The sequence below is a fragment of the Erythrobacter epiphyticus genome (assembly GCF_034653295.1).
Classification (GTDB): Bacteria; Pseudomonadota; Alphaproteobacteria; order Sphingomonadales; family Sphingomonadaceae; genus Erythrobacter.
Map to the genome: position 1 here is coordinate 789,407 of NZ_JAYEEU010000007.1, position 42,220 is coordinate 831,626.

The 42,220-nt window shown below is 64.7% G+C and carries 43 protein-coding genes (1 of these 43 only partly in view); 21 read left to right on the forward strand and 22 right to left on the reverse strand.

What is annotated here, in order from left to right:
• The 4 genes from SOQ14_RS09310 to SOQ14_RS09325 form a co-directional block, all read left to right on the forward strand.
• Positions 1 to 666, forward strand: partial view of an acetyl-CoA C-acetyltransferase gene (locus tag SOQ14_RS09310; protein WP_322897797.1) — the 3' portion only. It extends 603 nt beyond the left edge of the window; the window shows 666 of its 1,269 coding nt (coding positions 604-1,269); the start codon falls outside the window, past its left edge; its stop codon occupies positions 664 to 666.
• A complete protein-coding gene (locus SOQ14_RS09315) occupies positions 659 to 2,197 on the forward strand; it encodes an acetyl-CoA acetyltransferase (RefSeq protein ID WP_322897798.1) in 1,539 nt (512 codons plus the stop codon). Before SOQ14_RS09310 ends, SOQ14_RS09315 begins: the two co-directional genes overlap by 8 nt.
• 208 nt (positions 2,198 to 2,405) lie before the next feature.
• On the forward strand, positions 2,406 to 3,521 hold the full coding sequence (gene hppD / locus SOQ14_RS09320; RefSeq protein WP_322897875.1) for a 4-hydroxyphenylpyruvate dioxygenase: 1,116 nt from the start codon (positions 2,406 to 2,408) through the stop codon (positions 3,519 to 3,521).
• Between the two features lie 111 nt (positions 3,522 to 3,632).
• Positions 3,633 to 4,202, forward strand: coding sequence for a VOC family protein (locus tag SOQ14_RS09325; protein WP_322897799.1), 570 nt, complete (start codon positions 3,633 to 3,635; stop codon positions 4,200 to 4,202).
• Here SOQ14_RS09325 and SOQ14_RS09330 read toward each other — a convergent pair.
• On the reverse strand, positions 4,190 to 6,226 hold the full coding sequence (locus SOQ14_RS09330) for a TonB-dependent receptor (protein ID WP_322897800.1): 2,037 nt from the start codon (positions 6,224 to 6,226) through the stop codon (positions 4,190 to 4,192). The genes SOQ14_RS09325 and SOQ14_RS09330 overlap by 13 nt on opposite strands.
• A gap of 162 nt (positions 6,227 to 6,388) precedes the next feature.
• Between SOQ14_RS09330 and ggt the strand changes: the two genes are divergently transcribed.
• Positions 6,389 to 8,179, forward strand: a complete 1,791-nt coding sequence (ggt, locus tag SOQ14_RS09335) for a gamma-glutamyltransferase (RefSeq protein ID WP_322897801.1) — start codon at positions 6,389 to 6,391, stop codon at positions 8,177 to 8,179.
• A gap of 4 nt (positions 8,180 to 8,183) precedes the next feature.
• Here ggt and SOQ14_RS09340 read toward each other — a convergent pair whose 3' ends face one another.
• The gene (locus tag SOQ14_RS09340; protein WP_322897802.1) at positions 8,184 to 9,143 is read right to left on the reverse strand and encodes an alpha/beta hydrolase; all 960 of its coding nucleotides are present in this window, start codon (positions 9,141 to 9,143) and stop codon (positions 8,184 to 8,186) included.
• A gap of 173 nt (positions 9,144 to 9,316) precedes the next feature.
• Here SOQ14_RS09340 and SOQ14_RS09345 point away from each other — a divergent pair, with 173 nt between their 5' ends.
• Positions 9,317 to 10,750, forward strand: coding sequence for an NAD-dependent succinate-semialdehyde dehydrogenase (locus SOQ14_RS09345; RefSeq protein WP_322897804.1), 1,434 nt, complete (start codon positions 9,317 to 9,319; stop codon positions 10,748 to 10,750).
• On the opposite strand, the gene SOQ14_RS09350 is transcribed toward SOQ14_RS09345, so the two are convergent.
• From SOQ14_RS09350 to flgB, 14 genes are all read right to left on the reverse strand, one after another.
• Positions 10,747 to 11,286, reverse strand: coding sequence for an EF-hand domain-containing protein (locus SOQ14_RS09350; protein WP_322897805.1), 540 nt, complete (start codon positions 11,284 to 11,286; stop codon positions 10,747 to 10,749). The genes SOQ14_RS09345 and SOQ14_RS09350 overlap by 4 nt on opposite strands.
• A 74-nt stretch (positions 11,287 to 11,360) precedes the next feature.
• The gene (locus tag SOQ14_RS09355) at positions 11,361 to 12,263 is read right to left on the reverse strand and encodes a flagellar motor protein MotB (RefSeq protein ID WP_322897806.1); all 903 of its coding nucleotides are present in this window, start codon (positions 12,261 to 12,263) and stop codon (positions 11,361 to 11,363) included.
• Between the two features lies 1 nt (position 12,264).
• Positions 12,265 to 13,128 (reverse strand): flagellar motor stator protein MotA, encoded by an 864-nt coding sequence (motA, locus tag SOQ14_RS09360; RefSeq protein ID WP_322897807.1) that lies wholly within the window; start codon positions 13,126 to 13,128, stop codon positions 12,265 to 12,267.
• Positions 13,129 to 13,160: 32 nt separating this feature from the next.
• Entirely contained in the window at positions 13,161 to 14,081 is a 921-nt protein-coding gene (locus tag SOQ14_RS09365; protein WP_322897808.1) for a flagellin N-terminal helical domain-containing protein, read from the reverse strand.
• Positions 14,082 to 14,094: 13 nt separating this feature from the next.
• Entirely contained in the window at positions 14,095 to 15,435 is a 1,341-nt protein-coding gene (flgK, locus tag SOQ14_RS09370) for a flagellar hook-associated protein FlgK (protein ID WP_322897809.1), read from the reverse strand.
• Positions 15,435 to 15,764, reverse strand: coding sequence for a flagellar biosynthesis protein FlgJ (locus SOQ14_RS09375; RefSeq protein WP_322897810.1), 330 nt, complete (start codon positions 15,762 to 15,764; stop codon positions 15,435 to 15,437). The genes flgK and SOQ14_RS09375 overlap by 1 nt, the downstream gene beginning before the upstream one ends.
• On the reverse strand, positions 15,764 to 16,858 hold the full coding sequence (locus SOQ14_RS09380) for a flagellar basal body P-ring protein FlgI (RefSeq protein WP_322897812.1): 1,095 nt from the start codon (positions 16,856 to 16,858) through the stop codon (positions 15,764 to 15,766). The genes SOQ14_RS09375 and SOQ14_RS09380 overlap by 1 nt, the downstream gene beginning before the upstream one ends.
• A 17-nt stretch (positions 16,859 to 16,875) precedes the next feature.
• Positions 16,876 to 17,562 (reverse strand): flagellar basal body L-ring protein FlgH, encoded by a 687-nt coding sequence (locus SOQ14_RS09385; protein WP_322897813.1) that lies wholly within the window; start codon positions 17,560 to 17,562, stop codon positions 16,876 to 16,878.
• A gap of 14 nt (positions 17,563 to 17,576) precedes the next feature.
• Positions 17,577 to 18,368 carry a flagellar basal-body rod protein FlgG gene (gene flgG / locus SOQ14_RS09390; protein WP_322897814.1) on the reverse strand — a complete coding sequence of 264 codons (792 nt, stop codon included), beginning with the start codon at positions 18,366 to 18,368 and terminating at the stop codon, positions 17,577 to 17,579.
• Positions 18,369 to 18,399: 31 nt separating this feature from the next.
• Positions 18,400 to 19,170: a flagellar basal-body rod protein FlgF gene (locus SOQ14_RS09395; protein ID WP_322897816.1), complete on the reverse strand. Its 771-nt coding sequence runs from the start codon at positions 19,168 to 19,170 to the stop codon at positions 18,400 to 18,402.
• A 10-nt stretch (positions 19,171 to 19,180) separates the two neighbouring features.
• Positions 19,181 to 19,993, reverse strand: coding sequence for a flagellar hook-basal body protein (locus SOQ14_RS09400; protein WP_322897817.1), 813 nt, complete (start codon positions 19,991 to 19,993; stop codon positions 19,181 to 19,183).
• A 31-nt stretch (positions 19,994 to 20,024) separates the two neighbouring features.
• Entirely contained in the window at positions 20,025 to 20,306 is a 282-nt protein-coding gene (locus SOQ14_RS09405) for a flagellar hook assembly protein FlgD (protein WP_322897818.1), read from the reverse strand.
• A 32-nt stretch (positions 20,307 to 20,338) separates the two neighbouring features.
• The gene (gene flgC / locus SOQ14_RS09410; RefSeq protein WP_322897819.1) at positions 20,339 to 20,749 is read right to left on the reverse strand and encodes a flagellar basal body rod protein FlgC; all 411 of its coding nucleotides are present in this window, start codon (positions 20,747 to 20,749) and stop codon (positions 20,339 to 20,341) included.
• A 4-nt stretch (positions 20,750 to 20,753) separates the two neighbouring features.
• The gene (flgB, locus tag SOQ14_RS09415; RefSeq protein ID WP_322897821.1) at positions 20,754 to 21,107 is read right to left on the reverse strand and encodes a flagellar basal body rod protein FlgB; all 354 of its coding nucleotides are present in this window, start codon (positions 21,105 to 21,107) and stop codon (positions 20,754 to 20,756) included.
• Between the two features lie 304 nt (positions 21,108 to 21,411).
• On the opposite strand from flgB, the gene SOQ14_RS09420 reads away from it, so the two are divergent.
• The 8 genes from SOQ14_RS09420 to SOQ14_RS09455 all read left to right on the forward strand — a co-directional run bounded on the left by SOQ14_RS09420 (position 21,412) and on the right by SOQ14_RS09455 (position 27,729).
• Positions 21,412 to 22,089 (forward strand): MotA/TolQ/ExbB proton channel family protein, encoded by a 678-nt coding sequence (locus tag SOQ14_RS09420; RefSeq protein WP_322897822.1) that lies wholly within the window; start codon positions 21,412 to 21,414, stop codon positions 22,087 to 22,089.
• Positions 22,086 to 22,517, forward strand: a complete 432-nt coding sequence (locus SOQ14_RS09425; protein ID WP_322897823.1) for a hypothetical protein — start codon at positions 22,086 to 22,088, stop codon at positions 22,515 to 22,517. The genes SOQ14_RS09420 and SOQ14_RS09425 overlap by 4 nt, the downstream gene beginning before the upstream one ends.
• 62 nt (positions 22,518 to 22,579) lie before the next feature.
• Positions 22,580 to 23,083 (forward strand): flagella basal body P-ring formation protein FlgA, encoded by a 504-nt coding sequence (locus SOQ14_RS09430; RefSeq protein ID WP_322897824.1) that lies wholly within the window; start codon positions 22,580 to 22,582, stop codon positions 23,081 to 23,083.
• A 92-nt stretch (positions 23,084 to 23,175) separates the two neighbouring features.
• Positions 23,176 to 23,487: a flagellar biosynthesis anti-sigma factor FlgM gene (gene flgM / locus SOQ14_RS09435; RefSeq protein WP_322897825.1), complete on the forward strand. Its 312-nt coding sequence runs from the start codon at positions 23,176 to 23,178 to the stop codon at positions 23,485 to 23,487.
• Positions 23,484 to 23,834, forward strand: coding sequence for a flagellar protein FlgN (locus SOQ14_RS09440; protein WP_322897826.1), 351 nt, complete (start codon positions 23,484 to 23,486; stop codon positions 23,832 to 23,834). Before flgM ends, SOQ14_RS09440 begins: the two co-directional genes overlap by 4 nt.
• A gap of 90 nt (positions 23,835 to 23,924) precedes the next feature.
• A complete protein-coding gene (locus tag SOQ14_RS09445; RefSeq protein ID WP_322897827.1) occupies positions 23,925 to 24,878 on the forward strand; it encodes a transglycosylase SLT domain-containing protein in 954 nt (317 codons plus the stop codon).
• 29 nt (positions 24,879 to 24,907) lie between these two features.
• A complete protein-coding gene (locus tag SOQ14_RS09450; protein ID WP_322897876.1) occupies positions 24,908 to 26,995 on the forward strand; it encodes a flagellar biosynthesis protein FlhA in 2,088 nt (695 codons plus the stop codon).
• Positions 26,992 to 27,729: a sigma-70 family RNA polymerase sigma factor gene (locus tag SOQ14_RS09455; protein WP_322897828.1), complete on the forward strand. Its 738-nt coding sequence runs from the start codon at positions 26,992 to 26,994 to the stop codon at positions 27,727 to 27,729. Before SOQ14_RS09450 ends, SOQ14_RS09455 begins: the two co-directional genes overlap by 4 nt.
• A gap of 18 nt (positions 27,730 to 27,747) precedes the next feature.
• On the opposite strand, the gene SOQ14_RS09460 is transcribed toward SOQ14_RS09455, so the two are convergent.
• Positions 27,748 to 31,077 carry an amidohydrolase family protein gene (locus SOQ14_RS09460; protein WP_322897830.1) on the reverse strand — a complete coding sequence of 1,110 codons (3,330 nt, stop codon included), beginning with the start codon at positions 31,075 to 31,077 and terminating at the stop codon, positions 27,748 to 27,750.
• A gap of 115 nt (positions 31,078 to 31,192) precedes the next feature.
• Here SOQ14_RS09460 and SOQ14_RS09465 point away from each other — a divergent pair, with 115 nt between their 5' ends.
• A complete protein-coding gene (locus SOQ14_RS09465; protein WP_322897831.1) occupies positions 31,193 to 32,155 on the forward strand; it encodes a bile acid:sodium symporter family protein in 963 nt (320 codons plus the stop codon).
• A 1-nt stretch (position 32,156) separates the two neighbouring features.
• Here the strand turns inward: SOQ14_RS09465 and SOQ14_RS09470 are convergent, their stop codons facing one another.
• From SOQ14_RS09470 to SOQ14_RS09480, 3 genes are read right to left on the reverse strand one after another with little or no spacing between them, the layout of a single operon-like run.
• Entirely contained in the window at positions 32,157 to 33,443 is a 1,287-nt protein-coding gene (locus tag SOQ14_RS09470; RefSeq protein WP_322897832.1) for an acyl-CoA dehydrogenase family protein, read from the reverse strand.
• A 10-nt stretch (positions 33,444 to 33,453) separates the two neighbouring features.
• Positions 33,454 to 34,794, reverse strand: coding sequence for a phosphotransferase (locus SOQ14_RS09475; RefSeq protein WP_322897833.1), 1,341 nt, complete (start codon positions 34,792 to 34,794; stop codon positions 33,454 to 33,456).
• A 3-nt stretch (positions 34,795 to 34,797) separates the two neighbouring features.
• The gene (locus tag SOQ14_RS09480; RefSeq protein ID WP_322897877.1) at positions 34,798 to 36,225 is read right to left on the reverse strand and encodes an aldehyde dehydrogenase family protein; all 1,428 of its coding nucleotides are present in this window, start codon (positions 36,223 to 36,225) and stop codon (positions 34,798 to 34,800) included.
• Between the two features lie 205 nt (positions 36,226 to 36,430).
• Between SOQ14_RS09480 and SOQ14_RS09485 the strand changes: the two genes are divergently transcribed.
• Both SOQ14_RS09485 and mtnP read left to right on the forward strand, forming a co-directional pair.
• On the forward strand, positions 36,431 to 37,135 hold the full coding sequence (locus tag SOQ14_RS09485) for a glutathione S-transferase family protein (RefSeq protein ID WP_322897834.1): 705 nt from the start codon (positions 36,431 to 36,433) through the stop codon (positions 37,133 to 37,135).
• A 25-nt stretch (positions 37,136 to 37,160) separates the two neighbouring features.
• Complete coding sequence (mtnP, locus tag SOQ14_RS09490) at positions 37,161 to 38,027, forward strand: S-methyl-5'-thioadenosine phosphorylase (protein ID WP_322897835.1); 867 nt, start codon at positions 37,161 to 37,163, stop codon at positions 38,025 to 38,027.
• A gap of 6 nt (positions 38,028 to 38,033) precedes the next feature.
• Here the strand turns inward: mtnP and SOQ14_RS09495 are convergent, their stop codons facing one another.
• Both SOQ14_RS09495 and SOQ14_RS09500 read right to left on the reverse strand, forming a co-directional pair.
• Positions 38,034 to 38,561, reverse strand: a complete 528-nt coding sequence (locus SOQ14_RS09495) for a YceD family protein (RefSeq protein WP_322897836.1) — start codon at positions 38,559 to 38,561, stop codon at positions 38,034 to 38,036.
• Positions 38,558 to 39,085: a ubiquinol-cytochrome C chaperone family protein gene (locus tag SOQ14_RS09500; RefSeq protein ID WP_322897837.1), complete on the reverse strand. Its 528-nt coding sequence runs from the start codon at positions 39,083 to 39,085 to the stop codon at positions 38,558 to 38,560. The genes SOQ14_RS09495 and SOQ14_RS09500 overlap by 4 nt, the downstream gene beginning before the upstream one ends.
• Positions 39,086 to 39,390: 305 nt before the next feature.
• Between SOQ14_RS09500 and SOQ14_RS09505 the strand changes: the two genes are divergently transcribed.
• The 4 genes from SOQ14_RS09505 to SOQ14_RS09520 all read left to right on the forward strand — a co-directional run.
• On the forward strand, positions 39,391 to 39,843 hold the full coding sequence (locus SOQ14_RS09505) for an outer membrane protein assembly factor BamE (protein WP_322897878.1): 453 nt from the start codon (positions 39,391 to 39,393) through the stop codon (positions 39,841 to 39,843).
• Positions 39,844 to 39,888: 45 nt separating this feature from the next.
• Positions 39,889 to 40,446: an ATP-dependent protease subunit HslV gene (gene hslV / locus SOQ14_RS09510; RefSeq protein ID WP_322897838.1), complete on the forward strand. Its 558-nt coding sequence runs from the start codon at positions 39,889 to 39,891 to the stop codon at positions 40,444 to 40,446.
• Between the two features lie 93 nt (positions 40,447 to 40,539).
• Positions 40,540 to 41,838, forward strand: a complete 1,299-nt coding sequence (hslU, locus tag SOQ14_RS09515; RefSeq protein ID WP_322897839.1) for an ATP-dependent protease ATPase subunit HslU — start codon at positions 40,540 to 40,542, stop codon at positions 41,836 to 41,838.
• The coding region (locus SOQ14_RS09520; protein ID WP_322897840.1) for an ACT domain-containing protein at positions 41,838 to 42,220 on the forward strand (383 nt) is incomplete at its 3' end. The genes hslU and SOQ14_RS09520, both read left to right, overlap by 1 nt.

Sequence of the window (42,220 nt, forward strand, 5' to 3'; positions counted from 1 at the left end):
CCGGTGGTGGCCGATGACGGCACCGTGCTGCTCGACCGCGAGGAGTATCCTCGCCCGCAGACCACCCGCGAGGATTTGGCCAAGCTCGAACCGGCCTTCCCCAAGATCGCTGACGTGCCGCTCGACGCGGCGGGCACGACCTTTCGCAAGCTGATCAACCAGAAGTATCCCGATCTGGAGATCAAGCATTTCCACCATGCGGGCAATTCCTCGGGCGTGGTCGATGGCGCAGCGGCGGTGCTGATCGCCTCGAAGGACTATGCGCAGAAGCACGGCCTCAAGCCCCGCGCCCGCATCGTCGCCACCGCCAACATGGGCGATGATCCGACGCTGATGCTCAACGCGCCGGTGCCGGCGGCTAAAAAGGTGCTGGCCAAGGCGGGCCTCTCGAAGGACGATATCGACCTCTACGAGATCAACGAGGCTTTCGCAGTCGTCGCTGCCAAGTTCGTGCGCGATCTCGAGCTTGATTGGGACAAGGTCAACGTCAACGGCGGTTCGATTGCGCTCGGCCATCCGATCGGCGCCACGGGGTCGATCCTGATCGGCACCGTGGTTGACGAGCTGGAGCGGCGCGGCGGGCGCTATGGCCTCGTCACCATGTGCGCCGCGGGCGGCATGGCCCCGGCGATCATCGTCGAGCGGGTGGACGATTTCGTTGACTGAGGTCGCTGACAACACCCCCGTCATCATCGGGGTGGGCCAATATTCGGAGAGGGTGGGCGAGCCCGGCTATACCGCCCTCTCTTACATGGATCTTGCAGGCCGCGCGCTAGGAGCAGCGATTGCCGATAGCGGGGCGAGCGGTGACGTGGCAGGCGCCATCGACACCCTCGCCGCGATCCGCGCCTTCGAAATGTCGCGCCCAGATCGCAAGCCGCCTTTCGGCGCGGCGAACAACGTGCCGCGCGCGATTGCAAAGCGGGTCGGGGCAGACCCGAAGCGGGCGATCCTGACCACCACGGGCGGGCAGACCAACCAGCAATTGGTGGGCGAGTTCGCCAGCGCGATTGCGGCAGGCGACAGCCAATGCGCGGTGATCGTCGGCTCCGAGGCGATCTCGACCGTGCTGGCCTTGACGGCCAAGGGCGAAATTCCCGACTGGTCGGAAGAGATCGAGGGCGACTTCGAGGATCAGGGCTTCGGGGTCGAGGAACTGCTGGAGCCCGCGCTGTTCCTCCACGGCGCGAGCGGGGCGATCCCGCTCTATGCCCTTGCCGAGAACGCGCGGCGGCATCGACTGGGGATGGGGCTGGACGCATACCGGATGGAAATCGGCAAGCTGTTCGCGCCCTTCACGCGGGTCGCGGCGGCCAACCCGCATTCCGCGGCGCCCATCGAGCGCAGCGCCGAAGAGTTGGCGACTGTCACCGACCGCAACCGCATCGTGGCGGAACCCTATCCGCGCATGACCGTCGCCCGCGACCAGGTGAACCAGGCCGCTGCCATCATTGTCGCCTCGGCGGGCCTCGCGCGTGCGCTTGGCGTTCCCGAGGACAAGTGGGTGCACATCCACGCGGTCACCGCCGCGACCGAGTTGAAGCTCTCGCAGCGGCCTGATCTGGCGGGCAATCCCGCCTCGCTCGCCAGTGTCGACGCGGCGCTGGCGCGGGCGGGGAAGGGCATGGCCGATATGCGCTATCTCGACTTCTACTCGTGCTTCGCGATCCCGGTTTTCAACCAGTGCGACCACTTCGGGCTGAGCGCGGAGGATGACCCGCGCGGATTGACGCTGACCGGGGGCCTGCCCTTCTTCGGCGGGGCGGGGAACAACTACTCGGCCCACGCCATCGCCGAAGCGGTGCAGCGCGTGCGGGGCGACCGGGGCTCGTTTGCCTTGGTCGGCGCGAATGGCGGCTGGATGAGCAAATATGCCACCGGTATCTATTCGACCGAGCCCGCCGACTGGTCAGGCAATGACCGCTTCGCCGTGCTCCCCAAGGCGAGCGACAAGGTGCCCTTGGCGAAGGGCCCGGTCGATGCCGCGACGGTCGAGACCTATACCATCAACCGCGGTCCCAAGGGCGCCGAGGCGATCTTCATCGGCCGCTCCGACGCGGGCGAACGGGTGGTGGGCAATGCCGACCTCTCGGACGCGGCAACCGCTGAGGCCTTCGAAAGCGGAGAGCCGTTCGGCAAGCGGCTGTCGCTCACGCAGGATGAGCGCGGGCGGACTTTGGGGCGCCTCGCCACTTAGCCTCCGTTCGCCCTGAGCTTGTCGAAGGGCTGTTCTGCCTTCGATTGCCGCGGCCGGGAAAAGTGCTGGGCTTCGACAAGCTCAGCCCGAACGGGATTGGGGAACAGCCTCGATTGCCTCTGCCTTGCGCGAATCGGCGCTTTGCGGTAGTTGGTTTCAATTGAAACTAATATCTTGCTGCTGGGGATCACCGATGAATGCGCCAACCATGACCCAAGGGGCCACAGACCTCTTCGAAAACCCGGTGGGCCTCGACGGGTTTGAATTCGTCGAGTTCTGCGCGCCCGAAAAGGGCATGCTCGAACCGGTGTTCGCAGCGATGGGCTTCACCCGCGTGGCGCAGCACCGTTCGAAGGATGTGCACCTGTGGCGGCAGGGGGGCATCAATCTGATTGCCAATTACGAGCCGCGCTCGGCGGCGTGGTACTTCGCGCGCGAGCATGGCCCTTCGGCCTGCGGCATGGCGTTCCGGGTGCGTGATGCGGCCAAGGCCTATGATTACCTGATCGCCAAGGGCGCAGAGCCGGTCGCGGTGCAGACCGGCGTGATGGAACTGCGCATTCCCGCGATCCGCGGCATCGGCGGGGCCATCCTCTATCTGGTCGACCGTTACGAGGGTGCTCAGGGCGGAAACGGGCTTACCATCTACGACATCGATTTCGAATATCTGCCGGGCGTCGACAAGCACCCGGTTGGCGCGGGTTTCCACACGATCGATCACCTCACCCACAACGTCTATGGCGGGCGGATGAAGTATTGGGCGGACTACTACGAGACCCTGTTCAACTTCCGCGAGATCCGCTTCTTCGACATCAAGGGTGAATATACCGGCCTCACCTCCAAGGCGCTGACTGCGCCCGACGGCAAGATCCGCATCCCGCTCAACGAAGAGGGCGAGGGCGGCAAGGGCCAGATCGAGGAATTCCTGCGCGCCTTCAATGGTGAGGGCATCCAGCACATCGCGCTCATCTGTGACGATCTCATCGCCTGCTGGGACCGCCTGCAAAAGCTTGGCGTCCCCTTCATGACCGCGCCGCCTGCGACCTATTACGACATGCTGGCCGAACGCCTCCCCGGCCACGGCGAGGATGTCGGCGCATTGAAGATGCGCGGCATCCTGCTCGACGGCACCACGGAAGGCGGCCGCCCCCGCCTGCTGCTGCAAATCTTCGCCCAGGCGCAGGTCGGGCCTGTGTTCTTCGAATTCATCCAGCGCAAGGGCGACGAAGGCTTCGGCGAGGGCAACTTCAAGGCCCTGTTCGAAAGCATGGAGCGCGACCAGATCATCCGCGGCGTGCTGAATGTCGAGGAACCGGCGGAGTAACTTGCTTCGTCATTGCGAGCGTAGCGAAGCAATCCAGAGAGGCTCTGCGCAAACGCTGGATTGCCGCGTCGCCTTCAGCTCCTCGCAATGATATTGGAGAGGAATGAGAGCATGACTACCCACCCCGTATCCCTCGCCGGCATCCACCACGCCGCGTACCGCTGCAAGGACGCGAAAGAGACGGTGGAATGGTACGCCCGCGTTCTCGGCATGACCTACACCACCGCCTTTGCCGAGGATCATGTGCCTTCGACCGGCGAATATGATCCCTACATGCACATCTTCCTCGATGCAGGGAACGGCAACATCCTCGCCTTCTTCGAGCTGCCGAACCAGCCCGAGATGGGCAAGGACCCGAACACCCCCGCTTGGGTGCAGCACCTTGCGCTGAAGGTGCCTTCGGAAGAGGCGCTGCTGGCGGCGAAGGCACATATCGAGGCGCAAGGCATCGATGTGCTCGGGCCGACGCATCACGGCATCTTCAAGTCGATCTACTTCTTCGATCCCAACGGCCACCGCGTGGAACTCGCCGCCGATATCGGCACGGCGGAGCAATATGCCGAGCTCGCCCGCGTCGCCCCGGTGATGCTGGAGGAATGGTCGCAGACCAAGAAAGCCCCGCGCCACGCCGACTGGCTGCACGAGATCGCTCGCGCGCAGCACGCCGCTCAGAAGCCGTAACGCAGCCCAATCCAGCCCGTTCGCGGAATACCGAGATCGATCGATCCACCCGCGTTGCGGGTGATGATCGCGGTGTCGGTGAGGTTCTCCCCGCGCAGTACCAGCGCAAATCCGCTACGCCCCAGCGGAACCGCGACAAAGGCATCGAGTGTCGTTGCGGGTGCAAGCACATCGGTTTCGAGATCATCTTCGAACTGCGCAGCGACATGGCGCAGAGTCGCTGCGATCTGCCACCCCGCGGCGGGTTGCCATGCGAGCGTGGCCGAACCCGACCAGCGCGGCACGTGCGGCGGGCGGTTGCCATCCAGTTCGAGCGATGCGCCCGACCCCTCGATCTCGGCATCGCTATAGGCGAGCGAGGCATTGAGGCTGAGCCTGCCCACTTGCGCTCCCAGCCCCGCCTCGATCCCGCGCGCGGCAATCGCGGGCAAGTTCTCCCGGCGGCGCAGATTGGGGCGCTGCGTGACATTGGCAATCGCGTCCTTGACGCGGTTGTCAAAGGCCGTGAGCGAAATCTGTAGCCCCGCGTCAGTCTGCCAGTCGAGCCCGGCTTCAAACCCTTCGAGCCGTTCGCTTGCAAGCGCGGCATTGGCCTCGGTCACTACCGGGAAGACCACGAAGGGGCGGGTCAACTCGTTCAAGGTCGGCAGGCGGATGCCGGTATAGGCGGCCCCGCGCAGGCGGAGGTGCTCGCTCGCCTGATAGGCCGCGCCGGCGCGCCATGTGGCAACCCAGTCGGAGCGGTCTGCCCCGACCACATTGCTGACTGTCGTGCCTGCCGGGTTGACCGCGCGGTAGAAGGTATCACTGATGACGATGTGATCGGCGCGCAGGCCGCCTGTCAGCGTCAGTGCACCGAGGCGCCAGTCATCCTCGATGAACAGGCCGAGATTGGCCGTCGCCCCGCCTGCGCGGCGGCGCTCGGTCAGGGCGCCGGTGACGGCATTATAGGCCTCTTCCTGCAATTCGCCCGAGGCGCGGCGATAATCGGCGCCGATGCGCAAGGTGTGAGCCTCGCCCACCGGCGGGCGCAATTCGATCTTGCCGCCAAGCCCGGTCGATGGGGTGCGGCGCTGATCGAGCGCGCGGGTAAAGCGGGTGGCGTTGATCACGATGTTCGAAAAATCGCGCGCCTGCACATAGGCCAGCGCATCGAAAGCCCAAGCCCCGCGCCCGATGATGCGGAGGCTGGCATCCTGCCCTTCGCTGGTGGAATCTGCCCCGCGGAACCGCAGCGTGCGCGCGTCACGGAACAGGTTCACGCGGGCCTGCACTTCAAGATCCCGCCCCAGCGGGGCAACCGCGCGCAGGCCGGTCTGCCAAGTGTCGAAGGCGGCATCGACGCTCGCCGGGGTTAATTGGCTGGCAGGCGTGGTGTTGAATCCCGCGCCGCGATCCCAGCGCCCGCTGGCGGTGACAAAGCCGCGCCCGATCTGCGCGGTCGCGAGCAGGCTTGCCTCGGTCTCGGCGCGATCATTGATCGCAGCGCTCGCCAGCAGCGGGCGCAAGCTGGCCGGAGCCGCGCTCTCCAGCTCGATGGTGCCCGCCAGCGCGCCTGCCCCGAACGGGCCGGAGCCGCCCCCGTGCGTCACCCGGATCTGGCCGAGGCTTTCGGGCGCAATCGCGCTCAAGGGGATATAGCCGAAGAACGGATCGGCCACTGGTACTCCGTCGAGCAGCACCAGCGCACGGCTGGTGGCATTGCCGCCGAGCGCCCGCAGCGTGACCCCTTGTGCGCTCGGATTGGACGAGCGGCTGTCCGACCGGCGGAATTGCTGGAACCCGGCGACATTGAGCAGCACATCCTCGATCCGGCCCGAAGCGCTGGCGACAATCCTGCCGCGCTCGAGCGTTGTCACCGCATAGATCGCGGCCGATGGCGTCTGCGCGAGCCCGCGCCCGGTGACGATAATCTCCTTGGCGGGCTGTGGTGTGGCGGTGTCAGGGGTTTCCTGCGCCTCTTGCGCTGCCAGCGGCGCGCACAAAAGCAGGACAGGGGCGCAGGCAGAATGGCGCAACAGCATTGCGGCGGAGTTCCTTGTCAGCGGGCGGGTGCCGGGGAGATGTGGGCTAGCCGTGCCGCCTCCCGATGCCAAGCCCGCTGGCACAGCGATGCCCCGCGCACATCATGGTTGCGCGAGTCTGCACCAGCCTGCACAAGGCGCGCCTTGCGAGAGGAGATCGTCATGCGCCGTGTGATTGCTGCTGCCGGAGCCGCCGCTCTGGCTCTGTCCGGCCTTGCCCCCGCCACCGCGCAGGAGATGCGCCCGGTTGAACAGCAGATCGGTGCAGGCGGCAGGCCGGTCGGGGCGAGCTGGTCGCGCAGTCCCGTCCATGCCCCGCATGGCATGGCAGCGACCGCGCACCCGCTGGCGACACAGATCGCGCTCGATATCCTCAAGGCCGGCGGCTCGGCCGTTGACGCGGCGATTGCCGCCAATGCTGCGCTCGGCCTGATGGAGCCGACCGGCAATGGCATCGGCGGCGATCTGTTTGCGATCATCCATGATCCCAAGACAGGCAAGCTCTATGGCCTCAACGGATCGGGCCGTTCGCCATCGGGGCAAACGCTCGAACAGCTCAAGGCCAAGCTCGGCGGCGCCAAGGTGCTTACGCAAGTCGGCCATCTCCCGGTCACCATCCCCGGCACAGTCGATGCGTGGTTCGCGATGCACCAGCGCTTTGGCAAGCTGGCGATGGGTGACATTCTCGCACCGACCATCCGCTATGCCCGCGAAGGGCACCCGGTTGCTCCGGTGGTGGCGATGTATCTCGATCGCGGCCTGCGTTCCTTCGAAGCGCGCGCCAAGCAAACGCCGTTCGATTTCGCCAACGCCCGGGCGACCTGGTTTGCCAGCGGCAAGGCCCCCGCGGCAGGCGAAATCTTCCGCAACCCCGATCTGGCCCGCACGCTGGAGGTCATCGCCAGGGACGGACGCGATGCCTTCTACAAGGGGCCGCTGGCGCAGGTCATGGTCGGCTATCTCCAGCGGCACGGTTCGGCCTTCACGCTGGCCGATTTCGCCGCTCATACGTCCGAATGGGTGGAGCCCGCCTGTGTGGCCTATCGCAAGGGCTATGAACTGTGCGAACTCCCGCCCAACAGCCAAGGCTTTGCCGCGCTGCAAATGGTCAACATCCTCAAGAATGTCGATCTCGCGCAGTGGGAGCGCGGCAGCCCCGAGGTGATCCACTACATCACCGAAGCCAAGCGGCTCGCCTTTGCCGATCTGGCGCGGTTTTATGCTGATCCGGCCTTTGCCAGCCTGCCGCAGGATTTGCTGAGCGAGGCATACGGGCGCCAGCGCTTCGCCCTGATCGATCCCGCGCGCGCCGCCCCGGAATTCGGCCCCGGTGCGGGCAAGCTCGAAGGGCCGGGCGACACCACCTATCTGACCGTTGCCGACAAGGACGGGATGATGGTCAGCCTCATCCAGTCGAATTATCGCGGGATGGGCAGCGGGCTGGTGCCCGACGGGCTGGGCTTCATGTTTCAGGATCGCGGTGAACTGTTCAGCCTCGATCCCGCGCATCCCAATGCCTATGCGCCCGGAAAGCGCCCGTTCCACACGATCATACCGGCTTTTGTGAACAAGGACGGCAAGCCCTACATGACGCTTGGCCTGATGGGCGGCGGAATGCAGCCGCAGGGCCATGTGCAGGTGCTGATCAACCTCGTCGATTATGGCATGAACCTGCAGGAAGCGGGTGATGCCGCGCGGCTCAACCACGAAGGCGGGCGCGAGCCGACCGAAGACCTCACCGGCCCGGCCATCGATCCGCTCGGCACGCTCTATCTCGAACCCGGCATTCCGGCAGCGACAGTCGCGAAGCTGCGCGCGATGGGCCACAAGGTCGAGGTGGTGAGCGACGGGATCATGTTCGGCGGCTATCAGGCGATCGCGCGCGATCCGGTCAGCGGGGTTTACACCGGCGCGACCGAAATGCGCAAAGATGGTCAGGCGAGCGGTTACTGACCGCCTAAACAAGCATCTTGGCGATAAAGGCGATCTGCGCGGCGGTGAACGCCTTGGCGAGCGGGCCTCTATCCATGTCGAAAGCGTGGATGCCGCCGGTCACTTCCTCGTAAGTGACCGGCACGCCCGCCGCCGCAAGGCGCTGCGCATAGGCGCGGTCTTCATCGAGGAAGAGATCGCAGGTGCCGACACCGATCCACGCGGGCGGCAGGCTTGACAGATCCGCGCGGCGCGCCGGGATTGCATAGGGCGCGGCATCGGAATCGGCGAGCCCGCGCAGATAGGCGCCCCAGGCAAAGCGGTTGTTGCGATTGCTCCACACGCTGTGGCGCGCTGCATCAAGTTCTCCGCGGGTGGCGGTGCTGGCATCAAGCATCGGATAGACGAGCAGTTGCGCCACCGGCTGGATGCCGCCTTCATCGTGGAGGCGCTGGACAAGACTGGCGGCCAATCCGCCGCCCGCACTATATCCGCCGACCATGATCTTGCCCCGGTCAATCCCGAGCTTGTCGGCGCGGGCCAGCACGGCATGCCACGCCGCATGGGCATCATCCAAGGCGGCAGGAAAGGGCGCTTGCGGCGCAAGGCCATAGGCCGGGCAGATCACCGGTACGCCCAGCGCCTTGGCGAAATGCGCGGCCTTGGGGAAAATGTCCTGCGGCTGACCGAACACGAAGCCGCCGCCGTGAAACAGCATCACCGCGCCCGCGCCGCGCTGTTCAGCCGGGGTGATGATGGTCATGCGCGCGCGCCCATCATGCACCTCTGCAAGCGTCACACCTGACGGATCGAAGCGCGGACGCAACAAGCCGCCGAACCAGCGCATCAGGCGGTAGGTGAAGCGGTTGATCACCAACTTGCCCAGCTTCGCATGCATTGCGGCAAGCTCGGGCGCGACAGGGCTTGGCCGGGCCGAGCTGATATGCGGATCGCCGAATGGCGCGGCTGCTGCGGTGTTCTCCATCGGCTCTCCCCTTGGCCTGCTGGTGTGGCAAGGCTAGGCGCGTAAAGCGCAGGCACGCAAGCCCGGAAGCGCGCGGGCGGCAATGCACACAGCGCTTGCCAGCCCCGGCTGGCTGGGCAAGGTTGACTGGGCAGCCGGGCCGACTTGGCTCTTCGCAACCAACAGGATTTTTCATGACGCAGGCTTACGCATCCGATCTCGCGCTGTTCATCAATGGCAGCTGGCGCATGGGCGAAGGACGCGATGCGCTGGCGGTGCTCAACCCCGCGACGGGCGCAGCGATCGCCGAATTGCCGGTGGCGAGCGCAGCCGATCTCGAAGAAGCCCTCGCCGCCGCGCAGGCGGGTTTTGCCGAGTGGCGCATGGTCGATGTCGACACCCGCGGCGCGATCCTGCGCAAGGCGGCAGAGCTGATCCGCGACCGCGCCGATCGCATCGCGACCTTGCTCACCACCGAACAGGGCAAGCCCGTCGGCGAAGCGCGCGGCGAAGTGGTCGGCGCGGCTGCGATGTTCGATTTCTACGCCGAGGAAGCCAAGCGCGCCTATGGCCGGGTGCTGGTGCGCCCGACAGGCCAGCGCGCGATGGTGATCAAGCAGCCGGTGGGCCCGGTGGCGGTGTTCACCCCGTGGAACTTCCCGGTCTATCTGCTCGCCAAGAAACTCGCCCCTGCCTTGGCGGCGGGATGCTCGGTGATTGCCAAGCCCGCCGAGGAATGCCCGGCCTCGACTGCGGCGCTGATGCGCTGCCTTGCCGATGCAGGCGTCCCCGCCAATGTCGCGCAGCTGGTTTACGGGGTGCCCGACATGATCAGCCGCACGCTGATTGGCTCGCCCGTGATCCGCAAGGTCAGCTTCACCGGATCAACTGCGGTGGGCAAGCATCTGATGCGGCTCGCCGCGGATGGGGTGAAGCGCATCACGATGGAGCTCGGTGGCCACGCGCCGGTGCTGGTGTTCGATGATGTCGATCTGGACAAGACGCTCGACATGCTGGTGCCGCAGAAGTTCCGCAATGCCGGGCAGGTCTGCGTCTCGCCGACGCGGTTCTACGTGCATGAACGCATCTATGACGCCTTTCTCGAAGGCTTTGCCGCGCGCACGGCGCGGCTCAAGGTGGGCAATGGGCTCGAGCCCGGCGTGCAGATGGGACCGCTCGCCAATCCGCGTCGCCCGGAGGCGCTGACGGGCCTCATCACCGATGCGACCGCGCAGGGCGGGCGTGTGCTCGCGGGCGGGGAAGCCTATGGCGAAGGGTTCTTCTTCCAGCCCACGCTGCTGGCCGATGTGCCCGATACGGCTGCGATCATGAACACCGAACCTTTTGGCCCGGTTGCGGTGACGCGGCCCTTCGCGACCCTTGATGAAGCCATCGCCAACGCGAACCGCGTGCCGTTCGGACTGGCTGCCTTTGCCTTCACGGATTCGCTGCGCACTGCCAATCTGGTGGGCGATGCGCTGGAAGCCGGGATGGTGGGCATCAACAGCTTTGCGATCTCTTTTGCCGATGCGCCGTTTGGCGGCATCAAGGAGTCAGGCTTTGGCAGCGAGGGTGGCCCCGAAGGCCTCGAAAGCTATCTCGTCACCAAGGCCATCCATCAGGCCTAGCCGCGTCGGCTGCGGCGGGCTTCGCGGATGGCGGCGCGTTCGGCCGGCGTGACAACACCATCGCCATCGGCATCGGCGCGATCGAATCGTCGCAAGGCGGGCGCGGTGAATTCATCGCGGCTGATCAGCCCATCGCCATCGGCATCGCGCATCGCGAAGCCCAACTCGCCCCGGGCGCTGCGGGCTTCTTCGCGGGCCTTGGCAAACTTGGTCCAAGCCTCGCGGCGGGCGGCGGTGGCGGCTTCATTGGCTTCGGCCGCAGCCCCTTCCGCGCGGGTCGCGGCCCGCGCGGCTTGGCGCTTGGCGCGCCATGTTTTCACCGTTTCGCGGTGAGCGGCCATCTCGGCAGGATCGATCATCCCGTCCGCGTTGGTGTCGATCCGATCAAACCGCTGGTTCATCATCGCCAGCGTGTCGGAACGCGAGACTGACGCATTGGGATCAAGCCGGGCAGGCTTACCCTGCGGCGCTGCCATGGCAGCAGCGGCAAACATGAGGCCAGCGGCCCCGGCGACGACAACAGACGCTTTGCGCATGATCGGGCTCCTTCACAACACCCTTCGCGAGGCTCGGGTGAGCGCAAGATGCGCGTCCTTTCCTGAACCAGCGCTTATCGGGCTTGTCCGCTGCTGGGCTCGGCAACCATCGGCGCGGGGCGATCCAGCAGCAGCAGCGAAATCCGCCGGTTGCGCGGATCAGCCGGATTGTCAGCGATCAAAGGCTCGGTGTCAGCGACGCCCTCGATCCGGGCCATCCGGCCCTGTGCAATCCCGGAAAGCAGCAAGGCTTGTCGCATGGCTTCGGCGCGGCCCGCCGAAAGCGACCAGTTATTCGCCACCACGCCCTTGCGCCACGGCAGTGAATCGGTGTGGCCGCGCAGGATCAGCGGTGCCGGTTCATTGCGCAGGACTTCGCCGATGACCCCGATCAGCCCGCGGGCATCCCGGGTGAGGATGGTCGTGCCCAGTTCAAACATCGAGAAATCGGCATCATCCATCAGATCGATCCGGATCCCTTCGGGGGCACGCATCACCCGCACCTGTCGCGCGAGATGGCGCACCTCACGCTTGGCCGCGAGCTTTTCATCGATCTTCTCGCGCAAGGCGGCGATCTTCTCGCGCTCCTGCTTGCTGCTTGTGCCTTTTTCCTTGAGACCGCTGGTGGAAATCGTGCGCATCCCGGAGAGGTTACGGGTATTGGGAAAGGTGTCCGAATCTGTGATGGATGAACCTTTGAGCAGCCCATCCGAACCGGCGGTTTCCTGGCGCAGCTTTACCAGCGTGGGCGAAAAGTAATCAGCGATCCCCTTGCGCTGCTTTTCCTCGGTCGCGCCGAGCAACCACAACAGCAGGAAGAACGCCATCATCGCGGTCACGAAATCGGCATAGGCGACTTTCCACGCCCCGCCGTGATGCCCGCCTTCGACGATGGTGACCTTCTTGACGATGATCGGTGCCACCGGCTTGCCAGTGGCAGCCATGCGGTTTGCCGCAACAGGCTCGGCATCGGCCATCTTACCGACCCCGCATCATGTCGAGAAGTTCGGTCAGCTTCGGGCGATAGGCAGGCGGCAGCCCCGAGCGCGCGGCTTCGAGCACCAGCGGCTGCGGGTAGCCATGCAGGCTCGCCACGATCACCTGCTTGATCGCGTGGAAGATCTTCTGGTCATGGGCATTGATCTGCTTCAGGCGGCCCGCCATCGGCGCGGCGAAGCCATAAGCCAGCAGCACGCCGAGAAACGTGCCGACCAGCGCGCCGCCGATCATCTTGCCCAGCACGGCTGGGGGCTGATCGATCGCACCCATGGTCTTGATGATGCCGAGCACCGCTGCCACGATCCCCAGAGCCGGGAACGAATCCGCCAGCGTCTGGATGGCGTGAGCAGGCTCGTCCATTTCGTGCATCTGCGTCTTGATCGCGTTGTCGATGACATCCTCGACCGCGTGGGTATCAAGCGTGCCCGACGACACCACCAGCAAGGTCAGGGGATCACAGATCAGATCGCATACCGCCTTGTTGGACTGGAGGCGGGGATATTCGCTGAAGAGCGCCGAATTGGCCGGGTCGGTGACATGGCTTTCGAGGGCAACCGGCCCTTCGGACCGCAGCAGCTTCATCAGCTTGCTGGTCAGCGCGATCGCATCAATATGATCTTCCTCGGTGTAGGAAGGGCCCTTGAATACCTTGCGCAGACCGCCGCCCAGCAGCTTGATCTCGTGCATGGTGTTGCCGATCAGCACGCCGCCAGCGGCGGCGCCGCCGATCATCATGAGTTCGAGCGGCATGGCGGCCAGCACCGGTCCCAGCGACCCTCCGGCCAGCACGAAGCCGCCAAACACCATCACCAGCAGGACGATTATACCGATAGCAGCAAACACGGTCGGAAGGTTCCTTGCAGCTCAGCAGAGGATCAGGAGAGGGCGCGAAACAGGCTGAGGCTGCTGATCCGCGCGAAGGCCGACTGGCTGGCTTCAAGCGCTGTCATCGCCTGCTGCAAGCGGATGATTGCTTCACTGATCTGCGTGTCACCGATCTCCGACCGGCGCTCGGCCAGATCAACCGCACGACCCTGCTGCTCGGCTTGGATCATGTCGACCCATACCGCGCGGGTGCCCAAGATGGTCTGCGCTCGGCCGACGGTGTCGAGCGCGCTGTCGAGCCCTGCAATGGCATCGCGCGCCGCGGCGGCCGGATCCCCGGTTCCGCTGGCGAGCGCTGAGGCCAGCGTTCCCAGCACCGCAAAGGCACTGCTGGGCACGCCGCCTTGCTCGAATTCAAAGACCCGCGAACCCGGCAGACCACGTTCAATCACGGTGCCCGGCGCAAGCGGAATGGCTGGCACGGTGGCGCTGCCCGCATAGATCACAGCACCACTGGCATCGCGGGTAAAGGCCGGGCCTGCCACATCGCCCGCAAACAGCGGTTCGCCGTCGGGGGTCGTCGCGTTGGCGCGAGCGAAGAGTTCCTGTTCGAGCTGTGCCAGCTCAGCGGCGATCGCGGCGCGCCCGGTCGGTCCGAGCGGGCTGTTGCCCGCCGCTACGGCCAGTTCACGAGCACGTTGCAGCAAGGCACTGACCCCTTGCAATTCGCGGTCGGCCAGCCCGAGTTCCTGCCCGAGCTGGGCGGCATTGGCACTTGCGGCTTCCGTCAGCCGCGCACGCCGATCAAGCACCCTCAGCGCCGCAGCGGCTGCCGGGTCCTGTGATCCGCGCTCGATGCGTGAACCCGTTGCAATCTGGGTCTGTGCGCGGTCGATCTGGCTGCGCAGGCCGTTCATTTGACTGATCGAACGCTCGAAAAAGCTGCCGAAAGATGTGCTCAAGCTGCCCATATCGTCATCTCCCTCAGCGCAGTGCCAGAATTGTATCGAACAGATTGGCCGCAACCTGGATCACCCGGCTGTTCGCTTCGAAGGCCTGCTGCAAGCGAACGAGATTGGCGGCTTCGGTGTCGAGATCGACACCAATCTCGCGCCGCAGCTCTCCTTCGGCGGTGGCGGCAACAATGCTTAAACCTTCGCGGCGCAGTTCAAGTCCGGCGACCCGGCTGGACAATTGCAGCAGCATTCCATTGGCTCCCGCCACCGGGCCCGTTTCTGCCGCGATCCCGCTGAGGAGAGCGGTCAGATTGGCGGTGTCCCGGCTGCCGGGGCTCGCCCCGCCAGGCGCGGTTGCCAGTCCTGCGCCCGAGACCATGACAACAGCGATGTTGCCCGCGCCGGTTCCTGCGAACATCGGCTGGCCGGGGCTGCCCGCAAGATCGCTACCGGCTGCCTGCGCTGTGTTGACCAGTGTGATCAGGTTGTTCGCCAGCGCATCAAGCTGATCTTGCACTTCGGCTTTGCCTTGCAGCGCAGCCGCGCGTCCGGCCATGGCACCGCTGGCGGGGACGAAGCCTGTCCCGCCGATGGTGAAGCCGATGGTTCCGTTCGCAGCCACATCAAGCGAAAGCGGCGCGCTCGTTCCGCCATCCACCAGCGGCACTTCCGGGGTGCCATTGGCTGTCACCAGCACGGTACCGTTCTCGTTGAAGCTTGCGGTAATGCCAAGCTGATCGGCAAGCTTGCGGAGCGCTGCATCGCGGCTGTCCAGCAAGGCAGCTTTGCTTGCCGAGCCATCACGCGCGGCGACCAGTTCGCGGTTTATGCGCGCGAGATCTTCGGTAAGCGTATTGACGGTCATGACATCGGCTTCGGCTTCACCGACGGTGAGGCCGCGGGCATTGGCCAGTGTTTCGTTGGCCGTGTTGAAGGTGCCTGCCAGACGCCGCGCGCTTTCTACCACGCTCGTGCGCAAGGGGATGTTGGTGGGATCGCTTTCGAGGCGGGTAAGCGCCGCTTCAAACGCAACCATGGCATCGAACAATTGGGTGCGCTCAAGCGCAGTTTCCGCGGCAGCAAGACCCCGCAGTTGCGCGGATGTGCTCGCCAGCGCCGAAGCACTGTCGCGGGCCTGGCGCTGCACCAACGCGCTCTGAACCCGCTCGATTCCGCTCAGTCGCACACCACCAAATGCATCCGAGGAATTGAACCCGATGTTTCCGGTCCCGACGACCTCGCTCTGCGTGAGGCTACGGCGCGAAAAATCGCCGTTCGTCGCGTTGGCAATGTTCTGCGAGGTCAGTTCAAGACCCGTGCGGGAGGCAAGCAGGCCACTGCGGCCGATCGAGAACATGGCGATGGGCATCACTTCGCTCCTGGCGTGCGGATGTGCTGTGCAAGCTGCGCCTCGATCGTGCGGGCAAAGCCGAAGGCTCCGGTCTCCGCTGCGATGTCAGCGAGGCGTTCGTCGCGCATCGCGGTGAACTGCTGCATACCCCCGCCGGTCAGCGGGGTTTCGTCCGCCGCGAAGGCCGCGCGCGCGCTTTCCAGCATGCGGCGCACCATGATCGCCTCGAACCCTTGCGCTGCCTTGCGAAGCTGCGCCTGTTCGGCCGAAAGTTCGGCTGCGGGCTGCGGCTTTGCCGTGCGGCGCGCCAGCGGAATCGGGGCTGCAGGCGGATCGAGCGGAGTCATCACAGCACCACCATCTCAGCCTGCAACGAACCTGCCTGCTTGAGGCTTTCGAGGATCACGATCAGATCCGTCGCCCCGACGCCCAACAGATTCAGCGCGTCGACTATTTCCGCAAGGTTGGCTGCGCCCGGCATCAAGGCAATCCGGCTGGCTTCCTGTTCGACACTGATCGTGCTGGATTCCTCTACCGCGGTTTCGCCGCGCGAGAAGGGCGCGGGCTGGACGACCATCGGTGCCTCTTCGATCCGCAGCACCAGCTTGCCGTGGCTGATCGCGGCCGGCGCAAGCCGCACCGCTTGATTGATCACGACGGTTCCGGTGCGACTATTGACAATCACCCGGGCCGCTTTGGGCGCAGGGGTGACGGCGAGCATCTCGATCTCGGCCAGCATGCCCGAGCGCACATCATTGCCCATTGGCAAAGTCAGCTCGATGCTGACCCCGTCGCCGATCCGCGCTGTGCCGGGAAAGCGGGTGTTGATCGCATCGCGGACCCGGCTCGCGGTCAGGAAATCGGCTTGATGGAGGTTGAACCTCAGGCTGCCTGCGCTGTCGAATCCTGTGGCGACTGCCCGCTCCACCGTGCCCCCATCGGCGATGCGCCCGACCGTGGGCACGTTGATGGCGACTTGCGAACCATCGCGCGCGCTTGCGCCGAGACCGCCGACCGCAACGTTGCCCTGCGCGATGGCGTAGATCTGTCCGTCGGCACCGATCAACGGGGTCATGATGAGCGAACCGCCCCGCAGACTGCGGGCCTGTCCGATCGCAGAGACTGTCACGTCAAGGCGTTGCCCCGGCTTGGCAAAGGCGGGCAATTCGGCCGTGATGACGACCGCAGCGGCATTGCGCAGGTTGGGGCTGACGCCGGGCGGCAATTGCAGGCCAAGCCGTTCGGACACGCCCCGCATGGCTTCGGTGACATATTGCAGATTGTCATCACCCGTGCCCTGCAGCCCGACAACCACGCCATAGCCGGTCAGCTGGTTGGCGCGCAGGCCTTCGAACTGGCCAAGGTCGCGGATGCGTTCGGCGGCTGCCGGGACGGGGGCAAGCGCCACGACAAGGGCGAGCAGCCAGGTAAGGAATTTCATGCCATGTGCTCCCTTCATCAAAATGGCGAAATCATGCCGAAAAACCGTGACAGCCAACCAGGACGGCTTGCCTCCTGGATCGCACCGCTGCCCGAATAGATCATCCGCGCATTGGCCACCTGATTGGAAAACAGGCGGTTGCTTGCATCCACATCAATCAGCCGGACTCGTCCGGCGAACTGCACCCATTCTTCCCCCTGACTGAGCGCCAGCTGCTTTTCCCCGACAACATCGGCTGTCCCGTTGGGGTAGACGGCGGCGATAGTGACAGCGATCGCACCATTCAGACGGCTTTGCTGCGCAGCATTGCCCTGACCTCTGAACGTCCCTTCGCTGGCAGCTTTAAGGGCTTCGGGGTTCAAAAAGCTGAGCGGACCGGACGCGGGCGGCGTGATGGAAAAGCTCCCGTCCCGTCGCGTTTGCCCGGTTGTGCTCTTTTGCGTGGTGGTGGCCTCGACCAGCACAATGGTGAGCATATCGCCTACCGCCCGCGCACGTGCGCCGACATGCAGGGCCGAATACCCGCGGCTGGCCTGAAAGATTGCCCCCGCATTGGCTGCCGATTGTGCTGGATCATCGGCCGCCGGCAGCGGCGGTGGGGGCGAAGTAAAGCCCGGGCGCGGCGCGGCGCCGAGCCCGTCCATGCAGCCCCCGAGCATGCCAGCAAGCACGCCGAGCATGACGATTGCACAAGCCCGCTTCATCCTGCGCTCCCTGCTCACAGCGTCTGGTTGGCGTTGCGAAGCATTTCGTCGACCGCGCTCACCATCTTGGAGTTGATTTCATAGGCGCGTTGGGCCTCGATCATCCCGACGAGTTCCTCGACGACGTTGACATTGGAAGCCTCCAGCATGCCTTGCCGGATGCGGCCGCGCCCGTCCTGACCGGCCGGGCCAACCTGCGCCGGGCCGCTGGCGGCCGTTTCGACCAGAAAGTTGTCGCCAATTGCGCGCAGCCCTGCCGGATTGACGAAGCTTGCCACCACCAGTTCGCCCAGCTGAACTGGCTCAGGTGAGGCCGCGGTCACCGCTGTGATGATCCCGTCCTGTCCAATGGTCACGGTGGTGGCATCGAGCGGAATCTGCACCGGCGGGGTAAGCGCAAAGCCCTGCGCCGTGATCAATTGGCCTTCAGGTGAAAGCGTCAGATTGCCCGCGCGGGTAAAGCCGATCTCGCCATTGGGTGGCAGTTCGACTTGGAAATAGCCCGGGCCATCCAGCGCGAGGTCGAACGGCTTGCCGGTAGAATCAAGATTGCCTTGTGTTTCGATGCGGCTGGTGCCTTGCACCTGCACGCCGGTGCCGAGGTTCAGGCCCACCGCATAGGCGCTTTGCGCCGACGACTGCTGGCCCGCGACACGTTTTTCCTGGTAGGTGAGCGTCGCGAAATCGACCCGGTCACGCTTGAAGCCGGTCGTGCCGATATTGGCAAGGTTGTTGGCAATCACGCGGATGCGCGCATCCTGCGCTTCGAGTCCGGTGCGCGCGACGTTGAGAGCGGAATTGGGCATTATGAGGACTCCCTGAAAAAATGAGCTTGGATCAGCGCAGCGCCATCAGGCGGCTGCCCGCCTCATCGAGTTCGCCTGCGGTGCGGATGATCTTGGCCCGTTGTTCGAAAGCACGCTGGGCATCGATCATCCCGACCAGAACCTCGGCGGTTTGCACGTTCGAGGCTTCGAGCGAGCCGGGTGTGACCCTGGCAGTGGGATCGGGCGGCAGCACACCGGTTCCGCCCTCGCCGTCAGGCACCTTGAGGAAGCTGTCGATGCCTTTGACCAGACGGCTGCCTTCGGCAGAGACGAGCTTGATTCGGTCAACCGTGTCGGCCGGCTGGTTGCCGGGTGCGGCCGGATCGCGGGCAAGCACTGCACCATCGCCTGCAATGCTCAGGACAAAGCCGGGCGGCACACTGATCGGCGTGCCACCTTCACCCAGGACAGGCAGTCCTTCGCCATTTTCCAGCAGTCCCGCCGCGCTGACCCTGAGATCGCCGCGCCGTGAATACACCTCGCCGCCATTGGGCGCCTGAAAGGCGATCAATGCCTTGCCTTCGACCGCGATATCAAGCGGCTGACCAGTGGCACTGACTGTCCCGCTGGCCATATCTGCGCCGCGCACATTGCCGCGCGCCATCGCCCGCGCTTCGACCCAGCTTCCGTCGGCTTCCCCGCGCAGACTGGCAGGAAGGACGGCGAAGACTTCTTGCCGGAAGCCGGGTGTCGTCGCGTTGGCGAGGTTGTTCGCGGTTGCCCGCTGACGATCCAGCGCCGCGTTCATGGCGGTGAGGGCGGTGTAGATCAGCCGGTCCATCGTTCAGGCCTTACTGGCGCAGATTCAGCACGGTTTGGGTGATCTGCGTCGCCGTATCGATGGCACGGGCATTGGCCTGGAAATTGCGCTGGGCGGCCAGCAGCGAGACCATTTCCCCCGCCAGATCAACATTCGAGCGTTCCAGCGTGCCCGATCGCAACTGACCGAAGCTGCCGCTGCCCGGATTGCCGAAAGCGGGCGCGCCCGAATCCCCGGAAGCCTGCCAGCGGGTCTCTCCGACCGGGCGCAGACCATTGGGCGCTGCGAAATTGGCAAGGGCAACGATGCCGATGGGGGTCGTGGTTCCGTCGTTGAAAGCCGCGGTAACAAGTCCGCGCGGGTTGATCGAAATGTTCGCCAGTTCGGCACCCGCGGCATTGGACATCGGAATGATGACATTTGCGGGCACAGCCGATGTGGGTGCCCCTGTGGCGTCAACCGGAAATGCCTGCAGGGCTCCGCCGAAGGAATCCTGCAAAGCACCGGTCACCGAGACTTCCATGCGGCCGTTGCGGGTAAAGCTGGTTTCGCCCGATACGGGGTCGGTCACCATGAAAAAGCCGCTGCCATTGATCGAAAGGTCAAGGCTGCGCCCGGTCTGTTCGATCGGACCAAGCGCAAAGTCCTGCGTGATACCGGCCAGCGTGGCGCCAATGCCCGGTGTGAGGCGCGGATCGGTGTTGTTGCCGGTGGCAACAAGATCAGCGAACTGCGCGCCTGAACGCTTGAACCCCGTGGTTTCGGCATTGGCAATGTTGTGAGCGATCACGCGCAGGCTGGTTTCGGCATTGCGCATGCCGCTGAGAGACGTGAAGAATGACATGGCGGGTATCCTCGGTTGAAAGATGTTGGGATCAGGTGGTGGGCGCTCCGGACGGCGGCACCGCCGCTTCCTGCGCGGCGATCAGCCGGTCGAGCTGACGCGAAATCTGCGACAGGGTCGAAGCCGTCTCGGTGCTGGCCGCAAGCGCGGAAAACTGCGCCATCTGCGCCAGCATCGCTTCGTTGTTCATCGGCGACGACGGATCCTGAAACTGTAGCTGGGTTGTCAGCAGCCGGAGAAAATCAGCCTGACCGAGGCCGCCCAGACCGCCTTTGCCGCTTGGCTGCGAAGGCGTATTGAGCCGGTCAAGCACCGGTTGGACAGGGTTGGGTGTGACTTGCATGATCAATTGCTCCTCAGGGTTTCGAGCATCAGTTGCTTGGCAGTTTGCAGCGCTTGCACCAGGTTCTGATACTGGCGGGCGCTTTCCATGATCTCGACCATCTCACCGGTTTCATCGACGGCCGCTTCCCACACATTGCCGTCGGCATCGGCGAGCGGGTGGCCGGGGTCATACCGCTTGGTCGGGGCATCCTCGGCACGGACCAATCCGTTCGCGCTCACGCTTGCCATCCCGCTGGCGCGGTCAAGTTCGGTGGCGAAAACGGCGCGGATCGGGCGATAGGCTTCGCCTTCACTGCGAGCGACTGATCCGGCGTTGGCAAGATTGCTGGTGGCCGCATTCATCCGCACCATCTGCGCCGACATGGCACGTTCGGTGAGGCTGAACAGGTTCATGCGGGGGCTGTCCGGCATCGGCCTATTCTCCCTTGATCGCGCGGGTGATGGTGTTGACCTTGCCCTGCACGAAGGACAGCGTGGCGCTGTAGGCTACGGCGTTTTCGGCAAAGGCGATCTGTTCGCGAGACAGCTCAACGGTGTTCCCGTCGAGCGATTGCATGGTCGGTTTGCGATAAACGAGGCCCGCGCTTTCGCTGCCGGCGATCCCCATCCTGTTGCCTTCGAGGCGCGCGGCAAGGGCCGCACCGAAATCGATGTCGCGCGCTTTGTATCCGGGCGTGGCGGCATTGGCGATGTTGGAGGCCAGCACGCCCATGCGCTGCGAGCGCACCTCAAGCGCGGCGCCATGGATGCCAAATATCTTTGCGTTCACGGCAGATAAGCTCCCTTGCGGACAGTGATCAGCGGTGAAACCGGCAGCGCCAGCTTCTGCGATCCCCTTCCAGCAGGAAACGTGCCAATCTCTCCGAGCCCTGCGTGATGCGCCTCAGCGACTAAGGCGGGGCGGCAGGGTTTTGCCGGATCGGGTTGCAGGGCAGGGCAAGGTTCTGCCGCCACATCAGGGGCGGGCTCCTGTACTGACGATTCTTTCCCTCAAATCGCGGTCGGGCGCTTAATCGTCCCGGCATGATGTCCGTTCTGTGGGAGGTGGCGCGGGCGGACATAAGGATTGGATGATGGGCACTGTGGGCTTCAGCCTGATCAACCCAGAAGCGGCAGTGCTTGTGCTGGGTGGCACGATCATTGCCAGCGGGCTGGCGCATGGCTGGGGCAATCTCTGGACGGCATTCAGAGAGTTGCGCGGCCTTGCGCGGGCGCCACTGGATGAAGCGACCAACCGTGCCGCCTTGGCCCGGCTTGTCTATGCGATCAACCGGCAGGGGCGGTTTGCAGCGCAGGCGCCGCTTCCGCCCGACCCTGCGCTCGCCGACGTGATTGCAGCGTATCTTCGCCTTGGCGATGTTACTGCGATGAAAAAGCAGTGGCGAACGCAGCGTATAGCTTCCGGTGCGGCGCACCGCGCTGCGGCCGCGACATGGCGGCGGGCGGGCGAGCTTGCGCCCGTGGCCGGGTTGGCCACCACGCTTTATGCGATCGCCGGTCTTGCGCCGAAAGGCGACGAAACGCTGGTCGCTACGACTGCCACAGCAGTGGCAACCGCGGTGGTCTCGACGCTTTACGGGTTGCTGCTTGCCCACCTGATTTGCTTGCCGCTGGCCGGTGCAATCGAGCGCAAGGGGCAGGCTGATCAGGCTGTGCGCACCAAGCTCATGCGCTGGTTCCAGAACCAATTGCCGCCCGCTTGCCCGAAAGATCCGCGCCAATCACCAACCCGGCTCGTGCACGCAGCATGACTAGTCAGCGTTCCCTGTGGTCTGGATACGGTTGGCACTTCATCCTTGCGGATCTGTCGCTGATCCTGTTTCTGCTTACCCTGCGAGGGTTTGCCAGCGTAGCGGATCAGTCGCCAGGCACTGAACGGCCGAGCGAGGCTGTCCCGGAGGTTACGATTGCCCCTTCGCAGGCGATTTTCCGGCCGGTCCCCGGCGGTCCCAACATCGCAGAGTGGCTTGCCAGCCAGTCCCAAGATGACCGTGCGACCCTGACAATCTTTGCACGCTACGTGCCCGGGGGTGAAACCGAGGCGTGGCAGCAGGCCAGCAGGCTCGCGCAGGAGGCCGAACAGCGCAAGGTGTCTACCCGCATGATCCTATCACAAGGAAGTGACGCCGATCTCTATGCCAGTCTGGCCTATGACAGTGTGGCGGCAGATCGGCCGTAATCGGGCCTTGGCATGATCATTGCTTTCTTGGGTGGGCAACCTTTGTTCTGGAACTGATTATCATGCCTTATGCTCCCACTCGTCTGGCCATGGCGCTTGCGCTTGCCGCAGTCGCGAATCCTGTTGGCGCCTCGGGGTACATCAGCCCGGCCGAAATCGATCGGGCGCTTGTCGGCTTCACCGGGGCGCCCATCGGCAGTCCCGGTGGCGCGCGTTTGCCAACTGATGCCCGGCTTCGGCTTGCGGCCTGCGCCAGTCCCCTAGTGCTTGATTGGCATACCCCGTCGCGCACCAGCGTAAGCGTGGCATGTCCGGGCCCGTCCGCATGGCGGATCTTTGTCGCCGTTGCCCCCGTGGCGGCAGCGAGCAACGGCACGCAGGCTGTCAAACGCGGTGATTCCGTCATGATTGCTGTGCGTGGTCAGGGCTTTGCTGTGCAGCAACCGGGCGAGGCCGTCGAGGGCGGACAAATTGGCGACTGGATCTTCGTTCGCACCGCTCGCAAGGCCGAAGCGCTTCGCGCCCGGATCGAACATCCCGGTCTGGTGGTGATCCCTGTGCGATAAGTAGTCCTGCGGAGCAAATTTCGAAGATTTCGTTCTTAAACCTCCAGACACCCGGCCGTTCTGGCAATTGGAAACCACCCCGGAGACGCATGATGCCCTCGGTTGAAATAAGCAAACTGCATGGGATTGGCCCCGCCCGCGCGCTGTCGGAAAGCGACCGTTCGCAAGCCGCGCCGCAATCCGCCAGCCCCGCTGCAGGATCCTCCGCGAAGCTAGGGCTGGCGGTGGAAGTCGGCTCGGTATCGGCAATCGGAAGTGCAACGCCGCCTGTGGATACGGATCGCGTGGAACAGATCCGTGCCGCCTTGCGTGACGGCAGCTATCCCCTTGTGCCCACGAAAATTGTTGATGCCATGATTGCAGCGCAAGTGAGCTTTTCAGTGCTGCCGAAGGACGGGAAATGAACTCTGTATCCCCCGAAGCAGCCGCCCCGGCAGAGTATTCCAACCTGAAGGAATGCCTGCGGCAATTGATTGCCGTGACCGAACGGGAGCGGCAAGCGCTTGCCGCGCTTGATGCCGATGATCTCTTCCTGATCGCTCGCGAGAAGGAAGAATTGTGCGAGGCCCTCGGCGCGTTTGAGAGCAAGGCGCTTGATGGCCCCACGCTTGCGCTGGCCGAGACGGCGCGCCAGCTCAACGAAGTCAATCGTCGGGTGCGGAACCTGCTCGCAGCCAACGTTGCGGCCCGGATTGCCGCACTGGGTGGCGAGGCGCGCCGCAGCGGATTGGGCCACACCGGTCACGTCTGACGCTCCTACGCCATTTGGCACGCTGCTTGCTGATAGATCGGGACGGGTATCGCGCCCCTGCGGTACCGCCCCAGTCAATCGGAGCAAGCATTGGGTTATTCGGTGCCAACTTTCAGTCTTCCGCAAGGCGCAGGTCGCAGTGCCTTCGATGCGGCGGCACGTGGCTTTGAAGCAAGCCGTGAGAAAGGCAGCATTCCAGCGGTAACAAGCGAGGCGCCTTCGGTCGAAGGAGCGATCGCCAATGCCGCCCGCCAAACCGGCGTCGATTTTTCGTTCCTGCTGGCTCAGGCGCGGGTCGAATCCGCGCTTGATCCGGCAGCGAAGGCGCGCACATCAAGCGCGACCGGGCTTTACCAGTTCATCGAGAGCACTTGGCTTGATACCATGAAGCGGCACGGCGCGCGCTTCGGGCTGGGCACGGTGGCCGGTGCCATCGCAGTCGGCCGCGACGGCGGAGCATATGTCGCTGATCCCGCGTTACGCTCGCAAATCCTCGCGATGCGTAACGATCCGCAGGTTGCAGCATGGATGGCTGCCGGCCTTGCCGAGGATAATGCCGCACATCTGATGCCGATCCTCGGTCGCCAGCCCGATCACACCGAGCTCTATCTCGCACATTTCCTCGGGGCAGGCGGCGCCGGACGGTTCCTTTCGGCGATGCAGGAGGATCCCCACCAAAGCGCGGCCGCTTTGTTCGGGAAGGCCGCAGCCGCCAATACCCCGATATTCTACGAAGCCGATGGCAGTCCGCGCAGTCTTGCCGGGGTGATGAGCCACCTCACTGCGAAGATGGGGCAGGCGACAGGGCTCGCGACCCGCGGGGGAAGCCGACCTGTCGCCGCGCAGTTGCCTGCATCGGCCCAACCGTCCTTCGTCGCCAGCGCGCCTTCATCTGGCCTGCCGGCAGAGCGTGCCGTCTCGGTGCCATTGTCTGATGTGCTCAACGCGACCTTCGGTGTGCGGGGCGCTGCGGGCGAAGCTTCGGGACGAGCGCAGGCGCATGTCCAACGCGCTTACAGCCAGTTGCGGGCGTTCCGGCTGTGACCACGTTTGATCTCTCCTCTCCCGCGCTGATGGGGCATCTCCGGCGCGCGCCCGCTGCTATGGCACTGCCGGTTGGCATTTTTGCGCTGTTCGCGCTGATGGTCCTGCCGATCCCGCCCTTGCTGCTCGATATATTTTTCGTGCTCAACATCGCCATTTCTGTGGCCGTGTTGATGGTTGCCCTGAATGCGCGCAGCCCGCTGGATTTTTCATCGTTCCCCACGGTGCTGCTGTTTGCGACGTTGCTGAGGCTTGCTCTCAATGTCGCCTCGACCCGCGTGGTGCTGGTTGCTGGCCACCAGGGCGGTGCTGCGGCTGGCGAGGTGATCGAAAGCTTCGGGCAATTTCTTGTCGGGGGGAACTTTGCCGTCGGCTTGTTCGTGTTCTGCATCCTGCTGATCATCAACATGATCGTGATCACCAAGGGTGCCGGGCGCGTCTCCGAAGTATCGGCGCGTTTCGTGCTGGATGCCTTGCCGGGCAAACAGATGGCGATTGATGCGGATATTGCTGCGGGATTGGTCACAGCCGAAGAAGCACGCGAGCGCCGGGCCAAGGTTGCTGTCGAGGCGGAATTCTACGGCTCGATGGATGGTGCCTCCAAGTTTGTGAAGGGCGATGCGGTCGCCGCGCTGCTGATCCTTGGGGTCAACGTTATTGCCGGATTTGCCCTCGGCATGTTGAGCCACGGCCTGTCGGCCGAGGAAGCCGGGTCGCTTTACATCACGCTGGCGGTTGGCGATGCCCTGGTGGCGCAGGTTCCCGCGCTGCTGCTATCCATCGCTGCGGCCGCAATTGTCACGCGTGTTGCCGACAAGCGCGATCTGACGGGGCAAATAGCCGGACAGTTTTCTGACCCTCGGGGTTGGCTGCCCGTGGCGCTGATCCTTGGCGGGATCGGGCTGATGCCGGCAATGCCGCAGTTGGTTTTTCTGCCGGGCGCAGCAATTGCAGGTGCGATCTGGTGGCAGCTTACGCGCCGGGCGGCCGAACCTGCCACGCCTCTGGTGGCTTCCCCTGAGACCCCGCCTGATCACATCAGTCTCAACGATGTCAGCGATGCGACGCTGGTCACGATCGAACTGGGCTTCGGACTTGTCGGGCTGGTGGACAATAATGCCGGCGCGCCGCTCATCTCGCGGATCACGGGCATTCGCAAGCAATTGTCCCGCGATCTGGGCTTTGTGCTGCCGCAGTTTCGCATCCGGGATTCGCTTGATCTCGGGGCACAGGATTACGTGGTTCTGCTGGGAGGGGTGGTGGTTGCCAATGGTGCGGTGCGGCCCGCACGGCTGCTGGCTATTGATGCTGGCGAGGTGCGCCCCGGTCATGGTCTCGCGGGTGAGGCTACCCATGATCCGAGCTTTGATTGCCCGGCCTTGTGGATTGATCCGGCGCTGCGCGATCATGCGGTGGCCGAAGGGTTTTTGGTTGTCGATCCGGCGACGGTTATCGCCACGCACACCCAGCAGGCCTTGCTGGCCGAAGCCCATGCCCTGCTTGGCCCCGAGGAAGTGCGCGAATGGCTCGACGCGCTGCGGGCCCGCGCTCCTGCCTTGGTTGAGGCAGTCCATCCCGATCCGCTTTCGCTCGCCGCCTTGACACGCATCCTGCGCGCCTTGATCGCTGACGGGATCGGTCTGGCGCATCCGCAGCCCTTGTTCACAGCGCTCGCGCTTGGCCTGCAACGCACGCATGATTTCGATGGGCTGATCGATCATGTCCGGGCCGAGATGGGCGCCCGTCTGGTTGCGCGGATTGCCCAGCCGGGTGAAGCCCTGAAAGTCGTCACGCTGGATGCCGGGCTTGAGGGCGCGATCCTCGGCGGGATGATTGATCCGGCTACGGGCCAGCCGCTGATCGATCCAGATTGCGGAGCCATGATTGTGCGCACGCTCGGCGAGATCATCGCCGCTGAGGGAGGCCCTGTAGCCCTCATCGTCCAGCCGCCAGCACGGCGAGCCTTGGCAGCGCTGGTCAAGCAACGGGTGCGGGCCTGCCTTGTGCTTTCGATCAATGAGTTACCTTCGAACCGCCCCGTCGAAGTGGTGGGCGTGATCGGGGCAGAACCGCCCGTCCAGGGTGCTCTGCCCGCGCCAGAGGAGCTGAGTGTATGAAACACGATCCGGTTACAATGCGCGCCTATGGAGCCGCAGCGGCGCCGCCGCGCAGCGAGATCGAGGACCGGGTAAGGCGCTTCCTTCCGCTGGTGCGGCGCACAGCGTGGCACGTTTATGGTGCTGGCCGGGATGGCCTTGAGCTTGATGATCTGGTGCAGGCGGGCCTGCTTGCGCTGACGGAATGCGCGGCGCGGCATAATGGCCCGACCGAGGACGGCTTTGCCGCCTATGCCAAGATCAGGGTACGCGGCGCGATGGTCGATTGCCTGCGCCGCGCGGCCCACACCAGCAGAGGCGCGCGCCGCAGATTGGCGCATTATGAAGATGGCTTGCGCAGCTTGCGATCCGTGCTCGGACGCGAGCCCAGCCGCGCCGAGCTGGCGGCGCACCTCGGCCTTGATGAAGGAGCCCTGCGCGAGATCGAGGCATCATCGGTTACGCTGACGCCGATTACGGAAGAATATGACGAGACCAGCATGGCCTTTGCCAGCGATGATCCCGATCCGTTTGAAGCGCTATGCGCGGCGGATGATCGTGATCGCCTTGTCCGCGCCATGACAGCCTTGCCCGAACGGCTGCAACTGGTGCTGCAATTGTTCTTCGTCGAGGAGTTGAACCTGACGGAAATCGCTGCGGTGTTTGATGTCAGTGTCCCGCGGGTTCATCAGCTGCGGGCCAAGGCCTTGCAGGATCTCAAGGCGTTGCTTCAAGCGGACATGGCGGAGGCCTGAAGCCCCCGCCAGCCGTGTTCAATAGCTCGGCCCGTGACCGTGGCCATCACCATCGCCGTGCCCGTGGGTATCAACCGCCGCGCGCGCTTCGGCAGAGCCGGTCGCGGTGGCGGTGCCGCCTTCCCACCAATAGGCGCGGCGCTTGGCCGTGCCGGTGGCGACCTCGTTCATGGTCTTGGCATCATAGAGCCGCCCGCCGATCATGACTTGTTCGATGGCATCGGACTTGCGAATGTCCTGACTGGGATCATCCGACAGGATCAGCAGGTCGGCGAGCTTGCCCGCTTCGAGGCTGCCGATATCCTTGTCCATACCGAGTGATTGGGCCGGAGCGATAGTGCCGGCCTTGAGCGCTTCGATCGGGCTCATGCCGCCGCGCACAAAGCTCCACAGCTCCCAATGCGCGCCGACACCGGCTTGCTGGCCATGCGCGCCGATGCTGACCTTGATTCCGCGCTGGGCGAGCTTGCGGGCCTCGCGTGCCGAATTGTCGTCCATGAAGGCCCATTCCGGCGCTTTCACCCGGCGCGCTGTCTCGGCCAGCAAGGACCGGGGCGGGGTGTGCACCATCAGCGGATTGTCGAACACATCGGTCGCCTGGCGCCAATAGGGATCGCCGGCAAGGCCGCCATAGGTGACGACCAGCGTCGGTGTGTAATTGGTGTTGGACTGCCCGAAGAATTGCAGCACATCATCGTAGAACACATCGATCGGCACATTGTGTTCGAGCGTCGAATTGCCATCGGCAACGATGTTCATGTCCAACCCGTAGAGCGAGCCGCCCTCGGCCACCACCAGCATGCCTTCCTCGGCGGCCGCGCGGGCGACCATCTGGCGCTGTTCGCGCCGCGGCTGGTTGTAGTTCTTCACCGAGATACCGCCCTGCGCCTTGATCCGGCGGACATGCGCCAGCGCATCATCATAGGTGTCGATCCGGGCATAGACCCCCGGGGCGCGCGCCCCGTAGATGATCTCGCCGGTCGAGAAGATGCGCGGGGCCAGCAGCATCCCGGCGCGTTGCCGTTCAGCCGCCGCGAAGATCTGGCTCGCCCGGTTCGAGGGATCGTGCAGCGTCGTCACCCCCATGGCGAGGTTCTGCACCAGCGACCAGTTCTGCTGCGGGATGAGATCGCCCACCCCCTGCGGCCCGTGGGCGTGGGCATCGACAAGGCCGGGCATGATGGTCTTGCCGGTCGCGTCGATCACCTTGGAACCAGCCGGGACAGTGATGGTGCTGGCCGGGCCAATCGCGGCGATCCGATCACCCTTGATCACGATCACGCCATTTTCGATCACGCCGGCATCGTTGTCGGCAAGCCCGGCCTTCATCGTCAGGATGCGCGCGCCCGACAGCACGATCGTGCCCGAAGGCTTGGCCGCTGGCACGGTCATCGCCAGCGCTGTGCGAGCAACGGCAGGCTTGGCCTTGGCGGTCTTGTCGTCCGCAGCTTTGGGCGCATTGGCGAAGAATTCGGCGACGCTCGCGCTCTGCAATTCCGGCCCGATCGACCAGAACAGTGTTTCGCCGCCCTTGGCCCAGCCGATGAAATCCGCCCCGCCGGTGCTGACCCGGGTGACAGGCAGTGCCCCGCCGGTCTCGCTCACATCCACCGGCTTGCCACCCGGCAGCAGCGGCATGGCGAAGACTTCGTAATTCTGGCGGAAGGCAATCGTGCGGCCATCGGGCGCAACCCGGAAATCATTGGCCAGTTCGCCGCGCACATGGACGCGCTTGGCCTCGCCATTGAGGTCGGTCGAGATCAGCGCGGCCTTGCCGCCATCGCGCGCCAGCATGAACAGGCGATCCGAGCCAGCGCCCCATTGCGGCGTGCCCGCATCCCGGCTGACGAGGCGCGCCGCCCCGCCGCCCGCCGGCATCACATAGACGCCGGGATTTTCCGAATATTCGGGCGCGGTCAGATATCCGCCGGTGCGGCTTTCAAAGGCGATCATCTTGCCATCGGGCGAGAAGGCGAGATTGGCATAGTGGCCGGGCTGCGCGCTGATCACGCGCCGCGCCTGCCCGCGGGCATCGGCGAGCACGATCTCGCCGAGCTTCTCGTCGTTCCAGCGGACATAGGCCATCTGGCGGCCATCGCGGCTGAAGGCAGGGAAGGCTTCGAGCGCATCGGCCTTGTCGCCGGTCAGCGGCACGGGGGCAGCGTTGGAGCCTGCTGTTTTGGTGTAAAGCCGCCCGAGGCTTTCGAACACCACGCGGCTGCCATCGGGCGACAGCGTGGCAAAGCGCGGCATCGACGTGGTGAAGCTGTCGGGCGCGACCGGGATCACCGGATGCGGCGCATCGGCAATCCCGCGCGTGTCGTTGATGGTGAAGGGGATCACCGCATGACCGCTGCCGTCACGGTTCACGCGGTTGAGTTTGCCGCCCGCCCAGAAGATGATGCTGGCGCTGTCAGGCGTCCACGCGATGTTGGGATAGACCCCGGTGACCGCCCAGGTTTCCTGCACATCGAGATCGAGCTTGCCGAAGATCATCCGCTCGCGCCCGCTGGCAAGGTCCTTGATCCACAGCTGCGACTGGTCCTTGTCGCGGCGGACAAAGGCGAGAGTCGTGCCATCAGGCGAAGGTGCCGGACGCACCGCGCCGCCATACCCGCCGACAGCGGTGCGGGTTTCGCCGGTCGTCAGATCATGCCGCTCGATCGCGAAGATCCCGGCGTTGGAATCCTGCGCGTATTCAAAGATGTTCCCCGGCGTGGTGTTGCGGGTGAAGTAGATCGCCTTGCCATCAGGGGCGAAGATCGGCTCGCCCAATTCCTTCTGGAGCTGGTCATTGGCGCGTTCGACCACCTGCACACCGCCGCCGCCCGAAACGTGGTAGAGCCAGATTTCCCCCGTGCCGAGCGAGCGCTGCGTGGTGAAGTGCTTCTTCGCCGCAATATACTGCCCGTCGGGCGACCAGCTCGGCTGGTTGAGGAGGCGGAAATCTTCCTTGGTCACCTGCCGCTTGTCACTGCCGTCGGCGTTCATCACCCAGATATTCTCGCCGCCACCGCGATCCGAAGTGAAGGCGATGCGCTTGCCATCGGGCGAAAACCGCGGGTGCACTTCCCATGCCATGCCCTCGGCAATGCGGGTCGGCGTGCCGCCGGTGATCGGCATCGTGTAGATATCGCCCAGCAGTGTGAAGGCGAGCGTCTTGCCATCGGGCGACACATCGACATCCATCCAGGTGCCTTCATCGGTCTGGATCGGCACCTGCTTGATGGTCGCGCCCTTGGGGGCTTCGATGTTCCATTTTTCGGGCTTGGTCTCGCTGTCCTGCGCGGCGAGCGGCGTGGCGATCACGGCGGCAGTGGCCAGCAAAGTGGCGGCGATATGACGCATGAATGTATCTCCCTGTTTGCGGCGGGACACTAGCGAGGCACAAGGATATTGCTAGAGGCGCGCATGTCGCTGGTCGATTGGCGGCGACGTCTGATGGGGGAGAATGAAGCGAGCCATGCTGCGCACCATCACCAACAATTTCGCGGCGCTGACCGTGCTGGGCGTGGCGCTCGCGTGGTTCTTCCCCGCGGGCTTCACCTGGATGACCGACGGTCGGATCACCATCGCCGGGCAACCGCTGCTCAGCCTGGCGCTCGGGGTGATCATGCTCGCGATGGGGCTGACCCTGACCTTCGATGATTACCGCAAGCTCGCCTCGGCCCCGCGCGCGCTGGTTGCAGGCGTGGTGCTGCAATTTGCGGTGATGCCGCTGATGGGCTTCGCGGTTGCCCGCGCGCTTTCGCTGGAGCCGGGGCTGGCCGTCGGCCTGATCCTCGTCGCCTGCTGTCCGGGCGGCACGGCGTCGAACGTGGTCACCTATATTGCCCGCGGCCATGTCGCGCTGTCGGTGGCGATGACAATGGCCTCGACTTTGGCGGCCGTCGTGCTGACCCCGCTGCTGACCGGCTGGCTGGCGGGAGCCTATGTCGAGATTGACCGCTGGAATCTCCTCGCCAACATGGTCAGCATCGTGCTGGTGCCGGTGGTGCTGGGCACGCTGCTCAACCGCCTGTTCCCGCGCGCCGCAGAACGGGTCAGCGCGGTGCTACCCCTGGTGGCGATCGTGCTCGTCATCCTGATCGTGGGCGGGATCGTCGGCGGGGCGAAGGCGCAGATCGCCGAGCACGCCGGTCTGCTGTTGCTGGCGACCTTCCTGCTCCACGCGGTGGGCTTTGCGCTTGGATATGGGCTGGCGCGGATGCTGGGGCTGGGCGGAATCGAGGCGCGGACGATCAGCATCGAGGTCGGGATGCAGAATTCCGGGCTTGGTTCGGGGTTGGCGAAAACCCCCGCCTTTGCCGCGCAGTTCGCCAGCATCCAGCAAGCCGCGCTCGCCCCGGTTCCGGCGGCGATTTCGGCCGTGTGGCACGTGGTGATCGGGAGTATGCTCGCGGGGTGGTGGCAGCGGCGGGGTTAGCTCACTCGTACATCCCCCGCTTCGGCCCGAGATAGCCGAAGAGGTAAGCGCCCACCTTGCGCATCTGGATTTCCTCGCTGCCTTCGGTGATCCGATAGCGGCGGTGGTGCCGATAGATATGCTCGAACGGCTTGTGCCGCGAATAGCCGATGCCGCCGTGGACCTGCATCGCCCGGTCCGCCGCCTCGCACACCAGCCGGTTCGCCCAGTAATTGCACATCGAGACCTTGTCCGAGATGGACTTCTCGATCTGCTCATGGGGCATATTGTCCATCTCCCACGCGGTCTTGAAGATCAGCAGCCGCAGCATCTCGGCCTGCGTCGCCAGTTCCACCAAGGGGAACTGGATCGCCTGATTGCGCGCCAGCTCCTCGCCGAAGGGCTTGCGCTCGCGCGCATATTTCACGCTCTCGTCGATGCAATAGAGCGCCGCGCCACAGCTGCTCGCCGCCTGACGGATGCGGTTCTGGTGGACGAAGCTCTGCGCCAGCGCGAGGCCGCGGCCTTCCACACCAAGGATCGCGCTATCGGGCACCCAGACATTGGTCACGCTGAGGCGCGGGTGGTCGGTGGGCATGTTGAAGGTCCACATCCACTCCTCGATTTCGAGGCCGGGGGTGGGATTGGGGACGAGGAAACAGGTGATCCCGCTCGCATCCCCCGCCTTGCCCGAAGTGCGCGCGAACATCGCGCAGTGGGTGGCGACGTGCATCCCGGTGATCCACATCTTTGCGCCGTTGATCAGCCAGCCGTCGACCCCGTCGCGGGTCTCGCGCACTGCGTGGGTCTCCATGTGGGTGGCGTCCGATCCGTGGTGCGGTTCGGTGAGGCCGAAGGCGACGCGCCGCGTGCGCTCGAACCCGCCGACGATGAATTCCTGTTTCTGCTCTTCGGTCCCCCACTGGTCGAACATGGCGACGAAGGGGAAGTTGCCGACGATGCTGTGCTCGTTCTGCAAGTCGTTGTGCAGGCCAAGGCCTTGGCGCGCGAAATGCTCGCGGATCACCGCCATCCAGAGGTTGCTGCCGTCCTTCCCGCCATAGCGCTTGGGGGCGGAGAAGCGCCAATGGCCCGCCTTGTCGGCGCGGCGGGTGGCCTCTTTCAGCAGCTCCTCCCACTCGTGCCGGGGCAGCCCGCCCGCCTCGAAATCCGTGCGCGCATATTCGCGGCGGTGGTCGAAGAAGCGGATATTGTCGTCCTGCGCTTCGAGCGGCTTGATCTCGGCGACGATGAAGGCGTCGAGTTCGTCGAGATAGGCCTGAAGGTCGGCGGGAAGCGCGAAGTCCATGGTGTTCCTCTCAGGTCCATCTTTTGATTGCGGTAGCCAAGCTCGGGTATTTGGGGGAATCCGCCTGAACCTTTTCCAGAACGCGGCTCTTGAGCTGTTGCAGCAGATCAGGCCTTCGCAAGTTCGCGATACCCGTCAGGACGTCCTGCGCCAGCGACGTGGCGGTGTAGGGGTAGGGATAGAGTCGCCAGTCGCGCGCAAGGATGCCGAGGGCGTTGCGGGCGACGGCATTCTGAAAGCGATCATGCCCTTCCAGCTTGTCCTTGATCGATTCAAGCCATTCGGAAATTGCTTCTGCCAGTTCTGCGCTGTCCGCTTCACCTAAGCGTGACCGCTTGCCCGTGCTCAAGTAAACCTTCTTGTCCCGTTCTTCCTCCGGCGCATCCTCCTCGAGCAGCAGCAGCAGATCGAGCTCCTGCTCGCTCGTCCGGCGCGAGATGACGACGCGCTCCAGCATCCGGTCCGCGCCCGAGCGCCATTGCGCGGCCATCTTGAGGCAGCCGAGCGCCCACCAGACTGTGCGGTAGACAGTCCAAAAGTGGAAGCGGTCGATATCGACCTTCGTGCCGCTCTCCGCCTCGTAGGCATCGAAATAATCGTAAATCCGACCAAGCCCCAGAGCGGGCCGGTCATACCGGGCGAAGCGCCACACCGCCATGCAGCCGAAGGCCAAGTCCTCGTGGCGGTCGCCGAAATGCGCGAGTTCCCAGTCGAGCACCCCCGTCAGGGCCGAACCCTCGACCAGCAGATTGCCCATGCGGTAATCGCCGTGGTTGAGGACGGGCTCGACTTGCTCAGGACAATTGTCCTCCAGCCACTTCAGCCCCAGCGCGATGATCGGGCGACCCCCGCCCGCCTCCATGAACTGCGCCTTGAGGTCGGCAATCGCGGTGCGATAATCCATCACCGGCACACCTGCGGGCACATCGCCTTGCCGCAAGGAGTGGATGCGGGCGAGATCGCGGGCGATGCCGCGCAACAACCCCTCAGGATCATCGCAGCCGAGAATGACCTTGGGGTCAGCCGTCCCCGGCAGCGCGCGCATCACAAAGCCGCTCCCGAGGCCATCCGCCTCCTCCAGCACAGCCACCACTTCCGGCGCGGTCACGCCCTTGGCGCGCGCGGCCTCGATCAGCGCAGCCTCGGTTGCGTGCCCGTAAGGCCGCCCCTCCATGAAGGCGAGGCTCGGGGCGCGGCGCAACACGTAGTCGGAGCCGCCCGCGGAAAACCGCCAGCTCTCCATCACCGCCCCGCCTGTGAGGCGCTGCGGCGCATACGATAAAGCGCCGAGACCGGCGCGGGCACACACCCGCGCCAGCCCGGCGCTCAGTTCTTCAGCCGATACCGCCACGGATCACGCGGTGACGGCGTCCTTCTTGACGGTGATCACCTGCGCGTAGGTGAACTCCTTGAGGCCTTCCTTGCCGTATTCGGCGCCGAAGCCCGACTGCTTGTGCCCGCCAAACGGCGCGAAGGGCGAGAGGTGGAGGTATTCGTTGACCCACACCGTGCCGGTTTCGAGCTGTTCCGCGATCTCGACGCCCTTCTCGGGGTTGCCGGTCCACACCGCGCCCGCAAGCCCGTATTCCGAGTTGTTGGCGCGCTGGATGACCTCTTCCTCGCTCGAGAACTTCATCAGCGGCATCACCGGGCCGAACTGTTCCTCGGCGACGATGCGCGCGTCTTCGGGCGGGTTGTCGAGGATGGTCAGCGGCACGAAGTAACCCGTGCCGCTCGGATCGGCGTTGCCGCCGAGCAGGAACTTGTAGCCGTTCGCCTTGGCATCCTCGATCAGCTCCAGAACGCGCTCGTACTGCTTCTTGTTCTGGATCGGGCCGACGCCGGTGCCCTGCTGGCTGCCGTCGCCGACCTTCACGGTCTTGGCATATTCGACGATCGCCGCCGACAGCTCGTCATAGATATCCTCGTGGATATAGACGCGCTTGGCAGCGACGCAGATTTGCCCCGCGTTGGAGAAGCTTGACCAGAACAGCTGTTCGGCAACCTTCTTGGGATCGGCATCGGGCAGCACGATCGAGGCGTCATTGCCGCCGAGCTCCAGCGTGATGCGCTTCAAGTCGGCGCTCGCGCCTTCCATGATCTTCTTCCCCGTCGCGGTCGAGCCGGTGAAGGTGATCTTGTCGATATCGGGGTGGCTGGTGATCATCGGGCCGAGGTCGTCCTCACCCGTGATGATGTTGACGACGCCCGCGGGCACCTTGTCGGCGATCAGCTCGGCGATGCGCAGCGTGGTGAGCGGGGTGAAGGGCGAGGGCTTGAGCACGATGGTGCAGCCCGAAAGCATCGCGGGCACGATCTTCTGGATCGCCATCATCACCGGGAAGTTCCACGGCACGATGCCGCCGACCACGCCCACAGGCACGCGGCGGGTACGGCTGAGACGGGTGTCGCTGTCCTCGTTGATCTCGTCTTCGAGGCTGAGGGTGGACTGCGCCGCGCTCATCCCCGCAGCGCCGTAGATTTCGCCCTTGGCCTGATCGTGGGGCTTGCCCTGCTCGCTGGTCAGCAGGCGGTAGAGCTCCTCGGCATTGGCCTTGATCGCGCCCGAGATCGCCATGATTGCGGCGCGGCGTTCCTCGATCGGGGTGTTCTTCCACGTCTTGAACGCGGCGCGCGCGGCGGCGACCGCTTGGTCAAGCTCGGCCTTGCCGCAGGCAGGGACCTGGCCGATCACCTGCTCGTTGGCGGGGTTCACCACGTCGAGCCAGCGATCGGTCGCCACCATCTTGCCGCCGATAAGGTTCTTGTACTGGGTGACCATGTTCATATCCTCTCTCTGGTATCGCGGGGCCGCCTTGCTGCGGCGGGATTCGTTTGTGCGCGAAAGTGACGCGTTGCACATCAAAACGCAACGACTCTATGCGAGCGATCTTACGCCCGCGATGGCGGCCGCGCGCCTGACCATTGCGCTATTTGCTGCGCGCCCTATCAGGGCGGCCAACGCCTGTGCGAGAGGAGCCTGATGCATGTCTGATACCGCCCCTGACCTTGTGATCTATGGCAGCCCGGTCTCGCCCTTTGTCCGCAAGGCGGCGGCCTGCTGCATCCTCAAAGGGGTCGATTACGTGGTTGAGGCGGTCAATGTCTTCGCTCCGCCGCAGTGGTTCCGCGATATCTCCCCGATGAAGCGGATCCCGGTGCTGCGGGATCGTTCGATCGCGGCCGAAGGGATAAGTGGCACCATCGCGGACTCCTCGGCGATCTGCGCCTATATCGAGAAAAAGCACCCGGAGCCCGCGCTCTATCCGGCAGCGGCCTTTGACCACGCACGCGCGCTGTTCTGGGAAGAATACGCCGATACCGCGCTGGCAATGGCAGGAGGGCTGGGGATTTTCCGCCCCGTGTTCTTCGCTGTCACCAAGGGCGAAGCCCCCGATATGGACAAGGCGCGGGAGGCATGGGCCAGCCAGCTTCCGCCGATCTTCGATGTGCTAGAAGCGGGTCTGGCGGATGGGGATCATTTTGCAGGCGGTGCGCTTTCCATCGCCGATATCACCATCGCTTGCGTGCTGGGGCAGATCGCGCTGGTGGCGGATATGCCGCTTGATGCATGGCCGAAACTCGCGCGGCATTACGCCATGATGAGCGCTCATCCCGCGATCGCTGCGCCCTATGCCGAGGCGGAGAAGATTGTCCGCGGCCCCTTGCCCGCCAAGGTGCAACTGACCTAATCACCGGGTGAACGAGGGGACAGACATGGCCAGCGAATGGTGCATCGGGATCATCGGCGGATCGGGGCTTTATGCCATGTCCGGGATCGAGGACGCGCAGTGGATCGCGATTGACACCCCGTGGGGTGAGCCTTCGGACGAAGTGCTGTGCGGGCGCATCGGCGATGTGAAAGTGCGGTTCCTGCCGCGCCATGGGCGGGGTCACCCCGTCAGCCCATCCGAGCTTAACGCGCGCGCCAATATTGATGCGCTGAAGCGCGCGGGCTGCACGGATATCCTCGCTATTTCCGCCGTCGGCAGCTTGCGCGAGGAGCTGGAGCCGGGCCGTTTCACGGTGGTCGAGCAATTCATTGATCGCACCCAAGGGCGGGCAAACACCTTCTTCACCAGCGGCTTTGTCACCCATGTCTCGATGGCCGACCCGGTCTGCCCGCGCCTGTCCGAGATGGCCGCCCGCGCAGTGGCAGCCGCTGGCGGCAAGGTCGCGGTCGGCGCGACTTATCTCGCGATGGAAGGTCCGCAATTCTCGACCCGCGCGGAAAGCCGGATGTACCGGCAATGGGGCGCGGATGTCATCGGGATGACCGCAATGCCCGAAGCGAAGCTCGCCCGCGAGGCCGAGCTGCCCTATGCGCTGATCGGAATGGTGACCGATTATGATTGCTGGCGCGAAGGTGAGGCGGTCGATGTCGCGCAGGTTGTTGGCCAGATGCATGCCAATAGCCAGCTTGCCCGCGATACGGTGCTGCAATTCATCGCGGCCCTGCCGCAAGAGCGCGCGCCGTCACCGATTGATTTTGCGCTTGATGATGCCGTGATCACCGCGCCGGACGAACATGATCCTGCCCTGATGGCCAAGCTCGATGCTGTCGCGCGGCGACTGCTCGGCTAGGCGGGGTCAATCTTTCTTGAGGGCGGCGAGCAGATCGGCAAGCGGGCCCATCTGCTCGCCTTCCTGCACGATCCCGGCGGCCTTGCGCGCAGCATCGGCACCCGGCCCTTCGGCATAGGGATCAATCGCAAGGCCGAGGCTTTGGGCGACCGCTTCGCCCAGATCGAACATGTCGCCTGCATAGGAGATCTCGTCGCAATCATCGGCTTCGAGCTCGATTTCGATCTCTTCCTGCGCATCGGCGGGCAAGGCGTGCTCGGCGACAAATCGCAGGTCAAGCGGCTCGTCAATCGCCACCGGAAAATCCTCGCCCGACACCGCGCAAGGCTGGATGATGGCGGCGGTCAACCGCCCGGTGGCGCGGATTGCCGTGGGCCGCGCTTCAAGCGCAATTTCGGCGCGCAGCGTATTGATTGCCGTCAGGCCAAAGCGTGCCGCCAGCGCGCTGCGTTCGGCAACATTGGCTTCGATCACGATCGTCTCGCCCGGCAAGGGACGGGTCTTGATCATGCGGGAGAGTTCGGGGCTGCTCACCAGATGCCGCTCGCCTTGAGAAGTTCGGCATCGTCGAACCGGCCGAGCCGATCCGAAAGGGCGAGCAGCCGGGCCGCGACCTTCTGCGCGGCGGCGGCTTCATCAACGCCTTCGACAAAGGTCACATTGCGTCCGACCGCAGCGGCCAGCCGCGCCTCATCGCGGGCGTTCAGGGCGCTGCGATAGGCACCCAAGCGGCCACCAAGCACGCTCATCAGCTTGCCCACGCGCTTGCCGACCACCACATCATTGACGCCGAATTCGCGCAATTGCCCGTCCATGTCCTCGACAAAGAGTTCGGCGAGCAGCGCGCTTTCGGCGCGCAGATCGGTTGCTTCGAGGCGCACCATCATCACGCTGACGACGGCGGTGATCAGATCGAAGCGCCCGCCGATGCTGTCGGCGACCTCGCATTCAGTGTAGTAGGCGGGATCACGCGCCAGTTCGATCACGCGGTGCCACAAAGGGCGCACGCCCTCGCGCGGGTCGGGCGCGGTGCCGAGCAGGCGAGAGAGGAAAGACATCGGCGGTATAACCTTTCGGATGCGAGCAAGGAGCGCTCTCTGCCGGTAACCCGCGGCAGACAGTGCGGGTTCCTGACGATTTTCGGTGCATCATTCAAGCCGCATTCAAGCAGCGCGGGGCAGGCGCAAACTTGCAGATGCCGCGTTGCCAGCACGCGTCTTGGCTCGTAAAGCCGGGCGCACAGGCAATTTGCAACCGGGAGCGCTTCAGGGATATAGAGCGCGCCGGACGTGCGACCAGATTAGACGGGACGGATACAGGTTTGGGCCAGATCATCACTTCGGATAGGAAAAGTCTGCGGCAGATGCGCGCGGTGCTGGCGCTGTCAGCGGCTGCGCTGGTCTTGCCGGGCTGCACGGCGATCCTGGAACCGCGCGGTTACATCATTGACCAGACCCTGATGGATACGGTCCAACCGGGCATCGACAATCAGGCCTCGGTGGAAGGGGCGCTGGGCCGTCCGACCTTCACCAGCGAATATGGCAAGCCGACCTGGTATTATGTTTCAAGTGTAACGGGGCGCCGGCCCTTCCGCGACCCGCGCATCCGCGAACATGCGGTCATGGCGGTGCAATTTGATGATGCGGGACGGGTCATTGCGGTCGACCGCAGCGGGATCGACAAGGTCGTCTATCTCAACCCCAACGGCAACAAAACCCCGACTGTCGGGCGTGAGCGCGGCTTCCTTGAAGACCTGTTTGGCAATATTGGCCAGGTCGGCGGGATGGGCGGCGGCATGGGCCCCGGCGGGATGTGATCGGGCTTGCTTGATCCTGGGCAAGCGCGCGCCATATAGGCGAGCATGACACATGTTCCGGCGAGCCACGGCCTTATCCAGTGGCACGGCACCACCATCATCGGCGTTCGGCGCGGCGGCACCACGGTGATCGCAGGCGACGGTCAGGTTTCCATGGGCAACACCGTGATGAAGCCCAATGCGCGCAAGGTCCGCCGCATTGGTGATGGCCGCGTGGTCGCAGGCTTTGCCGGCGCGACCGCCGATGCTTTCACCTTGTTCGAACGGCTCGAAAAGAAGCTTGAGCAATATTCCGGGCAGTTGATGCGCGCGAGTGTTGAACTCGCCAAGGATTGGCGCACCGACAAGTATCTGCGCAATCTCGAAGCGCTGATGATCGTCGCCGACAAGGACACGCTGCTGGTGCTGACCGGCAATGGCGATGTGCTGGAGCCGGTGGGCGATATTGCCGCGATTGGGTCGGGCGGAAACTTCGCGCTCGCCGCCGCCCGCGCGCTTGCCGATTACGAGCATGATGCCGAAACCATCGCGCGCAAGGCCATGGCGGTCGCGGCCGAGATCTGCGTCTTCACCAATGGCAACCTGACGGTCGAGACGGTTTGAACAATCTCCGTTCGGGTCGAGCGCAGTCGAGACACCGACCCGCGAAGGCCGCTCGACTGCGCTCGAGGCGAACGGAACATTCGGAAATTTGATATGGACAACCTTACCCCCAAACAGATCGTGGCCGCGCTTGATGAACACATCATCGGCCAGGCTGATGCCAAGCGCGCGGTCGCGGTGGCCTTGCGCAACCGCTGGCGGCGTCAGCGCCTCGGCGCGGACCTGCGCGATGAAGTCACCCCCAAGAACATCCTGATGATTGGCCCGACCGGCTGCGGCAAGACCGAGATCAGCCGACGGCTTGCCAAGCTGGCCGAAGCGCCCTTCGTAAAGGTGGAAGCCACCAAGTTCACCGAGGTTGGCTATGTCGGGCGCGATGTCGAACAGATTGCCCGCGACCTCGTCGAGGAAGCGATCCGGCTCGAAAAGGAACGCCGCCGTGAAAAGGTGCGCGAAGCCGCCAGCGAGGCCGCGATGGAGCGCTTGCTCAATGCGCTGGTCGGCGAGAATGCCTCCGAAGCGACCCGCGAAAGCTTCCGCCAGCGCATCGTGCAAAACGCGATGAACGAGGTCGAAGTCGAGATCGAAGTCGCCGATCAGCCGCGCGCGCCGTTCGATATGGGCGCGATGGGCGGGCAGATCGGGATGATCGATCTTTCCGACATGATGGGCAAGGCGCTGGGCCGCAAGGCAACCCGCCGCCAGAAGCTGCGGGTGCCCGATGCGTGGGACAAGCTGGTTGAGGAAGAGGCCGACAAGCGGCTCGATCAGGATGATGTCGCGCGCGTTGCGCTTCAGAATGCCGAGACCAACGGGATCGTCTTCCTGGACGAGATCGACAAGATCGCGGTGTCCGATGTGCGCGGTGGCTCGGTGTCCCGCGAAGGCGTGCAGCGTGATTTGCTTCCGCTGATCGAGGGCACCACGGTTGCGACCAAATATGGCCCGATGAAGACCGATCACGTGCTCTTCATCGCGAGCGGCGCGTTCCATGTCGCCAAGCCATCGGACATGCTGCCCGAGTTGCAGGGGCGCTTGCCAATCCGCGTCGAACTGCGGGCGCTGACGGAGGAGGATTTCATCCGCATCCTGTCGGAAACCCGCGCCAATCTGGTGGCCCAGTACAAGGCCTTGCTGGCGACCGAGGATGTCACGCTCGACATCACCGATGATGCTGTCGCCGAAATCGCGCGGATTGCGGCGCAGGTGAACGCCGGTGTCGAGAATATCGGCGCACGGCGCTTGCAGACGGTGATGGAGCGCTTGCTGGAAGAGATCAGCTTCGAGGCTGAGGATCACCGCGGTGAGACTGTGACCGTCGATGCCGCCTATGTGCAGGGCCGCCTTGCGGGTCTTGCGGGCAACACCGACCTCAGCAAATACATCCTGTAATGGCCCGCGCGCCCGTTTCCTCACTATCCGCCATGCTGGCGCAGATGGCGCCGGTGCTGGACGGGCGGGCGTGGCGCTTTGACGTGGTGGCGGGCGATGGCTTGCCCGCAGAGGCCTTTGCGCTGATCCGCGAAGATGAAGGGCTCACCGCGATCACCCCGGCGACAGGCGGAGATTTCGCACGGATCACGCTGATGGTGCATTCCGCGCTTGAAGGCGTGGGGCTGACAGCGGCCGTATCCGCCGCGCTGGCCGAAGCGGGGATCGCCTGCAATGTCGTGGCGGGTTTTTACCACGATCATCTGTTCGTGCCATGGCCGCGGCGCGAAGAGGCGCTGGCTATTCTCCAGCGCCTCTCSCACCACCGAAGAGGATATCGAGC

Bases quoted from the DNA above. Each gene is read 5' to 3' on its own strand.
- SOQ14_RS09400 (WP_322897817.1), bottom strand. From the start codon at position 19,993: ATGTCATTCTTCACGTCTCTCAGCGGCATGCGCAATGCCGAAACCAGC.
- SOQ14_RS09365 (WP_322897808.1), bottom strand. From the start codon at position 14,081: ATGGGCAGCTTGAGCACATCTTTCGGCAGCTTTTTCGAGCGTTCGATC.
- SOQ14_RS09455 (WP_322897828.1), top strand. From the start codon at position 26,992: ATGAAACACGATCCGGTTACAATGCGCGCCTATGGAGCCGCAGCGGCG.
- SOQ14_RS09380 (WP_322897812.1), bottom strand. From the start codon at position 16,858: ATGAAATTCCTTACCTGGCTGCTCGCCCTTGTCGTGGCGCTTGCCCCC.
- flgG (WP_322897814.1), bottom strand. From the start codon at position 18,368: ATGCCCAATTCCGCTCTCAACGTCGCGCGCACCGGACTCGAAGCGCAG.
- hslU (WP_322897839.1), top strand. From the start codon at position 40,540: ATGGACAACCTTACCCCCAAACAGATCGTGGCCGCGCTTGATGAACAC.
- SOQ14_RS09355 (WP_322897806.1), bottom strand. From the start codon at position 12,263: ATGGCCGATGCCGAGCCTGTTGCGGCAAACCGCATGGCTGCCACTGGC.
- SOQ14_RS09485 (WP_322897834.1), top strand. From the start codon at position 36,431: ATGTCTGATACCGCCCCTGACCTTGTGATCTATGGCAGCCCGGTCTCG.
- SOQ14_RS09375 (WP_322897810.1), bottom strand. From the start codon at position 15,764: ATGACTCCGCTCGATCCGCCTGCAGCCCCGATTCCGCTGGCGCGCCGC.
- ggt (WP_322897801.1), top strand. From the start codon at position 6,389: ATGCGCCGTGTGATTGCTGCTGCCGGAGCCGCCGCTCTGGCTCTGTCC.
- SOQ14_RS09345 (WP_322897804.1), top strand. From the start codon at position 9,317: ATGACGCAGGCTTACGCATCCGATCTCGCGCTGTTCATCAATGGCAGC.
- SOQ14_RS09385 (WP_322897813.1), bottom strand. From the start codon at position 17,562: ATGAAGCGGGCTTGTGCAATCGTCATGCTCGGCGTGCTTGCTGGCATG.
- mtnP (WP_322897835.1), top strand. From the start codon at position 37,161: ATGGCCAGCGAATGGTGCATCGGGATCATCGGCGGATCGGGGCTTTAT.
- SOQ14_RS09450 (WP_322897876.1), top strand. From the start codon at position 24,908: ATGGGGCATCTCCGGCGCGCGCCCGCTGCTATGGCACTGCCGGTTGGC.
- SOQ14_RS09425 (WP_322897823.1), top strand. From the start codon at position 22,086: ATGACTAGTCAGCGTTCCCTGTGGTCTGGATACGGTTGGCACTTCATC.
- SOQ14_RS09340 (WP_322897802.1), bottom strand. From the start codon at position 9,143: ATGGAGAACACCGCAGCAGCCGCGCCATTCGGCGATCCGCATATCAGC.
- SOQ14_RS09470 (WP_322897832.1), bottom strand. From the start codon at position 33,443: ATGGACTTCGCGCTTCCCGCCGACCTTCAGGCCTATCTCGACGAACTC.
- SOQ14_RS09420 (WP_322897822.1), top strand. From the start codon at position 21,412: ATGGGCACTGTGGGCTTCAGCCTGATCAACCCAGAAGCGGCAGTGCTT.
- SOQ14_RS09465 (WP_322897831.1), top strand. From the start codon at position 31,193: ATGCTGCGCACCATCACCAACAATTTCGCGGCGCTGACCGTGCTGGGC.
- SOQ14_RS09440 (WP_322897826.1), top strand. From the start codon at position 23,484: ATGAACTCTGTATCCCCCGAAGCAGCCGCCCCGGCAGAGTATTCCAAC.
- SOQ14_RS09505 (WP_322897878.1), top strand. From the start codon at position 39,391: ATGCGCGCGGTGCTGGCGCTGTCAGCGGCTGCGCTGGTCTTGCCGGGC.
- flgC (WP_322897819.1), bottom strand. From the start codon at position 20,749: ATGCCGGACAGCCCCCGCATGAACCTGTTCAGCCTCACCGAACGTGCC.
- SOQ14_RS09325 (WP_322897799.1), top strand. From the start codon at position 3,633: ATGACTACCCACCCCGTATCCCTCGCCGGCATCCACCACGCCGCGTAC.
- SOQ14_RS09430 (WP_322897824.1), top strand. From the start codon at position 22,580: ATGCCTTATGCTCCCACTCGTCTGGCCATGGCGCTTGCGCTTGCCGCA.
- flgM (WP_322897825.1), top strand. From the start codon at position 23,176: ATGCCCTCGGTTGAAATAAGCAAACTGCATGGGATTGGCCCCGCCCGC.
- SOQ14_RS09500 (WP_322897837.1), bottom strand. From the start codon at position 39,085: ATGTCTTTCCTCTCTCGCCTGCTCGGCACCGCGCCCGACCCGCGCGAG.
- SOQ14_RS09460 (WP_322897830.1), bottom strand. From the start codon at position 31,077: ATGCGTCATATCGCCGCCACTTTGCTGGCCACTGCCGCCGTGATCGCC.
- SOQ14_RS09350 (WP_322897805.1), bottom strand. From the start codon at position 11,286: ATGCGCAAAGCGTCTGTTGTCGTCGCCGGGGCCGCTGGCCTCATGTTT.
- SOQ14_RS09395 (WP_322897816.1), bottom strand. From the start codon at position 19,170: ATGGACCGGCTGATCTACACCGCCCTCACCGCCATGAACGCGGCGCTG.
- hslV (WP_322897838.1), top strand. From the start codon at position 39,889: ATGACACATGTTCCGGCGAGCCACGGCCTTATCCAGTGGCACGGCACC.
- SOQ14_RS09330 (WP_322897800.1), bottom strand. From the start codon at position 6,226: ATGCTGTTGCGCCATTCTGCCTGCGCCCCTGTCCTGCTTTTGTGCGCG.
- flgK (WP_322897809.1), bottom strand. From the start codon at position 15,435: ATGCCCATCGCCATGTTCTCGATCGGCCGCAGTGGCCTGCTTGCCTCC.
- SOQ14_RS09480 (WP_322897877.1), bottom strand. From the start codon at position 36,225: ATGGTCACCCAGTACAAGAACCTTATCGGCGGCAAGATGGTGGCGACC.
- hppD (WP_322897875.1), top strand. From the start codon at position 2,406: ATGACCCAAGGGGCCACAGACCTCTTCGAAAACCCGGTGGGCCTCGAC.